The 42,722-nt window shown below is 69.3% G+C and carries 33 protein-coding genes; 22 read left to right on the plus strand and 11 right to left on the minus strand.

What is annotated here, in order from left to right:
- Window positions 1-122: 122 nt before the first annotated feature.
- The 3 genes from ABEE00_RS34435 to eccE all read right to left on the minus strand — a co-directional run bounded on the left by ABEE00_RS34435 (window position 123) and on the right by eccE (window position 5,384).
- Window positions 123-2,999 carry an SCO5717 family growth-regulating ATPase gene (locus tag ABEE00_RS34435; RefSeq protein ID WP_345749743.1) on the minus strand — a complete coding sequence of 959 codons (2,877 nt, stop codon included), beginning with the start codon at window positions 2,997-2,999 and terminating at the stop codon, window positions 123-125.
- A gap of 339 nt (window positions 3,000-3,338) precedes the next feature.
- Window positions 3,339-4,049 (minus strand): hypothetical protein, encoded by a 711-nt coding sequence (locus ABEE00_RS34440; RefSeq protein WP_345749744.1) that lies wholly within the window; start codon window positions 4,047-4,049, stop codon window positions 3,339-3,341.
- The gene (gene eccE / locus ABEE00_RS34445; protein ID WP_345749745.1) at window positions 4,050-5,384 is read right to left on the minus strand and encodes a type VII secretion protein EccE; all 1,335 of its coding nucleotides are present in this window, start codon (window positions 5,382-5,384) and stop codon (window positions 4,050-4,052) included.
- Window positions 5,385-5,573: 189 nt separating this feature from the next.
- Here eccE and eccB point away from each other — a divergent pair, with 189 nt between their 5' ends.
- The 7 genes from eccB to ABEE00_RS34480 all read left to right on the plus strand — a co-directional run bounded on the left by eccB (window position 5,574) and on the right by ABEE00_RS34480 (window position 13,218).
- Window positions 5,574-7,109, plus strand: a complete 1,536-nt coding sequence (gene eccB, locus ABEE00_RS34450; RefSeq protein ID WP_345749746.1) for a type VII secretion protein EccB — start codon at window positions 5,574-5,576, stop codon at window positions 7,107-7,109.
- Window positions 7,110-7,131: 22 nt separating this feature from the next.
- Entirely contained in the window at window positions 7,132-8,412 is a 1,281-nt protein-coding gene (gene mycP / locus ABEE00_RS34455; RefSeq protein ID WP_345749747.1) for a type VII secretion-associated serine protease mycosin, read from the plus strand.
- A 480-nt stretch (window positions 8,413-8,892) separates the two neighbouring features.
- Complete coding sequence (locus ABEE00_RS34460; protein ID WP_345749748.1) at window positions 8,893-9,336, plus strand: hypothetical protein; 444 nt, start codon at window positions 8,893-8,895, stop codon at window positions 9,334-9,336.
- A gap of 20 nt (window positions 9,337-9,356) precedes the next feature.
- A complete protein-coding gene (locus tag ABEE00_RS34465) occupies window positions 9,357-11,129 on the plus strand; it encodes a hypothetical protein (protein ID WP_345749749.1) in 1,773 nt (590 codons plus the stop codon).
- 18 nt (window positions 11,130-11,147) lie between these two features.
- A complete protein-coding gene (locus tag ABEE00_RS34470) occupies window positions 11,148-12,404 on the plus strand; it encodes a S8 family serine peptidase (protein WP_345749750.1) in 1,257 nt (418 codons plus the stop codon).
- Between the two features lie 51 nt (window positions 12,405-12,455).
- Window positions 12,456-12,851: a WXG100 family type VII secretion target gene (locus ABEE00_RS34475; RefSeq protein WP_345749751.1), complete on the plus strand. Its 396-nt coding sequence runs from the start codon at window positions 12,456-12,458 to the stop codon at window positions 12,849-12,851.
- Window positions 12,852-12,909: 58 nt separating this feature from the next.
- Window positions 12,910-13,218 (plus strand): WXG100 family type VII secretion target, encoded by a 309-nt coding sequence (locus ABEE00_RS34480; RefSeq protein ID WP_345749752.1) that lies wholly within the window; start codon window positions 12,910-12,912, stop codon window positions 13,216-13,218.
- A gap of 171 nt (window positions 13,219-13,389) precedes the next feature.
- Here the strand turns inward: ABEE00_RS34480 and ABEE00_RS34485 are convergent, their stop codons facing one another.
- Complete coding sequence (locus tag ABEE00_RS34485; protein ID WP_345749753.1) at window positions 13,390-13,674, minus strand: hypothetical protein; 285 nt, start codon at window positions 13,672-13,674, stop codon at window positions 13,390-13,392.
- Window positions 13,675-13,902: 228 nt separating this feature from the next.
- Between ABEE00_RS34485 and ABEE00_RS34490 the strand changes: the two genes are divergently transcribed.
- The 5 genes from ABEE00_RS34490 (at window position 13,903) to ABEE00_RS34510 (ending at window position 22,771) form a co-directional block, all read left to right on the plus strand.
- On the plus strand, window positions 13,903-15,789 hold the full coding sequence (locus ABEE00_RS34490; protein ID WP_345749754.1) for an outer membrane protein assembly factor BamB family protein: 1,887 nt from the start codon (window positions 13,903-13,905) through the stop codon (window positions 15,787-15,789).
- Between the two features lie 133 nt (window positions 15,790-15,922).
- Window positions 15,923-18,013 carry an outer membrane protein assembly factor BamB family protein gene (locus ABEE00_RS34495; RefSeq protein WP_345749755.1) on the plus strand — a complete coding sequence of 697 codons (2,091 nt, stop codon included), beginning with the start codon at window positions 15,923-15,925 and terminating at the stop codon, window positions 18,011-18,013.
- Between the two features lie 5 nt (window positions 18,014-18,018).
- Entirely contained in the window at window positions 18,019-20,193 is a 2,175-nt protein-coding gene (locus ABEE00_RS34500) for a serine/threonine-protein kinase (RefSeq protein WP_345749756.1), read from the plus strand.
- Window positions 20,194-20,273: 80 nt separating this feature from the next.
- Window positions 20,274-22,334 carry a protein kinase domain-containing protein gene (locus ABEE00_RS34505; RefSeq protein WP_345749757.1) on the plus strand — a complete coding sequence of 687 codons (2,061 nt, stop codon included), beginning with the start codon at window positions 20,274-20,276 and terminating at the stop codon, window positions 22,332-22,334.
- 182 nt (window positions 22,335-22,516) lie between these two features.
- Entirely contained in the window at window positions 22,517-22,771 is a 255-nt protein-coding gene (locus ABEE00_RS34510) for a hypothetical protein (protein WP_345749758.1), read from the plus strand.
- A gap of 1 nt (window position 22,772) precedes the next feature.
- On the opposite strand, the gene ABEE00_RS34515 is transcribed toward ABEE00_RS34510, so the two are convergent.
- Together ABEE00_RS34515 and ABEE00_RS34520 are read right to left on the minus strand one after the other, a co-directional pair.
- Entirely contained in the window at window positions 22,773-23,507 is a 735-nt protein-coding gene (locus ABEE00_RS34515; RefSeq protein ID WP_345749759.1) for a hypothetical protein, read from the minus strand.
- A 23-nt stretch (window positions 23,508-23,530) separates the two neighbouring features.
- Window positions 23,531-23,845, minus strand: coding sequence for a hypothetical protein (locus ABEE00_RS34520; RefSeq protein ID WP_345749760.1), 315 nt, complete (start codon window positions 23,843-23,845; stop codon window positions 23,531-23,533).
- Window positions 23,846-24,065: 220 nt separating this feature from the next.
- On the opposite strand from ABEE00_RS34520, the gene ABEE00_RS34525 reads away from it, so the two are divergent.
- A complete protein-coding gene (locus ABEE00_RS34525) occupies window positions 24,066-24,353 on the plus strand; it encodes a hypothetical protein (RefSeq protein WP_345749761.1) in 288 nt (95 codons plus the stop codon).
- 46 nt (window positions 24,354-24,399) lie between these two features.
- On the opposite strand, the gene ABEE00_RS34530 is transcribed toward ABEE00_RS34525, so the two are convergent.
- The 3 genes from ABEE00_RS34530 to eccCa all read right to left on the minus strand — a co-directional run bounded on the left by ABEE00_RS34530 (window position 24,400) and on the right by eccCa (window position 29,977).
- Window positions 24,400-24,630: a DUF397 domain-containing protein gene (locus ABEE00_RS34530; protein WP_345749762.1), complete on the minus strand. Its 231-nt coding sequence runs from the start codon at window positions 24,628-24,630 to the stop codon at window positions 24,400-24,402.
- Between the two features lie 107 nt (window positions 24,631-24,737).
- Window positions 24,738-25,883: a hypothetical protein gene (locus ABEE00_RS34535; RefSeq protein WP_345749763.1), complete on the minus strand. Its 1,146-nt coding sequence runs from the start codon at window positions 25,881-25,883 to the stop codon at window positions 24,738-24,740.
- 125 nt (window positions 25,884-26,008) lie between these two features.
- Window positions 26,009-29,977: a type VII secretion protein EccCa gene (gene eccCa, locus ABEE00_RS34540; RefSeq protein WP_345749764.1), complete on the minus strand. Its 3,969-nt coding sequence runs from the start codon at window positions 29,975-29,977 to the stop codon at window positions 26,009-26,011.
- A 344-nt stretch (window positions 29,978-30,321) separates the two neighbouring features.
- Here eccCa and eccD point away from each other — a divergent pair, with 344 nt between their 5' ends.
- The 6 genes from eccD to ABEE00_RS34570 all read left to right on the plus strand — a co-directional run bounded on the left by eccD (window position 30,322) and on the right by ABEE00_RS34570 (window position 37,569).
- Window positions 30,322-31,851, plus strand: a complete 1,530-nt coding sequence (gene eccD / locus ABEE00_RS34545) for a type VII secretion integral membrane protein EccD (RefSeq protein WP_345749765.1) — start codon at window positions 30,322-30,324, stop codon at window positions 31,849-31,851.
- A 226-nt stretch (window positions 31,852-32,077) separates the two neighbouring features.
- Complete coding sequence (gene rpsO, locus ABEE00_RS34550) at window positions 32,078-32,368, plus strand: 30S ribosomal protein S15 (protein ID WP_079166964.1); 291 nt, start codon at window positions 32,078-32,080, stop codon at window positions 32,366-32,368.
- 299 nt (window positions 32,369-32,667) lie between these two features.
- Window positions 32,668-34,902 carry a polyribonucleotide nucleotidyltransferase gene (locus tag ABEE00_RS34555; protein WP_345749774.1) on the plus strand — a complete coding sequence of 745 codons (2,235 nt, stop codon included), beginning with the start codon at window positions 32,668-32,670 and terminating at the stop codon, window positions 34,900-34,902.
- The gene (locus ABEE00_RS34560; protein ID WP_345749766.1) at window positions 34,899-36,293 is read left to right on the plus strand and encodes a M16 family metallopeptidase; all 1,395 of its coding nucleotides are present in this window, start codon (window positions 34,899-34,901) and stop codon (window positions 36,291-36,293) included. Before ABEE00_RS34555 ends, ABEE00_RS34560 begins: the two co-directional genes overlap by 4 nt.
- Before the next feature lie 57 nt (window positions 36,294-36,350).
- Window positions 36,351-37,103, plus strand: coding sequence for a 4-hydroxy-tetrahydrodipicolinate reductase (gene dapB / locus ABEE00_RS34565; RefSeq protein WP_345749767.1), 753 nt, complete (start codon window positions 36,351-36,353; stop codon window positions 37,101-37,103).
- Window positions 37,104-37,116: 13 nt separating this feature from the next.
- The gene (locus tag ABEE00_RS34570) at window positions 37,117-37,569 is read left to right on the plus strand and encodes a tetratricopeptide repeat protein (protein ID WP_345749768.1); all 453 of its coding nucleotides are present in this window, start codon (window positions 37,117-37,119) and stop codon (window positions 37,567-37,569) included.
- Between the two features lie 33 nt (window positions 37,570-37,602).
- Here the strand turns inward: ABEE00_RS34570 and ABEE00_RS34575 are convergent, their stop codons facing one another.
- On the minus strand, window positions 37,603-38,196 hold the full coding sequence (locus ABEE00_RS34575; protein WP_345749769.1) for a hypothetical protein: 594 nt from the start codon (window positions 38,194-38,196) through the stop codon (window positions 37,603-37,605).
- 76 nt (window positions 38,197-38,272) lie between these two features.
- Entirely contained in the window at window positions 38,273-38,515 is a 243-nt protein-coding gene (locus ABEE00_RS34580) for a hypothetical protein (RefSeq protein ID WP_345749770.1), read from the minus strand.
- 312 nt (window positions 38,516-38,827) lie between these two features.
- Here ABEE00_RS34580 and thyX point away from each other — a divergent pair, with 312 nt between their 5' ends.
- From thyX to ABEE00_RS34595, 3 genes are all read left to right on the plus strand, one after another.
- Complete coding sequence (gene thyX, locus ABEE00_RS34585; protein WP_345749771.1) at window positions 38,828-39,565, plus strand: FAD-dependent thymidylate synthase; 738 nt, start codon at window positions 38,828-38,830, stop codon at window positions 39,563-39,565.
- Window positions 39,566-39,778: 213 nt separating this feature from the next.
- Window positions 39,779-40,678, plus strand: coding sequence for a 4-hydroxy-tetrahydrodipicolinate synthase (gene dapA, locus ABEE00_RS34590; protein WP_345749772.1), 900 nt, complete (start codon window positions 39,779-39,781; stop codon window positions 40,676-40,678).
- A 174-nt stretch (window positions 40,679-40,852) separates the two neighbouring features.
- Complete coding sequence (locus ABEE00_RS34595; protein ID WP_345749773.1) at window positions 40,853-42,538, plus strand: ribonuclease J; 1,686 nt, start codon at window positions 40,853-40,855, stop codon at window positions 42,536-42,538.
- The last annotated feature ends 184 nt before the right edge of the window (window positions 42,539-42,722 follow it).

A 42,722-nucleotide genomic window follows, 5' to 3' on the forward strand; every position in this document is an offset into this window, starting at 1 on the left:
GGGTTTGGGGGGCGGGCGTTTGCTGGGGCGCGTTCGCTCTTCCCACGGGCGGGGGGGGGGGGGGTTGGTGTACGTCCCGCCCGGCCCCCGGCCGTTGAGCGTCCGTCGCCGTCCGGCGCCGCCTACTGCTGGGGCGGCGGCCAGCCGCCCTGCTGGGGAGGCTGCTGACCGGGCTGGCCCTGCTGCGGATAGCCGTAGCCGCCCTGCTGCGGGGGCTGTTGCGGCTGCTGCTGCCACTGCTGCGGCTGCTGGCCGGGGAACTGCTGGGGATACTGGCCCTGTTGGTACTGCCCCTGCTGGGCGCCCGGCATGGGCGGGGGCATCTGCGGCGGCGGGTTGTTGTTGCCCTGCCCCGTCCACAGGCCCTGCTCCTGCTGGGCGCGCGCGAAGTCCTCGGCGATCAGCGCGGAGAGGTTGAAATACGCCTCCCGCGTCTTCGGCCGCATCATGTCCAGGTCCAGCTCGGCGCCGGCCGACAGGTGCTCGTCGAAGGGGATGGTCACCACGCCGCGGCAGCGCGTCTGGAAGTGCGACACGATGTCCTCGACCTTGATCATCTTGCCGGTCTCGCGCACCCCGGAGATCACCGTGATGGCGCGCTGCACCAGGTCGCCGTAGCCGTGCGCGGAGAGCCAGTCGAGCGTGGTGCTCGCGCTGGACGCGCCGTCCACCGACGGGGTCGAGATGATGATCAACTGGTCGGCGAGGTCGAGGACCCCGCGCATCGCGGAGTACAGAAGCCCTGTACCCGAGTCGGTCAGGATGATCGGATACTGCTTGCCGAGGATGTCGATGACCTGGCGGTAGTCGTCGTCGTTGAAGGTCGTCGAGACGGCCGGGTCCACGTCGTTCGCCAGGATCTCCAGGCCGGACGAGGCCTGCGAGGTGAACCGGCGGATGTCCATGTAGCTGTTGAGATACGGGATCGCGGTGACCAGGTCGCGGATGGTCGCGCCGGTCTCGCGCCGCACCCGGCGGCCCAGCGTGCCCGCGTCCGGGTTGGCGTCGATCGCGATGACCTTGTCCTGCCGCTCGGTGGCCAGCGTGGAGCCGAGCGCCGTGGTCGTGGTCGTCTTGCCCACGCCGCCCTTGAGGCTGATCACCGCGATGCGGTAGCAGGACAGCACCGGGGTGCGGATCAGGTCCAGCTTGCGCTGTCGCTCCGCCTCCTCCTTCTTGGCGCCGAACTTGAACTTGCCGCCCAGCGCGGGATTCCCCGAGCGCGGCTTCTTCCGGTTGTTGACCAGCCGGTCCGAGGACAGCTCCACGGCCGCGGTGTAGCCGAGCGGCGAACCGCCCTGATTCTGCCGCCGCGGGTCCTCCTCGCCGGGCATCGGCCCCTGCGGCCCCTGCCCCGGATACGGCTGCTGGGGCTGGCCCGGATACGGCTGGCCCTGCGGAGGCTGCTGCTGCGGCGGGTACGGGGCCGGCGGCTGCTGTTGCTGGGGCGGCGGGGCCTGCGGGGGCTGTCCGTGCGGGGGCTGGCCTTGCTGGGGCGGCTGCTGGCCCTGCTGGGGGTAGCCGTACGCGCCCTGCTGGGGCTGCTGGGGCGGGAGCGGCTGGGCGCCCTGGCCCTGCTGCGGGTAGCCGTAACCGGCCTGCGCGGCCTGGGGGTTGGGCGCCTGCGGCTGCTGCTGCGGCGGGGTCTGGGGCGGTTGGCCCTGCGGGGGTTGGCCCTGCTGGGGCGGCTGCTGGCCCTGCTGCGGGTAGCCGTAGCCGCCGCCCTGCTGGCCCTGCTGCTGCGGCGGCAGGGGCTGGGGGCCCTGCGCCGCGGGCGGGGGCGTCGGGGTCGCGGACTGCTGCGGGGGCGCGGGGGCGAAATTCGGGGGGAGCGGCGGGAGTTCGCCGGAACCGCCCTGGCCGCCGTCGTCCGCCGGGGCAGCCGGCCACGGGTCACCGCTCTGCGGGGCCGACGCCGCGGCGGGGCGCTCCCCGGCCTCGTGCGGGCCCTCCTTGGACATGCCGCCCGCGAACGGCGGAACGTCCTCGGCGCCGGAGCCCTGCTCCTCCTCCTGCTCGCGCTTGCGCTCGGCGGCGATCTCCGCCAGCTCGCGCCGCAGGGAGGCCGCGGAGAACTTGATCGTCGCGCCGTCCTCCAGATCCCCGGCGCCGTCGTCGTCCTGGTCCTGGTCGTCGGCGGGGGTCGAGTGCGAGTCCGGGGTCGAGGCCGAAGTCGCGTCCGACGTCGAGGTCGCCGGGGCGTCGCCCTCGCCCTCGCTCTCGTCCTCGGACTCCTCGTCGGCGTCCTCCGAACGGCCCTCAGCGGACAGGAAGTTGGGGGACGCGTCGCCCTCTTCGCCCTCGCGCGCGTCCTCGCCCATCACGTCACCGGTGCCGTCGGTGTCGGTGACGGCGTCATCGGCGGGGGAGTCGACGTCGGCGCCGGGGGCGTCAGCGTCCGCCGCGTACGGCTCACGCTCGCCAGTCTCGCCGGTCTCGCCGGCGCCCTCGGCCTCGTTCCTGCCCTCGGCGCTCGGCTTATCCCCGTACCACGAGGGCGCGGACGGCGTGCCCAGCGAGGGGAAGGACGGGGTCGAGGGGGAGGCGGAGAAGCCCGAGCCGTCGGAGGCCGCGGTGGACGCCGTGTCCTCCGCGCGGCCGTGCTCCTCGCCCACCGGGGCACCGCTCGCGGCGTCCCGGTCGTCGCCGGGCGCGGAGGGCTGCGGCAGTGCGAAGTCGCCGTGCGCGTCCTCCTCCGTACGACCGCTCTGCTGCGGGTCGCTCTGCGCGGGGGTGTCCTGTGCCGGGTCGCTCTGAGCAGGGGTGCCGGGCAGCGGGGACGGGGCCTGGGGCGCCGGGGGCGGCGGATAGGAGGGGCCGCCCGATGTGCCCTGAGTGCCCGGGTTGTTCGCATCCTGGGTGTACCAGGCGGGAGGCGTGTAGTCGATGGTGAACTGGCCCGTGGATTCCGTCTCGTGCTCGGAGTCCCCCTCCGCATCGAGCCGATCGGTGCCGGGCACCAGTCCGCTCACGCGGATGTCATCCCGATCGCTGCTCACACTGCCTCCTGCTGCTGTGGTCATGCACCCCGACTTGCTGCGCGGCTGCCAGCCTAATCATCGCAACTCCGGGCTCGGCGGTTCGGCCCTGTCCCGCCGTCGGAGACGGAACCGCCCCAACCGACTCAAGCAGCCCAAGGTCTCAAACCAGTCTCGGAACCGGGCGGCGGGCCGGTCAACTCTCTCTGCCCCCACTTATCCCGGATTCCGGCGGCCCCTGACCCCTAGGTGCCCGGCCGGCCGACCCTCGCTCCGTACGCCGTCCGCTCCACCAAATGCCGCCCCGCGAAAGGGAGTTGACGGCTCGGGGCGCGTCCCTCGTACGTGCGGTCCCGGCTCTCAGTCCAGCCGTCGCGCCGGACCCAGCAGGCCCGACTCCGCGTCCGTGGGCTGGGTCACGGTGTACTGCCGCTCCCGGCCGTTGCACCACAGCGTCACGCCGTCGCCCAGCGTGGAGAGGGTGTCCACGTCCTGCTGCGGGAGCTGCATGATGCGGCCGATCTGCCGCGCCTCGTCGGGGGAGACCCGCTGGATGCCCGCGAGGGCCGAGTTGCGCAGCAGCCGCGGGGCCACCGGGCTCAGATACGGCAGCAGTGTCAGCACCGACTGCCAGGCGGACGAGGCGACCCGGCCGCGCGGCGGCCGCATGCCGCAGTCCCTGATGACCAGCACCGGGCTGCCGACGGTCGGGCCCATGGGCGGCACGCGGCCGACGTCGTGCAGTGAAATGCACTCCTGACCGGCGCCCGCGGCCTGCGCGAGATTGGTCCAGTGCTGCGAGCGGCCCGTCTCCACCGCCACGCGCGCGCCCGTGCCCGCGGTGCGCAGCGCCAGCGCCTGCGCCGTCCACAGGCCGCCGATCAGCACGACGTCGTACGGCACGGGGTGGTGGAAGCCGACCATCTGCGGGCGGCCCTCGGCGTCGTTGCCCACCACCACGCCGTCGTCGCCGACCGGCATGGACAGCGCGCTCAGGTGGTCGGCGGGCAGCGAGTGCCCCGCGCGGCGCGGGCCGCGCAGCCCCTGCATCAGGCTCGTGCCGTTCGCCATTCAGCGCACCCCTCCCATGGGCAGCGTCGCGAGGGTGCCGGGCAGCTGCTCGCGGTCCAGGCGCACCAGGCCGACCTTGGCCGAGCGCGCGGCCTTCTCCACGTGCTTGCGCGCGTTGCCCAGCTCGGCGTCCGAACCGCCGGTCACCCGCACGTGCCCGTGCACCGAAACGGCCTGGCGGCGGGTGCCACGGCCGACGGTGAGGCTGAACGTGGTGGTCAGCGCGGGAACCGAGGTGAGCTGCGAGACCAGCCGCGGCAGCGGGGTCGCCGCCCTGCCCAGCTCCGGCCAGCGGCCCACGGCGTAACTGGTGTGCCAGCGGTCGTCGCAGCGCCAGGCGCGCGAGGTCTCCTGGGTGCGGCGGCTCGGCGGCGCGTCCGGCTGGCTCGCGCGGGCCGTCGCCATCGGATTCACGCAGGCGGAGGTGGCGACCGCGGAGATCAGCTCCTCCTCGTTCAGCACCGTGGCGCGGAAGCCGGAGCCCGTTATGCGGCTGGCCAACTGGTCGGCGGCGCGCACCAGACAGCGCTGTGCGCCCTCGAGTCCGCCGCCGCGCGCCTTGACGGCCTCCTGGCACAGCTCCGGGTCGAGCTTCAGCGCGACCCAGGTCAGCCGCAGCGCGGGCGAGCCGGTCTGCTCCTGGAGCGGCGCATAGCTGCGGCGGGCCACCGACTGCTCGGGCAGGTGCGTTGCAGGAGCGGGCTGCACGTGCTGCACGAGCTGCGCCGACTCCAGGACGATGCCGTCCACTTCGAGGGCCTCGCGGAGCAGCCCGAGCGGCAGCGCGCGGGCGCCGAAGGCGGGCCGCAGCACGCTCACGCCCGCCTCGACCCGCACCACGGCGGTGAGGAAGCTGCCGTCGCCGATCATGCCGACGGTGCGCCTGTCACGGTCGAGGAACGCGTACGAACGCAGGCCCGGCACGCACTCGGCGGCCGGCGCGAGGCTCGCGTCCACCCGCTCCGTCACCGGCTGAGCGGCGAGTCTGCGGCGCGCGCGGAGCGCCAGCACGGTGGACAGCCAGTCGCGGAGGGAGCGCTGATGCCGCCGCATCACGGCGAACAGGATCAGCGCGACGGCCACCACCGCGGCGGGCACGAGCAGGAGTCGGTGTATCGCGGCGGCCACGGCCAGCACCGCGAGCGCCAGCTCGATGAGCACGAGCTGCTGGAGCTGGAACGGCCCGATGCGGGTGGTCAGCGACTCGGTGCGGAGCACGGTCGTGGCGGGCGTGCGCGGCTGCGGCGCCGCGACTGCCGCCGCGCTCTCCGAACCGCCCGCCCGGCGGCCCCGTGAGCGGGCCGCGGAACCCCGGGCGCGCGTGGCAGTTCCCATCGCCGCAAAGCCCCCTCATGTCCGAATTCACCCCTCTCGCCAGGGGTGTTGGCCGGTCGATCACCCTACCGGAGCGGCGGAAGAGGATCGTCTACCGGCATAGTAGGGGGCCGGTCCGACAGCCGCACCGAATCCGGTGTCAGGCTGCGCGCACCAGAGAACGGGACAGCGGGGAGAGGCACTTCACTGATGGCATCACGGCGGGACGAGCTCAACGCTTACACCTTCGCGAAGAAGCGGCTGGTCGCGCAGTTCCTCCAGCCGTCTCCCTCAGGCACGGAGGAGGGCGCGCCCCGCCCGCTGCGCGCCGTGGTGCCGGGCGCGGTGATCGGGGTCGTGATCATGGCGGGGTTCGGGGCGTGGGGGATGTTCCAGCCGTCGGCGCCGAAGGGCTGGGACGAGGCGAAGGCCCAAGTGCTGATCGGCAGCAAGTCCACGACCCGTTACGTGGTGTTGATGACGGACGGCAAGAAGCAGCTCCACCCCGTGCTCAACTACGCCTCCGCACGCCTGCTGCTCGACGAGCAGAACGGCGAGAAGATCACCAAGGTCGACGAGAAGGTCCTCGACAGCGGCAAGGTCCCGCACGGCGCCACCCTCGGCATCCCGTACGCCCCCGACCGCCTGCCGGACGAGAAGCAGGCGAGCGCCCCGAAGCGCTGGGCTGTGTGCGAGAAGGCGGGCCAGGGCGGCCGCTCCTCGCAGAAGGCGGCGTTCGTCTTCGGGGAACGCGAGATGAAGAAGGTCGAGGGCCCCAACAAGCTGCGCGGCGGCCAGCTTTCGTACGTGCAGAGCACGGACAACACGCAGTACATCGTCGACGGCAAGGGCACGAAGTACCCGCTCGCCGAGGACCCCGACCTGGTGCGCTCCCTGGCGGGCGACAACGAGCCGCAGCGCGTCTCCCAGCAGTGGCTCAACACCCTGCACACCGGCGAGGAGATCCGCTTCCCCGACGTGTCCGGCACCACCGGGGCGCAGTCGAGCGCCCAGGGCACCACGCCCGACGGACAGCGCCTGAAGGTCGGCATGGTGCTGCAGGCCAGGAACGGCAGCTACATGCAGAAGTACGTGGTGACCCAGAACTCGGTCATGCCGGTCACGGACTTCATGGCCCAGCTGCTCCTCGACCGCCCTCAGGCCGTCAAGCTCGGCCAGGGGTCCAAGGCGACGGACGTCTCGCTGTCCGCGATCCACCCGACGCCGGAGTGGTTCGGCGGCAACGTGTTCCGTACGAAGTGGCCGCAGAAGAGCCCGTACGTGGTCAACTCCGCCTCCCCGAACTCCGGCCGCAACACCACCTGCAACGTGCTGCGCCACGTGGACGGCAAGGGCAACACCACGCTCAGCACGTGGGTGGGCAAGAGCTACCCCGCGACGCTGCCTGCGGGCTCGACCAGCGCGTACGTCACGCCCGGCTCGGGACAGCTCTTCCGGCAGATCCAGGGCACCGACACCAAGAGCGGGGGGGTCTTCCTGACGACCGACAACGGGCTGCGGTACGCGATGCAGTCCAACAGCGACGCGACGGGCGAGGACGCGGGCATCGGCTCGGGCGGCGACGAGAAGGCGAAGAAGCAGCAGGCGCAGGAGGGACAGCAGGCGCAGATCCGGCTCGGCTACAAGGGCGTGAAGCCCGCGCCGATCCCCTACACCTGGGCGCAGTACCTGCCGACCGGGCCGCGCATGTCGACGGCCGACGCCAGGCAGCCGCAGGGCTCCTGAATCTCCGGGGGAGGACACCACCATGGACCGCTTCACCCGGCGTACGAGGGTGCACAAGGGACTCGCGCTCGTCGCCGCCACGGCGATGTCGGCCACGGGGCTCACCCTCGTACAGGCACCGCCCGCCGCCGCCGACGGCACCGGCCAGTGCACCTTTCCCTCGAAGCCGTACAAGGGCCGCCCGTGGTCCCTGCAGCGGCTGATGTTCGACCAGCTCTGGAAGGACACGAAGGGGAAGAGGGTGACGGACGGCCGGAGCGTCAAGGTCGCCGTCATCGACACCGGAGTCGACGTCAAGAACCCGCAGTTGAAGAGCGCGGTCGAGTCGGGCAGCGGGCTGAACGTGCTGCCGAAGAAGCCGAAGAAGGACAAGTACGGCGAGGCGGCGCCGCGCGGCAAGGACGACGGCACCTCGGACGCGGTCGGCCACGGCACCAAGGTCGCGGGCATCATCGCAGCCCGCCCTTCCAGCAAGACCGGCTTCGTCGGCATCGCGCCCGACGCGAAGATCATCCCCATCATCCAGAACGACGCCAACGGGAGCGGCGACGCGGGAAGCCTCGCGAAGTCCATCGACCACGCGGTCGCCAAGGGCGCCGACGTCATCAACATCTCGCAGGACACGGCGCAGGCGATGAAGCCCACGTCGTCGCTGGCCGTGTCGGTGCGGGACGCGGTCAAGGCCGGCAAGGTGGTGGTCGCCTCGGCCGGCAACGACGGCCTCGGCGGCAAGGTGAAGGAGACTTACCCGGCGGCCTTCCCGGACGTCCTCGCCGTCGCAGCCTCCGACCGCAACAACGAGCGCGCGCCCTTCTCCCAGTCCGGCGACTTCGTCGGCCTCGCCGCGCCGGGCGTGGACATGGTCTCCACGGTCCCCAAGGGCGGCCACTGCCCGGACAACGGCACGAGCTTCGCCGCCCCGTACGCGGCCGGAGTGGCGGCCCTCGTACGCGCCAAGCACCCGAACTGGACGCCCCAGCAGGTGGTGGCCCAGCTCGAGCAGACCGCCGAGCGCTCGATCCCCGGCAAGGACAACCGGGTGGGCTGGGGTGTGATCGACCCCGTGAAGGCCCTCACCGACGACCAGAAGCCGGTCGACCGCCCGCACCCCAGCGGCGGCGTCTCCAAGGCCCAGGCCCCGACGCCCGCCAAGGTCACCCTGGGCGAGTCCCCCCAGGACCGCCAGGAACGCCTGGCGACCTACGCCGTGGTGGGCGGCGGAGTCCTGGTAGCCATCATCTTCGGCAGCGCGCTGGTCTACCGGGACTGGAGGCGGCGTGTGGGGAGGGTCGGGGCGGAGTGAGGCGGCTTGTACTGAGGTGGCTTGTGCTGAGGTGGCTTGTACGGGGCGGTCGCGCGGCTCGCTGCGCGCGGGCGGCTCTGTGCGACCGGCTCTGTGCGAGCGGCGGCTCGTGGGTGTGCGAGGGGCGTGGGGCGCGTGAGGGCGGCGCCGGAACGCGCGCTTCCGGCGCCGTGACCTGATTCCCACAGGACCCTCACAAGTGGCGGCCAAACCCGGGCATTCGGCGCGGCGGCCGGGCCCTCGACGCCCGTACCGCCCCCGGAACGGAGTGCTCCGGCCCCTACGAGGCTTCACGGTTGAGCCCCACAGCTCTTGACATGCCCCCGCCGGGATGACCGCGCGCCGGGGGCAACTCGGGCGCCGCGCTATGCGGTTGGTGGTGTCGTACCCAGTGGCTAGAGTGTCACTAGTCGTCATGGGCCCCGCGGATGACCGGAGGAGCCCACAGCGAGCGGATGTGAAACGGGCGGAGGAACGGTCGTGGGCAACGGGGGGGCTTCCAGGAATCTGGAGCTGAGCGCGGGGGCGCTCGGCACCTTCAAGAAGAGAGTCGACGGCATTCTGCGGGACCTTGAAGAGTCCAAGGCCTCCCATTCGAAGGTGTCCCAACAGCGCCTGACCCGCGACGCGTTGGCCGCGTCGAATTCGCCTTTCGCGGAAGCCGACGGTCTCTATCACCAGTACAACCGCGTCCACCGAGAGCTGACCGAACTCTCCAAGACCCTCAAGGATCAGATCGAGGCCCTGCAGATCGCCGTGCACGGCGTGCAGGTGGGCTTCGGCAATCTCGAGGACGACGTCAAGCGGCGCTTCTGGGAGATCCAGGGCAAGACGAAGGACCGCGAGCTCGAGGCCGAGCGCCGTAAGCACGAGCACGAGACGGGCCAGAAGCACACCGCCACCGACAAGAAGGTCGAACGCTGACCCGGGGGGAGGGATCGACGATGGGTGAAGGAAACAAGGGCCAGGGCGGCGAGGGCCAGGCGAACGACTGGCGGGCCGCCCAGCAGTCGCTCGCGACTGAGCAGCGCCACGCTACGGAGCGCCGGGGGCCCCTGGGAGGCGCCACGGGTGATCCCGGCCTGGGCAAGACCAGCTTCGAGGGCCGCGAGCTCAACGAGATGATCGACCTCCTCGAGGGCGTGAAGCCGCACGAGCTGATGAACGTCGGCGAGGACCTCGCGGACGCGGCCAAGGCGATGCGCCGCGCGGCCACGGAACTCAAGCGCAATTCCGAACACATCGAGTGGGAGGGCGAGTCCGGCAGCGCGTTCCGCGACTGGACGAGGGGACTCGTCAAGAACACCCACAGCCTCGCCGATTTCGCCGAGGACGCCTCCACGCAGATGAAGTCGGCCGGCGACGGCCTGTCGGAGGCCAAGCGCAGCATGCCGGGCAAGGAGGGCGGCGGCTCCCGCGACGCCAAGCGCGAGGAGGCCGTCAACCAACTGACCCGCCTGCGCTCGTACTACCAGGTCTCCCACGACAACATGTCGAAGTCCCAGCCGCCGACGTTCGCGGCGATGCCGAATATCGGGATGCCGCCGGCGCCGAAGGGAGAAGACACACCGCCTTCCAGAGGCGGTGGAGGCGCTGTGGGAGGCGGGTCGGACGCGTCTTCCGGAGGCGGTGTTCCGGGATCGCCGTCCCAGCACGGCCCCAGCGGGCCTACTCCCGCACCAGGGGACGACCGTGTCGGCACCGGCTTGGACAGCGTCGCCCCGCCCGCTCCTCCGGCGGACCCGACGCCGCACAGCCCCGCCCCGGCACAGCCGAATCCCTCGGGCGGCGGCCAGCCCAACGTGCCCGGCCCCAGCATGGTTAATCCGCTCGCGCGGCAGCCGCAGGTGAAGGGGCCCACGGCCACCGGCGGCCGCACAGGCCCCAGCCCCGCGGGCCGCCCGCCCGCAGGCCAGCAGACGGGCCGCCCCGGAGCCACCGGCAAGACTCCGCCTGTCGGGCGCCCCGGCACGGCTGGGCAGAATCAGCCGGTCGGCCGCCAGGGTACGAATCAGCCTGTCGGCCGCTCGGGCACCTCGGGCCAGCCCACTGGCCGTACGGGACAGTCGCCGATGGGTCGCACGGGCGGACAAGGCCAGCAAATCGGCCGTCCCACGACCACGGGGCAGCAGGGGATGACCGGCCGCACCGCGAGCACCCCGGGTACGGCCAAGCAGGGCCCCAACGCGGTCGGCCGCAACACGGGCATCATGGGCCGCCCGACGGGTACGAGCAGCGGCGCCGGCACCCAGGGCGGCCGCTCGACGTCCGGGCCTCAGCCTGGTCGCTCGGGCCGGTCGGATGGCGTGGTGGGCGGTACGCCGAGCCGCAACAGCGGCAGCTCGCAGCAGAACAGCTCGCGTCTCCCGCGTGGCAACGTCATCGGCAACCAGCAGCCGTCGGCAGGCCAGGCACCGGGCGGCTTCAAGCCGCGCGGCAGCGTGATCGGCGCGGACTCCGCGGCGGCGAACGAGTCGGCGACGCAGCGCCCGACAGGCGCGGGCGCCGGCGGAGTGGTGGGCACCCCGCGGCCCGCCGGTACGGCATCCGGCGGTTCCGACCGCCAGTTCAGCGCGGGAGGTTCCGGCCTGGTACGCGGAAACCAGCCCCAGGACCGGGACGAGGAGCGCCAGGAGAACGAGCGTCCCGCCCACGTGACCGAAGAAGAGACGCGGACGTCGGGACGACGTCGCACGGTGCCCCCAGTAATCGAGTAGCCCCAGGTGAGTACAGCGATGACGGCAGTGAACAGCCGAGGCGAAGAGAAGACGTCCACGGGCCGGCCGCGGCGAAGAGCGCTGAGCGTTCTCGCCGCGGCGGGCGCGTGCACCGTGATCCTCACCGGTGTGGCTCCAGCCGCCGTCGCAGAGGACGCTCAGCAGAAGGAATGGCACCTCGATGCCATGCAGATGGACAAGGTCTGGGAGAAGAGCACCGGCAAGGGCGTCAAGGTCGCGGTCATCGACAGTGGGGTCAACAAGTCCACCCCGTCGCTCCGTGGGCAAGTCTTGCCGGGCAAGGACTTCTCCGGTTCGGCTGGGGGCGTGAACGACGACCCCAGTGGTCACGGCACGACGATGTCCGAATTCGTGGCAGGCACCGGTGCCTCCGGGGGGCTGAAGGGCGTTGCCCCAGGTGCCAAGGTCATCCCCTTCAAGGTCAATCTCGGCGACGTCGGGGGCGACGACCAGAAGGACAGGTTCGGCGAAGCTATCCGTGCGGCGGCGGACAGCGACGCGAAGATCATCAGCATGTCCTTCGGTGGTGCTGCGCCTTCCCCGGCCATGGAGGAAGGTCTCAAGTACGCCCAGAAAAAGGGCAAGTTGCTGTTCGCGAGTGCGGGCAACGAGGCGAAAAAGGGCAACGGGTCCCATTACCCTGCGCAGTATCCAGAGGCAATCGGGGTCGGTTCCACAAATAAGGCTGGGTCGGTCTCGGACTATTCGTCAAACGGTGCGCAGGTGGACCTCTCCGCCCCCGGCAGCGATCTCCCCGTTCACTGCGGCAAGGACCAGAAGAACTACTGCGGCGGCGACGGCGGTACGAGTGCCGCCACCGCCATCACCTCCGGCACCGCCGCCCTGCTCTGGTCCAAGCATCCCGACTGGACGGCCAATCAGGTCCTCCGCGTCATGTTCGACACCGCGGGCCGGGCGGCGAAGGACGACAAGAACGTCAGCAAGTACATCGGCCGCGGCGAGGTCCGCCCCCGTATCAACCTCGTAGAGGGCAAGGGCGAGCCCGGCGACCCGGCCATCAATCCGCTCACCGACAAGCCGGCCGGCCCGGCGGCGAAGGATTCGAAGAACCCGTCCGGTTCTTCACAGTCCGGTGCCGATTCCGAAAAGGCCGGTGCGAAGGACAAGGCGGAACTGTCAGACTCCAAGTCGGAAAGCAACAGCAGGACTTGGATCATCGGCGGTGCGGCAGCGGTTGCGATCGTTGTAGTCGGCGGTGGCGCGATTATGGCAGTCCGGAAGAAGAGGGGCTGACGGCGACTTCCACCTGCCGTCAGCAGTTCAAACAACCACAGGGGAGCACATATGTCGGGCGGCCAGAAGCTCAACGATGAACGGCTCAATCAGACGAAGCGACACATCGAAGGTGTCATCGACAGCATGGACAAGCAGGTCAAGGACCTGGAGTCCGTGCTCGAGATGCTGCGGACGCAGTGGCGTGGTGTGGGTGCCGGGCAGTTCAGCAAGGCGCAGCACGACCTCAACCAGTACCACGTCAGGCTCCAGAAGCTGATGCGCGGAGTCCGGGACGCCGTCGACAGGACGCAGAAGGGAAGCGGCGCCAACGACGACGCTGTGGCCGCGTCGATGCGCGGCATCGACCTCAACGGCGACGGGGGCGGGAACGGGCAGATCAGCGCCGGTTCTTACGGCGAAACGGGGCAGAACATGGCCCAGTACTCGAAGCTGAGTCAGATGTGATGTAGCGGCTGAACCCGCTACGCCTGAGCCGGACAAGAAGAATCAGGAGAGGAAAGTCATGTCTGACGCCAATTCACTGGGCGAAATCGCAGTAAAGTACGGCTCGCTGGAGCACGCTGCCACGACCATCGACAACTCGGCCAAGCGCCTCCGTGGCGACATCGAGGTGCTGCAGAACGAGGTCAAGGCAGTTGCCGAGTCCTGGGAAGGCGAGGCCCACAACGCTTACACCCAGATCCAGGCGAACTGGGACCGGGACGCCGATGGTCTCTTCCAGGCCCTGACCAAGATTGCCAACTTGGTGCGGCAGGCCAGCGATGACTACCGGGAGACGGACAAGAAGGGCGCTGCGTACTTCAGTCTCTGACGGCAGGTCACGATCGGCGGCGAGTGGGCGTGCGCGGGAGACGCCCACCCGCCGTCGTCGTATCACTTCAACAAGTGCCAAGTCCTCCTGTAGGCATCCTTCCGGGACCCAGCGCAACCGCAGGTAGATTGGCGGGTCTTGAGTCTGCGCTGAGAGCGGTCCGGGGGAGGTTCAGAAGGTATGCACGAGCTGCGATTCAGCACTCAGCAGAGGGTCGGTCCGTACTGGCTCGTCGGTGATCTGGTTGATGGTCCCGCAACTCTCCCAGTGGCGGAACGAGTGCAGGTGGCGAGAAACGCGGATCGTACCGTTCTCCTCACGGCGCCGTCGCAGGAACTCGCCCCGGATGGTGAGCGCAGAGGGCGTTTTCGAGCTGAGGCGGAGCAGGCGCGGCAGCTTTCCGGTGTTAGCCCGTGGCTGGAGCCGGTGACGGACGTATTCGTAGGTGACGACCACGAAACACCGGTCCGTGTATCTGCTTACACGCCCGCCATATCCCTTCCGGAAGTATTGGGAGTGCACGGCGGTCCGCTGCCGATTACCACGCTGTACGCCGTAGGCTCGCTTCTTGCTGAATCCCTATCGGCCTTGCACAGTCGGGCCTTCGCCCATGCCGGTGTCTCACCCCAGAGTGTGTTGATCACCGCTCGTGGCATTCGACTCACAGGGTTCGGCACTGTACGCGTGGCTGGTCATGACGGGCACGACCGGTCGGGGCTCGCAAGTCTGATCAACGAGTGCCTCGCGCCTGAACAGCTCACCGGGGGCCGTCCGCGTCCCCCGGGGGACGTGTTCGCTCTCGGCGCGGTTCTCGCGTACGCGGCCACGGGGCATTTGACGCCGGAGAGCAGTGAACTTCCCGCGGAACTGCGCAGCGTCATCAAGGCATGCCTCCGCCGCGACCCCGCTCATCGCCCCTCTGCCTCCGAAGTCCTGGACGAACTGACGCGGGGCGGCCTGGCGGGCGGCTCCAGAACGGTTCCGAGTCAGGGAAGTACAGCCGTTCCGCAGCCTTCCCAACGTTCGGCGACGGCATTGGACTCGTCCGTCAGCAGGGCCGCCGGCCTGCTGACACCCGGCTGGCTGCCCAGGAAGACGAGTGCAGCCCTCGCAGCGCAGGCTCGAGCGGTGCTGGCAGCGGAGACGAGCCCGGAAATGCTGCCGGACACCGAAACAGAACCCGAAGGCATCGGAGCGACAGGGGCCGTAGACGAGCAGGCAACCGTTCCTCCGCAGCGGGGCGGAGCCGCAGGCGGGCTCGCGACGACGGCTACCACCACCGTCTCCGCCGCCGTGACCCGAATCGTGGACACGGCGTCACGTCGACGGGTACTGACCGCGGCCACGGGCGGAACGCTGGGTCTCGCCATCGGGGCCGGCGCGACGTGGGCGGCCACTGCGGAGGAGCCGCCCGCACCGACACCCGCCGAGCGCCTGGCAGCGGCACGGCCGTCGCGTAAACGCGTTCCGGGTACGGCACCGTCGCCTTCCTGGCGTTACGAAATACCGGGCGGAGCACCGCGTTTCGCGCCCCTCATCCCTACAAGAGAGATCGTCGTCGCAGCGAACGGCGCGGGCGTTCACGGAGTGGATCTCAGAAGCGGAAAGCGTGTATGGCACGCATCGTCGGTACGTGCCACGGGGCACCCTCAGAGCATCGCGAACGGTCTTGTCCTCATTCCCGGCCAGGACCTGATGGCGCTTGATCCGCGCGATGGCGCGGTTCGTTGGCGTGCACGCGATTCCAGACGGTATGCCCACGAACGGATCGTCTCCCTGCTCGCTGTGCGCCAGTCCGTCGTGTGGTTCGCCGTACGAAACTCCCGCGCTCAGTCATCGAAGGACGCACTGACGGCCATTGCCTACGACGTAGCCAAGAAGCACGAATTGTGGCGGGAAGAGGTTCCGGACGGCTTTACGGAGGGGCACCTGGTCGGGGACAACCTTGTACTGACCACCCCCACGAGTGCTGAAGTGGCGGGTGCTTCGGGCGACACAAGGCCCCTTGTGGCGCTGAACTGCCGTACGGGCGCGAAGCGTTGGGACAAGCAATTCCAGGGAGTGGCGAAGGGCCAATGGGTCGAGGCATCCGGTCATGGCTGGCTGGTCGTCGCCGACGGGGCCCGGCTCAAGGGTTATGAAGTCGCGGGCAGCAGCGCGCCGCGATGGAGTGTGAAGAGCAAGGGCAAGCGAGAGAAGGAACGTCCGCTCTTCGGGCCTCCGGTCATCCACGAGAGCACCGTTTTCGCCACCGACCTGATGGGGGCTCCGCACGCCGTTGACCTGAAGACCGGGAGGGTCAAGTGGCAGAGCGAGGCCGAGCGTCAGGGCGGCTGGTTTCCGGACGACCCCAGGCCCGAGACGTTCGTGAGCCCGGGTGGCCGGCTGGTCTTCTCGGCCGATGTGTCCGCGGTCGCCGCACATGATGCCCGGGGAGGAAGCCTGCTCTGGCGCTTCGTGGATCTGCCGGACCGGAAGCGGCCGGCGAAGGGCAGGAGGCGTGTAGCACTGACGGATACCACAGCGGTGGTACAGAGCCAGGACTGCCTTTACGCACTGCCGTTGGACTGAGACGCCACCACACCTTGCTCTTTAGGTTTCGGGTAATGGAGAGATTCTGATGTCGGCGCCACACGCGACGGAGAGCCTGCCGGCGATGGGCCGGTACCACCTTCTGGCGGAGGTGGGAGCGGGCGCCGACGGCATGCGCCAAGCAGTGGGCCAGCGCAACGACCACGACCGTCCGGTGCTTCTCATGTTTCCGGAGCCGGCGTTGGCCGGCGACTCCGCGTACCGGATGCGGTTCTGGGCTGAGGCAAACAACTCGCGTCGGCTCACCGGGCGACGTGTAGCTCCGGTCATCGACATCTCACCCCCCGAGGCCCAGCAGCCTTGGGTGGCCTATGACAGCTTTCCGGCGCTGCCATTGAGATCGGCTATATCGGACTTCCCCGAGGGCATGCCGGAACCGACTGCTCTCGAACTGGCGGCGGCACTTGCCGAGGCCCTGTTGGGAATTCACACTCACGGTCTCGTGCACGCCGGTTTGGACGCGGCGACGCTCCTGCTTACGCCGACCGGCCCGCAGGTGACCGGTTACGGACTTCAGCGTGCCGCCGTGCCAGTCGGCGGAGCGGCTGCTCCCATATCCACAGCAGCCCTTCATGCGGGGCTTCCGCCCGAACACACGACGGACCACGTCGGCTTTCAACCGCCAGGCGATATCTACATGTTGGGCGCTGTCGTGGCTTATGCAGCCACTGGAGTCGCTGTCACATCGGCAGCGCAGCTTCCCGCCTCACTCTCCATCCGTGACGTACTGGCCGAGTGCATGGCCGCAGATCCGGGGGCCCGCCCGCGAGCCGACGTCCTGCTTCGTCAGCTGCAGGACCGCGGAGCAACGGGGCATTTCCACGTGTTGGAGCCTGTGGCATCAGCGTTGCAGGAGCAGCGGGAGGCGCATCAATCTACTGCTGCGGCCCAACGGGTGTTGAGTCCTTCTCTTGGAGAAGGGGTCGATGAGACCGGTGTTCCGTTGTCTGCAGCGCCGGACCGGCGGGAACTCGGGAGACGGAATCTGCTCCGCGGGGCCGCAGCCGGCGCCGCGGGACTCGCTCTCGGAGGCGGCGCGGTAGGCGCTTGGCGCCTGATGGGCTCAAACGGCGAGGACAAGCGTCGCCAACTGTCGGTGTCAGGTACGGCACCGTCCCCCCTCTGGTATTACGAGGCTCAGGGAGAGGAGCTCGGCGACTCCCTGCTGCTCTCCGCCGAACGTCTGATGTTGTTTTCGAGCACTGACGGCACGGTGGCCGTCGACCTCCGTGACGGGCGACAGGTCTGGTCCCGCGACGACGTCCTCTCGGATATCGCGCCTTTGAGCGTGGGGTCCATGGGGGTTCTGTTCTCCGACACCGAGAAGCTGCAAGTGGTGTCTCCTCGGACGGGCAGCGTCAACTTTTCGCTGGACAAGTATGGTTCGGGAAAACCGGTGAACTTCTCGTCTCCTCTGGCGACTCGGCAGAGTACCCTGTGGTTCTCCGCCGAGAATCTGGAAGCCTCTGATGAGGACCGGCAGTACATGGTGATCGCCTACGACTTCAAGAAACGCAAGGAGTTGTGGCGGCAGTATGTGCCAAAAGACTATGCGCGGGATTCGTTCAGCACCGAGGAAGACTCAGCTCCGTCGCTGGTGAAAGGAAAAGAGCTGCTCATTCCGAACAGCGGCCTTCTGGCTGAGAGCGACTGGCTCTCCTATCTCTCCCTTGACGTGCGTACTGGGCGCAAGCTCTGGACACGGGGATACAAGGGGGTCGACAGTTCGAGCGCATTGGTGTGCAGTTCCGTGGGTGACGGGATCGTCATCGCGGGAGTGGACAAGAGCCTCAAGGCGTACGGTTTGAAGAGCGGATCGGAGCGCTGGAGCTTCCCCCTGGGAGGAATGGCGGACGAAGAAGTGGTGTGGCACGGAAAAACCGGCTACGCGTCCAGCGGGAAATCCGGAATCTATGGGCTGGACCTCCGTAATGGGCGAAAAATGTGGCATCAGAACCCGTTCACCGTAGCGGACAAACTGGCTCTCGGGGAGTTGGCGTTGAGCGGCTCGGGGCAGACGTTGTTCTACTCTGCTGAATCAGAGATCGGGGCCATGTCGGCCAAGGACGGGACGCCGCAATGGCGCATGGCGACGGTGGGCGCGGGTTGGCAGTCGGGGGAATCCGGAAAGGTGATCGCTGCCACGACCGGAATGACGCTGGTGGCCGGTAACACCACCCTCTACGCACTTCCTGTGGACTGATGAGTATGGTTTCTCCACTGGCGTATCACGACCCGCACAAGCTCGGAACGTTCCGCCTCTTGGCACGCCTGGGAAGCGGCGGCATGGGGACCGTCTACCTAGGAAGGTCTCCAGGGGGCCGGACCGTGGCCATCAAGACGATGCACGCCGAGGTGGCGGCCTCCACTGAATACCGGACGCGTTTCCGGCTGGAAGTTGACGCAGCGCGCGTCATCGGTGGTGAGCACGGCGCACATGTCGTAGATGCCGATCCTCTGGGTGACATTCCATGGTTGGCCACGGAGTATGTGCTGGGACCGCAACTCGATGACGCAGTGGCACTGTGCGGCCCCTTGCCCGAGGCAGCCGTACGCAGGCTGGGGGCTGCCCTTTGTGACGCCTTGGAGCAGCTTCACGAGTCAGGCGTGGTGCACCGGGATCTCAAACCGTCGAACATTCTGATAACCGCTGAGGGGCCGAAGGTCATCGACTTCGGTATCGCGCGGGCCGTCGGCGACGACCGTCTTACGCGTACCGGCCTGGCAGCGGGGACGCCGGCCTTCATGTCGCCCGAGCAAGCGACCGGGCAGGAACACACGGCCGCGGGCGACGTGTTCGCGCTCGCTGGGGTGCTGGTGTTCGCTGTGACCGGGCACGGCCCCTTCGGGAGTGGGCAAGCCGCAGATTTGCTCTACCGGGTGCGTTACGGCGAGGCAGATCTGACTGGTGTACCACCCGAGTTGCTGCCCATCCTGCAGCGTTGCCTTGCGAAGGACGCCACACAGCGGCCTGCAACAGGCGAATTCGCCCACCAGTTGGGAGGCGGTTCGGAGCTGTTCGCCGATTCTCTCCCCGACGCCGTACACGCCGAAATCCTGCGACGCAGTACGGACGTGTGGGAGGTCCAGCCGTCGCGGATGCCTGCTCCGGAGCCGGACTCGGAGGAGATTCAGACTCCGCGACCGGCGACACGAGTCCTGTCGTCCCGACGGCAGGTTCTTGCGGCCGTTGGCGGGGCCGGAGTACTGGCTGCCGGAACCGTCGGTGGCGTATGGGCTTGGGGCGGAGGAGAAGATGACTCGGGAGGGCCTGTCGGTACGACAGGCGGAGGCGGTGCCCCTCAGCAGATCTGGAAGACGCATGTCCCCGGTCTCGGTCAGGTCCAGGCGGCGACGATGGGCGGCTACCTGGCGATGCTGGGGGAGTCAGGGGTTTACACGGTAGACGTCGACGACGGTACGAAAAGAGGGAGGAACAACTCCTCGGTCGTTGCGTCGAGTGCCGTGTTCGGCACTTCGCGCATCTACGCAGTTGACCCCGAGTCGGACAGCTTGTCTCGTATTGACCTCGCAACGGGAAACTTCATCGATCCGATCGTGGAAATGAAGAAGACCGGACTTCATGGTCCCCAATTGGCGGGTGCGGACAAGGGGTTCATTTTTGTCCAGGAGGCAGAAGGCCGGCGTGGCAAGAAGAAGGGGAAGAGTAGTCGTTCCTGGGTGGCAATCGATACTCGCACCGGAGAGCGCAAGTGGCATGCTCCCGTTCCCGAACTCTTGATCCCCGGCGAAAAGGTCGCCGTCTTGAACGACGCGCTGATCATTGTCAATGGGAAAGGGGTTCAGCGAGTCGACCGCGGCACGGGGAAGGTTCTTTGGACTACCGCCCTTCCCCTTCAGTCGAAGCGCGGGACCACGGTTTCAGGGGGGCGCTACGCGCACAACAGCACGCACATCTTCTTCGGCATAGGACTCACAGGTATTGTTGCGGTGCGTATGTCGAACGGCGCCATTGACTGGCAGTTCGGGGAGGGGCGAACGTTCCCCAAGAAGTATCGGAAGGAAGAATCCCGTTACGGACCTCCGGCCTACAGGGACGGCACTCTGTACAGCCGCGAGCTGGGGAACGGGGTCATCGCCTTGGACGCCAGCACTGGGAAGCTCAAGTGGGAGATGAAGTCTGCGTGGGCGGCAGAGCCTTCGGACCCCAGCATCAGTGCACCCGTAGCGGGCTCCAAGTATGTGTACTTCCCGACCAAGAAGAACCGCTGGATCACGGCTGTCGACCTGAAGGAAAGAACGGACGCGTGGGTCTTTCAGGGGCCCAACGACGACGGGGACCCTGCGCTCATTCCGCAGGCGAAGTCGGGAAGACTCGTGGCCGTCTCGGGTACCACCGCGGTCGCCTTGCCATTTGAATAAGCTTCCGCGTCAGCCGGAAGACCAGCGCATCATTCCGTACCCGCCCAGCGCTCAGGGCCCGATCACAGGAGACCAAGCATATGAACCCCCTCGGCGCCGGGGACCCCTTGCGACTCGGGCCCTACCGGCTGATCGGCGTGCTAGGGGCCGGCGGCATGGGGAAGGTTTATTTCGGGCGTGACAGCAAGGGCAGTCCTGCCGCGATCAAGGTGCTCCGGCCGGAGGTCGCGCATGACGCGGACATGTCCCGGCGCTTCGTGCGGGAGGCTCAGGCGGCGCGAGCGGTCCAGAGCTCGGGAGTGGCCCGCGTGCTGGACGCCCAGACCGAGGGCGGCCGGCCGTGGATTGCCACTGAGTTCCTGGCGGGGCCCACACTCGACGACGCGATCGAACGCTACGGCCCGATGGAGAATGCGACGGTCCGCTGCCTGGGTGCCGACGTGGCGCGCACACTGTGCGATGTACATGCGGCCGGACTGGTACATCGCGACTTGAAGCCCGCCAACATCGTGCTCACTTCCTCGGGGCCACGGATCATTGATTTCGGCATTGCCCGCCCCGAACACGGGCTGACGCTCACCTCGACCGGGCAGATACCGGTCACCCCTGGATACGGCGCACCCGAGCAGGTATTGGGGCAGCGCGTAGGGCCGGCCGGCGATGTCTTTTCGCTCGGTTCCGTGCTGGCATTCGCCGCCAGCGGGCAACGGGCCTACGCGGGAGGACACATCGCCGCGGTCCAGTACGAGGTCGTACACGGCGAGGCCAACCTTGAGAACGTGCCGTACGACCTGCGTACTCTCATCGCTCCGTGCCTTGCGAAGGATCCGGCGTACCGCCCGCGCACGGAACAGGTCGCTGAGGCGATGGCGCCGCCGCGAAAGGCCGAACGGGCTTGGCGGGAAGGCTCGTTGGGGCAGGATATTGCTGCCCGCGAGACGCATGCCAAGCGGCTTGTGTCCTTCCCCGGAGACGAAGGCCAGGCACCGCGCTTCAGCCGACGCCGCGTACTGAGCCTCGTAGGTGCGGGAGGCGCGGCGGCAGCCATGGCCGGAGCCGGAGCCTGGTGGTGGCTGGACAGCGGCGTGCCGTCTGACGAATGGCGAGCGAAACCGGTGTCTATTCCGGATTCGCAAGGCAGCCCGCCGCGTTCTCTTTGGGGGCCCATCACTTCCGCTGCGGACCCGAAGTCCCCGCCTCCGCTGCCGATTTACGACGTGGTGGTTGTCGGCGCACCAGGCGGCGGGTTGCGCGCGTACGGCGTGACCGATGGCAAGACGCGTTGGTCGAGCCCCGGATTGGCCCATGCCGCTCGCTACTTCGCCTCTACCGACGAAGTTCTTGTTGCGGCTGACGGCAAGGGGGCGCTGCATGGTCTTGACGTTCAGGATCAAGGGAAGAAGGTGTGGACCGCACGGGATGCCGACGTAAGTCTGCTGCTTGCTGCGGATGACCAATCGGCCTACTTCTTCACGCGACGAGGGCGCCTCCGTGCCCTGGACATCGATTCGCTGGAGCCCCGTTGGACCGTGCCGTCACCGGTTTCCACGTCGGAGAAGGCGCCGGTGTTGGCCGATGCGGGATCGGGGAAGCTCGTACTGAGCGGGGCCGACGGTTCCGTAGCGGCCGTTGACACGGCTACCGGCAAGCTTGCCTGGCCCGTACGGAAAAGACAGAGCAGTAAGCCGTTGCAGCCCTGCATCCATGAGGGTGCCGTGTATTTGGGCGGTAAGAGCCTGACGGCGGTGAGCCTGTCCAACGGGAAGGTCAAGTGGTCCCATCCGTCCGACGCGAGTGGCAAGTCCGAAGGCTGGACGGCGCCCGCGATTCTCGACGGAGCCCTTTACGCGGCTGACGGTGTGGAGTTGCGGCGCCGGTCCTTGGCCGATGGCAGTCAGAAGTGGACCTATCAGTTGCCGGGGGAAGCCCCGCCTTCCGATCCGCCGGCGGTCCAGGGACACAGCATCTGGATCCCTCTCGACCAGACGGGCGCGAATGGCGTGACCACGGTACGTACGGACAACGGCTTGAACGCCTGGACGTACGGGGCCGGCCCGGAAGCCAAGCTGACCATGGCGGCGGCGGACAACCGGGTCTTCATTCTGCGGGGCGGGGAACTTACCGCGATGCCGGTGTTCTAAAGCGTCCAGAGGATGGCTTCTGGCTGCGTCCTTGAGGCCGCAGCCAGAAGTCTCCGTCACCTGGGTCGGTTTCGCTTTTCCCTCTCGATCTCGTCACGCTGCGTCTCGAGGAACCGACGGGCGTTCTCCTCGAGTTCGGCGCGTTCTTCTGCGGACATTGCTTCCCACTTGCCGCGGAAGCGTTGGACTCGTTCGCCGAGGGCTTCTGCGTACGCGGGGATGCGCAGGGCCTGTCGTACGCCGACTCGGCCGGTGAGGATTTCTCGGGCCATCTCCTGGAGGGGCTCTCCGGCGCTTCCGTGGTTGAGCTGTTGCAGTTGTTTGCGGAGGGTGCGGGCTCGCGCGTGGTCGCCTTGGGTGAGGTCGGCGAATTCGTGGTCGTCGACCTCGAGGGGCTGTGCGCTGTGGTCTGTTGTCATCGTTCCGCCGTGGTGTGAGTCAGGCCGCTGGGTGGTTGTAGGGGTCGCCGGGGAGGGGGAAGTTGTGGAACGTGTCCGCGACCCCCTTGCTGGTGAGGGTGATTCCGAGCACAGTTGTTTGGGCAACGCTCTCCGCAGTGCCGATGGCCCCGGTCACATCGCCCCATAGCTTGACCATCCGAAGGATCTCGACGGCGGCGATGCCGTAGCCGACCGCTGCTCCCCATCCCGTCCAGCTGGTGAGTTCGCCTGCAGCAGCCGAAATGGCGACCACCGTTGCGGAATCTTCGATTTGGGAGAGCCCGGTAGCGGCCAACTCCGATGAGACCGAGACGGCCTGGGAAATGCTTTCGTAGGCGTTCTGCAGTGAGTCAAGCTCCGACTTGAGGCCATCGCATCGTTCGGCGATCGTCTTGAAGTAGACGAAGGCGGCGTCTGCCGCGTTGCCGTCCCAGGTGGCGTCGAGAGAACTGTTGCCGGTCGAGATGTTCTGACTCAAGTCCTGGCAGGCGGCCCCGAGCCGGCCCCATGCGGCTCCGCAGCGTGCGTAGGACTTCCAGTCCCCGGCTAAGAATTCCTGCGCCCGTTCCACTGGGTCGTAGCCGAACACCATGCCGTAGACCTCGTTGAGCCATACCCCCGGAGTGAAAGCCTCACCGGCATCATCGACCGGCTGGAAGACGTTAATGGCCTCTTCCGGCTCGTCTGGTGTGGTCAAGTGCGCTGTGGGATCAGCGACTTCGTTGAATCCCATGTCGTTACCCCGCCCCCGTCTCGCTACCGCTTGGTCCGATCAAGCGTGGAGTCGAAATTCTCTGCCACGGTGAAGTCGGTGTGCCGGTAGTACGACGCGGAACGCGTTAACTCTGCCGAAGACTTTTCGAGCACGATGCGGAGCCGCTTCAGCAGATGACTCACATCTGACAGGACGTCATCATGCTTGACGAACACTGAGAGGAATAGGCCCCGCGCTTCTTTTTCGATGACTCCGTGCTTGTTCGTGTACGCGTGCGCCGCTAGTACATGGTCGGCGGCGCGCTCGATCATTCGTGCGTAGCCTTCGAGGTCGTACGCATTGACCCTCAGTCGCATCCGGGCTCCTGCCGTTGGGATGCGGAAGATATAGCACGACCCTGACGCCTGGGTGGACCTGTGCACTCCGAGCAACGTTTCGCCAACTTCTTTTGAGCTAAAGGGAGTTCGGTTGCAACGGGGCAAGCCTCAGAAGAAACGTCTCGGGTTGCGTCAATGTGTCCATGCTGCCGTGTCCATGACATAAGAATGCCAGGTCGACGGCCATAGAGTGCGGCTCATGACTGCTCGGGACCAGGAAGAATCGCGCTTCTCTTCGTTCGCCGCTCACTTTTTCCATTTCGGGAATTTGTTCACGACGACACTTCTGGCACTGCTCTGCTGGAGGGGGGTGATCCGTAATCCCGTTTCCGAGGGTGGCGAGTTCGCTGCGTTCGCCATGACGGTCACGGCAACCCTGGCCTCAGGGGTGGCTCTGTACGGGTGGAAGTCAGGCAGGAAGAGCGTCGGCTACGCCAGCCTGGTGCTGCTGCTCGTAGCGTTCTATTTCGGCAAGCACCTCCAGTAGCGCAACCAGGTCGGCGCACCCCCGGGCGCGCCGACCCCCACACCCCTCACCCGATGTCGAACTCCCCATCCCGCGCCCCCAGCACAAACGCCTCCCACTCCGCTGCCGTGTAGCGGAGGACCGTTGAGGGGTCCTTGGAGTTGCGCATGGCTACCGCGCCGCCGGGGAGGTGGGCGATTTCCACGCGTTCGTCTTCTGGGCCGCCCGGCGCGCTCTCCCAGACCGCGTCGGAGATGTCCATCGCGTACAGCTCGTCCTTCTCCTGCTGCGTGCCCATCCGGGGTGGCTCCTCTCGGTGTCAGCGGCGCCGAAGTCCCGTACGCCGCACGGCCGGTGGTCAGATTACTCGGTGGTCGCAGGCGCGGGGTTCATCAGTTCGGGGGATCAGGGGAGTCGTAGATCCGCGCAGCCGTGCTCCTCGGCCGCCCCCTTCGCGAAGGCCCGCAAGGCCGCGCTCTCGAAGGGGCGGGACGGACGGGGTGCCCCGGAATCGCGCGCGGACGAGTCGTACACGTCGTGGATCAGGAACAGTGCTCGCTCCTTTTCGCCCGGGCACTGCGCGCTGCCCCAAGCCATGTGGCTGTCCGAGCGGCCCCTGCCCGCGGGGGAGTGGAGGTTCGCCCATCCGTCGCTCGCCTCGCGGCGGAGGGTCTCCGCGTACGGGGTGTAGAGGGCGGACAGGCGGTAGGCGGGCGTGAACTCGCCCTTGGGGGAGAGGAAGCAGTCCACGGCAGGGGCCCTGCCGGCAAAAGCCGGGGGCCCCGAGGACTCCCGCGCCATTGGAGCCCCCACCTTCGCCGCGCGGCCGGCGAGAGGGCGCAGGGCGGCGCACGTTCCCCGGGCCGACGACACCTTGCGGGGCGAGGCCGAGAGAGCGAAGGGGTCCGCCGGGGCCTTCGTGATGCGGGTCCCCCGCGCGGTGTCGCAGCCGTACTTGTCCGCTGCCCGCATGCCGGACGACGAGACCAAGCGGGCGAAGCCGGTGCGCGCCCGTTCCGCCGCCTCGCCGTCCTCGCGTACGAGGAGGCCGCTTACCAGCAGGTTCCGCTGCGACCTCGCGCAGGGGAAGGTGAGCGAGACGCGCAGCATTCCCTCGTCCTGGCTGCTCACGCCGGGCCAGCCGTGACCGAGCGGGGCCACGGGGTGCTCGGTCGTCGAGGTGTCGGTCCTGTCGGGGAGCAGGAACCGGGCCTCGTCATCCACCCCAGCGTCCAACTCCCCGCCCACCCACCGCACATCGAGGTCGAAACGCCCCTCGGCGCCGTCGGCGGTGGACTGCACATGACAACCAGCGAGCCCTCCAGAGCCCGAACGGTCCTCGGCCTTCGCCCGCCCGCCAGCGCCCAGCGCACCGTCCAACTCCCCTTGCGCCAACACCCCTTCGCACGCGCCGTCCAGCGAGAAGGAATCCCGCACCCGGTCGTACACCCCGGTCCCGTACAGCACGGCGGCGAGAATGCCGAAGCAGCACAGGCCGACCAGAACGATGCGGCCCGCACTTCTCCGGCGGGCGATTTCAGGTGTGGCCATGGCGCGGAAACTCCATTTTCCAGAGGGGAAAAGACACAAAGAAGGGGCCGAACGCGAAGAACGGCGATGGGGGCGGGCCCCATCGCCGTTCCTCTCGGGGAATTCGCCGCGCTACACCCGCGCGACTACACCTGCTCCGGCAACCACCCCGCCTGCACCAACGGCATCCCCCTCTTGCGGGAGACGAAGATGCCGCGGCCCGGGGGCATCGGGCGGGGGCGTACGTTGCCGAGGACGTCGCCCTCCCCGGGGTCGCCGGACAGGACCACACCCTGCGCGCCGAGTTCCTTGATGCGCTGCATGAAGGGCTCGAACATCGAGCGGGACGCGCCCGCCGAGTTGCGCGCGATGATGAAGCGGACGCCGACGTCGCGGGCGAAGGGGAGGTTCTCGGTCAGCACGGCCAGCGGGTTGCCGCTGGAGGTGGCGACCAGCTCGTAGTCGTCGACGACGATGAAGATCGTCGGGCCCGACCACCAGCTCCGGTCCCGCAGTTGCTGCGGGGTGACGTCCTGCGGCGGGGTGCGCCGGTTCATGAGGTCCTGGAGGGCGTTCATGTGCGCCTCCATGGAGTTGGACATCGGCGCGTACTCCAGCAGGTGCGATTCGGGGATCGCGCTGAGGAGCGAGCGGCGGTAGTCGCCGACCACGATCTTCGCCTCGTCCGGTCCGTAGCGCTCCGAGATCTGCTTGGCCAGCAGCCGGATCAGCGCGGTCTTGCCGGACTCGCTCTCGCCGAAGACCAGGAAGAAGGGGTCGGTCTCGAAGTCGACGAAGACCGGCTCCAGGTTGTTCTCGTCGATCGCGAAGGCCACTCCGCGGTCCGGCGCCGCGCCGCCGTGCGGCAGTTCGCGCGCGGAGAGCTCGCGGGGCAGCAGGCGCACCTGCGGGGCCGGCGCGTAGTCCCAGTGGCGGGCGACGGCCTGGTTCATGGCCTGGCTGGCCTCGGACAGCTCGTCGTCGGAGTGGATCGAGTCGATGCGCGGGACGGCCGCCATGAAGTGCATCTTCTCCGGGGTCTGGCCGCGTCCTGGCACGCCCTGCGGCACGTTCGCCGCGACCTTCCGGTCGAACTCGGAGTCCATGGTGTCGCCGAGCCGCAGCTCCAGCCGGTTCATGAGCTGGTCCTTGAGGGCCGCGCGCACCTCCATGCTGCGGGAGGCGCTGATCACGACGTGCACGCCGTAGCCGAGGCCGCGTGCCGCGATGTCGTTGACGACGCCGTCCAGGCCCTCGTAGTCGTTGCGGAAGTTGGCCCAGCCGTCGATGACCAGGAAGACGTCGCCCCACGGCTGGTCGGTGAGCTCGCCGCGTGCGCGCATGCGCCGGTAGGTGGCGATGGAGTCGATGCCGTTGGCGCGGAAGTATTCCTCGCGCTTGTTCAGGATCCCGTAGACCTCGGCGACCGTACGCCGCACCCGCTCGGGGTCCAGGCGCGAGGCGATGCCGCCCACATGCGGCAGCCCGGCGACCGCCGACATGCCGCCACCGCCGAAGTCCAGCCCGTAGAACTGCACTTCGTACGGGGTGTGGGTGAGCGCGAAGGCGCCGATCAGGGTGCGCAGCAGCGTGGACTTGCCGGACTGCGGGCCGCCGATGATCAGCATGTGGCCCGCGGCGCCGGAGAAGTCCCGGTAGAGCGGGTCGCGGCGCTGTTCGAAGGGCTTGTCGACCAGGCCGAGCGGGACCACGAGCTGGCCGAGCCGCGGGTAGTCGGGCTGCGTGAGCCCGCGGCCCTCGACCGGCGCGAGGCCCGGCAGCAGCTCGTCCAGCGGCGCCGCCTTGTCCAGCGGCGGCAGCCACACCTGGTGCGCGGGCGAGCCCTGGCCCTCCAGCCTGCGCACGATCACATCGAGCACGGTGTCGGCCAGCGCGTCCTCGTCGCCGGGCCGCTGAGCGGGCACCTCGGCCTGCTGCGGGTCGGGGGCCATGTGCTGCACGGGCACCGGCGCCGCGGTGAACAGCACGGGACGGCGGTCCACGGGCAGCGGACCGCTGGAGTCGTGGCCGCGGCCGCCGGAGCGGTAGACCCCGGAGACGTACGCGGCCTTGAAGCGGGTCATCTCGTCGGTGCCGAACTTCAGATAGCCCGAGCCGGGCACCGAGGGCAGGTGGTACGCGTCCGGCACGCCCAGCGCGGCGCGCGACTCGGCCGCGGAGAACGTACGGAGGCCGACGCGGTAGGAGAGGTAGGTCTCCAGGCCGCGCAGCCTTCCCTCCTCCAGGCGCTGCGAGGCGAGCAGCAGGTGCACGCCCAGCGAACGGCCGATGCGGCCGATCTGGATGAACATGTCGATGAAGTCCGGCTTGGCGGTGAGGAGTTCGGAGAACTCGTCGATGACCAGGACCAGCGACGGGATGGGGGAGAGGGGCGCACCGGCGGCGCGCGCCTTCTCGTAGTCGTGGATGTTGGCGTAGTTGCCCGCGTCGCGGAGCATCTCCTGGCGGCGGTTGAGCTCGCCGCGGATCGAGTCGCCCATGCGGTCGACCAGCGTGAGGTCGTCCGCGAGGTTGGTGATCACCGCCGCGACGTGCGGCATCTGCGCCATGCCGGCGAAGGTCGCGCCGCCCTTGAAGTCGGCGAGCACGAAGTTGAGGGTCTCCGACGAGTGCGTCACCGCGAGCCCGAGCACGAGGGTGCGCAGCAGCTCCGACTTGCCGGAACCGGTCGCGCCCACGCACAGCCCGTGCGGGCCCATGCCGTCCTGCGCGGCCTCCTTGAGGTCCAGCATCACGGGCTGGCCGTCCTCGCCCACGCCGATCGGCACCCGCAGCCGCTCGGCCTGCGAGCGCGGGCGCCAGGAGCGCTGCACGTCGACGGAGGCCGCGTCGCCGAGGTTGAGCAGGTCGGTGAACTCCAGGTTGGCCAGGAGCGGTTCGTCGTCGTCGCCGCCCGAGCCCATGCGCAGCGGCGCCAGCTGCCTGGCCAGGGCCTCGGCCGCCTCGTACGAGAGGTGGTCGGGCTCGCCCTCGTACACCAGCCCGTGGCCGGACTCCAGGCGGAGCGAGCCGGGGCGTACGGAGACCGAGAGGCTGCCGCGCGCGCCCTCGATCTCGCCGGGCACCACCTCGACGACGGTGACGCCCTGCAGGCCCTCCGGCGCGGCGAACAGCGAGTCGGGCGGCACCGTCGCGCCGTCCAGCACGAGCACGACGTGCGGCTGCTCCAGTACGGGGGTGCCCTCGGGGTTGAAGCGGGTGCGGCCCTCCATGCGCGGGGCCAGCAGTTCCTCCAGCTCCAGCAGGTGGTCGGAGATCAGCCGCCGGGTGCCGGCGCCGTCGGTGGAGCCCGGGACCTGGGTGTGCGGCAGCCACTTGGCCCACTCCCAGCGGGGCCCGGCGCCGCGCCCCGCGGCCACCGCGATCACCATGTCGTCGGGGGAGTGCAGCGCGGCGAGGGAGGCCACGAGCGCGCGGGCCGAACCCTCGACGGAGTCCTGCTCGCCGCTGAGCGTCATGTGGTAGAAGGCGCGCAGCGAGACCGCCATGGGCAGTCCGTCGAGGGTGCCGTGCGTGTTGATGAACTGGTGCATGGCGCCCGCGGTCAGCGGCTCCAGGTCGTCGACCGGAGCCGTGTCGGGGGCCAGCAGCGGGGTCGCGAGCTGCTGCACGCCGAGGCCGACGCGCACCTGCGCGAAGTCGTCGTCCGAGGGGCGGCGCTCCCACACCCGGCTGCCCTCGGCGGCCAGCGACCAGAGCTGGTCGGGCGCGGGGTGCAGATAGAACTGCGCGTCACGCTGCTTGAGCGCGGTCTTCCGTACGCGCCGCCGGGTCTGCGAGAGATAGCGCAGGTAGTCGCGGCGCAGATCGCCCAACTGCCCCTGGGTGCCCCGTCGATACCGGACAAGCATGGCAATTGCCATCGCAACGGTGGAAGCGATCATGACCATGCCCATGATGCGCATCATGGGGTGCGCGTTGGGCATGAAGAAGAAGACCACCGAACCGCCCATGCCCAGCATGGGCAGCAACTGCATCGCCATGCCCTCCTGCTGCCCCTTGGGCAGCTCGGGCGGCGCCTCCAGGGTCAGCTCCTCGCTGGGCACTTCGGGCGGGAGGGCCCGTGGCGGACGCTTGACGACGATCTGACTCACTGCGCACCAATTCCCTCGTGCGGACGGGACAGTTCGATGCCGGCGCCCCCGTGGCGACGGACTCCGTCCGCGCGAGGTGATGCTACTTGCACACGGGGTTGCGGGGGAGCGGTAGGGTGTCGCGCGCTGTGTGCGCACCAGCGAACGAACAGCGCCCGCCGCCCCGGTGGCGGCAGGCGGGAGCGCCGGGGGTGAACGGCCGGCGTCCGCGCGGTGCGCGCCGTGTGCGCCCGGCGCGCGGCACATGAGCGTTCCGCGCCCGCCCGCCAGGCCCAACCGCCAGGCACCGTACGGGAGTTGGCGGACGGTTCGGTGAGAACAGGCCCAACGAGGGGGATTCACAGGTGAGTACGACGGCATCGGCAGCCGCCACGGGGTCGGGTACGCGGGCCGCTGGCGCCGCATCCGCCACCGGCTTCTGCCGGGTCACCATCGTCGCGCCGGACAGCCGCATCGACGTCGCGCTGCCCGAGGACATCCCGGTCGCCGACCTCTACCCGGAGATCCTCCGGCTCGCGGGGCAGAGCCCGGCCGAGGGCGCCCCGGTCGGCTACCACCTGGTGCGCAGGGACGGCACCGTGCTGGACGGCTCGCGCTCCTTCCTCGCGCAGCGCATCCACGACGGCGAGGTGCTGAGCCTGCGCCCCTTCGCCGACTCGCTGCCCCCCGCCGTCTTCGACGACGTATCGGACGCCGTCGCGTCCGCGGTCACCAAGGACCGCACGCTGTGGAACGAGGGCCTGATGCGCGTCGCCGGGCTCATCGGCGGCGGCGTGCTGCTCGTGCTCATGGCCTTCGTGCTCTGGTTCGCCGACCCGGTCAAGCACGACATGCACAGCCTCCCCGGCGTGCTCGCCGGCGCCACCGGCGTCCTGCTGGTCGCGCTCGCCGCGGTCCGCGCCCGGGTGTACGACGACCGGGCCTCGGCCATCGCGCTGGGCCTGGGCGCGATGCCGCACGTCATGATCGCCGGCTCGGGCGCGATGGGCGTCGGGCGCATGGAGGGCATCGGGCGGCTGCACTTCCTGCTCGGCTGCGTCGCGGTGCTGCTCGCCTCGGTGGTGCTGATCGCGATCACGCCGAGCGGCGACGGACCCTTCGTCGCCGTCGCGGTCGCGGCCACCGTCGGCACGCTGATGACCTTCGTCATGATCCTCACGCACATCAGCGCCACCTCGGCCGCGGGCATCACCGTCCCCGTCGCCGTCGGCGTGATCGCCTTCCTGCCGGGACTCTCCGCGCGCTTCGCCCGCCTCCCCATCGGCTTCGAGGCCCAGCGCGCCGAGAAGGCCTACGACGCCGACCCGGACGCGGCCCCCGAGACCCAGGGCCCGGTCGACGCCGAGCGCATCGCCGCACAGGCGCGCCGCGGCCACGAGATGCTGGTCGGCCTGGTCGGCGGCTGGTCGGCCGTGGTGCTCGGCGCCGCCGCCGTGCTCGGCTTCTCCGACAACGGCTGGGGCCAGCTGCTCACCCTCGCCGCCGGCCTCGCGATGCTGCTGCGCTCCCGGCTGTTCCGCTACACCTCGCAGGTGGGCTGCGCGCTGGTGGCCGGGCTCGGCTCGCTCGCGCTGCTCGCCCTCGGCCTCGCGCTGAACCCGCCCGTCGGGATCGTCCGCGAGATGATGTCCGGGGACCGCATGGCGCTGGACATCCGCACCATCTGGCTCGCCGCCTCGCTCGCCGCCGCCGCCGCGCTGGCCACCGCCATCGGCCTGATCGTTCCGCGCACCGGGCTCACCCCCTTCTGGGCGCGCTTCATGGAGGTCGCCGAGACCTTCGTGCTGCTGAGCCTGATCCCGCTCTGCCTCGCGGTGCTGGACGTCTACATGACGGTGCGCGGCCTCATCGAACCGTCCCAGGGCGGCAAGTGATCCGGGGCGGTCGCGTACGTTCGGAGTGAGCGGTGAGCGGTCGCGCGTGCGGCCGGAGCGCGCGTGAGGGAGCTTTCCCGTACGTTCCGAGCGCGCGTGAGCAGGAACGCGACCCGTGACCGGGGCGTACCGGGGCGCTGATACCCTGTGACGGTTGCCCGAGTAGAGAAGAACCCCTGTGAAGAAGACCAGGGGGCACTCGGCTGCCACGACCGAAGGAGCACGCGTGTCGTCTCTCGATGCCGCGACCAAGAAGCAGATCATGACCGAGTTCGCCACCAAGGAGGGTGACACCGGCTCCCCCGAGGTCCAGGTGGCGCTGCTCTCCCGCCGCATCTCGGACCTGACCGAGCACCTGAAGACCCACAAGCACGACCACCACTCGCGCCGTGGTCTGCTGCTGCTCGTCGGCCAGCGCCGCCGTCTGCTGCAGTACCTGGCCAAGAAGGACATCCAGCGGTTCCGTGCCCTGGTCGAGCGCCTCGGCATCCGCCGCGGTGCCGCCGGCGCCCGCTGAGACCCGGTGATCAGGGAGCGGTTCCCGCAAGGGGCCGCTCCCTTCGCCGTATCCGCCGTGGCTCACGGGCCCGGGATGCTTTGTACTCTGGTCCCGTAACGGCATAACGCAAGACGGACAGTCAACAAGCCATGACGAGGCAGGGCGCACCCGCCCGAAGCCGGTCCTCGGTAGTGGCCCCCGGACAGGAGCAACAGCGTCCGGGTGCTTCGATCGAAGACCGGCCCGCACAGGGAGCGCCTCGCCATGAACGGTCCGGTGCCATCCGGGCACCGGGCATGGACGAGGAGAAAATCCTGGTGGAGAACGAGACCCACTACGCCGAGGCCGTCATCGACAACGGTTCCTTCGGCACCCGCACCATCCGCTTCGAGACGGGCCGCCTGGCCAAGCAGGCCGCCGGCTCCGCCGTGGCGTACCTGGACGACGACACCATGGTGCTGTCGGCCACCACCGCCTCCAAGCAGCCCAAGGACCAGCTGGACTTCTTCCCGCTGACCGTGGACGTCGAGGAGCGGATGTATTCGGCCGGGAAGATCCCCGGCTCCTTCTTCCGCCGTGAGGGCCGGCCCTCCGAGGACGCGATCCTCACCTGCCGCCTGATCGACCGCCCGCTGCGCCCCTCCTTCAAGAAGGGCCTGCGGAACGAGATCCAGATCGTCGAGACGATCATGGCTCTCAACCCGGAGCACCTGTACGACGTCGTGGCGATCAACGCCGCGTCCTGCTCCACCCAGCTCGCCGGTCTGCCCTTCTCGGGCCCGATCGGCGGCACCCGCGTCGCCCTCATCCGCGGTCAGTGGGTCGCCTTCCCGACCCACACCGAGCTGGAGGAGGCCGTCTTCGACATGGTCGTCGCCGGCCGCGCCCTGCCCGACGGCGACGTCGCGGTGATGATGGTCGAGGCCGAGGCCACCGAGAAGACCATCGAGCTCGTCAAGGGCGGCGCCGAGGCGCCGACCGAGGAGCTCGTGGCCGCCGGCCTGGAGGCCGCGAAGCCCTTCATCAAGGTGCTGTGCAAGGCCCAGGCCGACCTGGCAGCCAAGGCAGCCAAGCCCACCGGCGAGTTCCCGGTCTTCCTGGACTACCAGGACGACGTCCTGGAGGCGCTGACCGAGGCCGTGCGCGACGAGCTCGCGCAGGCGCTCACCATCGGCGGCAAGCAGGAGCGCGAGGCCGAGCTGGACCGCGTCAAGGCGGTCGCGGCCGAGAAGCTGCTCCCGCAGTTCGAGGGCCGCGAGAAGGAGATCTCGGCGGCGTACCGCGCGCTCACCAAGGAGCTCGTGCGCGAGCGCGTCATCCGCGAGAAGAAGCGGATCGACGGCCGCGGCGTCACCGACATCCGCACCCTGGCCGCCGAGGTCGAGGCGATCCCGCGGGTGCACGGCTCGGCCCTGTTCGAGCGCGGCGAGACCCAGATCCTGGGCGTCACCACGCTGAACATGCTGCGCATGGAGCAGCAGCTCGACACCCTTTCGCCGGTGACGCGCAAGCGCTACATGCACAACTACAACTTCCCGCCGTACTCGACCGGTGAGACCGGCCGCGTCGGCTCCCCCAAGCGCCGCGAGATCGGCCACGGCGCCCTCGCCGAGCGCGCCATCGTGCCGGTCCTGCCGACCCGCGAGGAGTTCCCCTACGCGATCCGGCAGGTCTCCGAGGCGCTGGGCTCCAACGGTTCGACCTCCATGGGTTCGGTCTGCGCCTCCACCATGTCGCTGCTGAACGCCGGTGTGCCGCTCAAGGCCCCGGTCGCCGGCATCGCCATGGGCCTGATCTCCAAGGAGATCGACGGCGAGACGCACTACGTCACCCTCACCGACATCCTCGGTGCGGAGGACGCCTACGGCGACATGGACTTCAAGGTCGCCGGCACCCGCCAGTTCGTGACCGCTCTCCAGCTGGACACCAAGCTGGACGGCATCCCGGCCTCCGTGCTGGCCGCGGCCCTCAAGCAGGCCCGCGACGCCCGCCTGCACATCCTCGATGTGATGAACGAGGCCATCGACGTCCCGGACGAGATGTCCCCGAACGCCCCGCGGATCATCACCGTGAAGATCCCGGTGGACAAGATCGGTGAGGTCATCGGCCCCAAGGGCAAGATGATCAACCAGATCCAGGAGGACACCGGCGCGGACATCACGATCGAGGACGACGGCACCATCTACATCGGTGCCGCCGAGGGCCACGCCGCCGAGGCGGCCCGCAACTCGATCAACGGCATCGCCAACCCGACGATGCCCGAGGTCGGCGAGCGGTACCTGGGCACGGTCGTGAAGACCACGACCTTCGGCGCCTTCGTCTCGCTGCTGCCCGGCAAGGACGGACTGCTGCACATCTCGCAGATCCGGAAGCTGGCCGGCGGCAAGCGCGTGGAGAACGTCGAGGACGTCCTCGGCGTGGGCCAGAAGGTCCAGGTCGAGATCGCCGAGATCGACCAGCGCGGCAAGCTCTCGCTGATCCCCGTCATGGACGACGAGGAGAACGGCGGCGAGTCCGAGGGCGACGAGTCCGGCGAGGCCGCCGACAAGTGACCCGTCACTCCACAGCGACGGCCCGCTCCACTGCACAGCAGGGGCGGGCCGTCGCCCGTGCCGGGGCCGTGACCGAGACCCTCATCCGGGGCGAGAACGGCACGGGCACCGTGCGCAGGACCGTGCTCCCCGGCGGCCTGCGGGTCGTCACCGAGACGCTGCCGACGGTCCGCTCCGCCACCCTCGGCATCTGGGCGCACGTCGGCTCCCGGGACGAGACCCCGCAGCTCAACGGCGCCACCCACTACCTGGAGCACCTGCTCTTCAAGGGCACGCGCCGGCGCAGCGCGCTGGACATCTCCGCCGAGCTGGACGCGGTCGGCGGCGAGCTGAACGCCTTCACCGGCAAGGAGTTCACCTGCTACTACGCGCGCGTCCTGGACACCGACCTGCCGCTCGCCATCGACGTGCTGAGCGACATGCTGACCTCCTCCGTCATCGACCCCGCCGAGGTCGACGCCGAGCGCGGCGTGATCCTCGAGGAGATCGCCATGACCGAGGACGACCCCGGTGACTGCGTGCACGACCTGTTCGCGCACACGCTGTTCGGCGACTCTCCGCTGGGCCGCCCCGTGCTGGGCACGGAGGAGACGGTGCACGGCCTGACCAGGGACCGCGTGGCGCGCTTCTACCGGCGCCACTACGACCCGTCCCGGCTGGTGGTCGCCGCAGCGGGCAACCTCGACCACGAGGACGTCGTACGCCGCGTGCGCGAGGCCTTCGAGCGCGCCGGAGCACTCACCCGCAACGAAGGCGCCGAGCCCGTCGGCCCCCGTACGGGCAGCAAGCAGATACGTACGGCGGGCCGCGTCGAGCTCCTGGACCGGCAGACGGAACAGACCCATCTCGTCCTCGGCATGCCCGGCGTCTCCCGCAACGACGAGCGCCGCTGGGCCCTCGGCGTGCTCAGCGCGGCCCTCGGCGGCGGCATGAGCTCCCGGCTCTTCCAGGAGATCCGCGAGAAGCGCGGACTGGCCTACAGCACCTACTCCTTCACCTCGGGCTTCGCCGACTGCGGCCTCTTCGGGGTGTACGCGGGCTGCCGCGCTGCCCAGGTGCCCGACGTGCTCAAGATCTGCCGCGAGGAGCTGGACCGGGTCGCCCGCGAGGGCATCCCCGGGGACGAGCTGCGGCGCGCTGTCGGCCAGCTCTCCGGCGCCACCGTGCTCGGTCTGGAGGACACCGGCGCGCTGATGCACCGCGCGGGCAAGAGCGAGCTGTGCTGGGGCGAGCAGATGAGCACCGACGCGATGCTGGCGAAGATCTCCGCCGTCACCCCCGACGACGTCCGCGAGGTCGCCCGGCACGTGCTCGGCAAACGCCCGTCGGTCGCCGCCATCGGACCGATCGGCGACCGCCAGGAGGCCCTCCTCCACGAGGCGGTCGCCTGACCGGACCCCGTACCGGGACCCCGTAACCTCCCGCAACTCCCGCGAAGGAAAGAACAGATGAGCAAGCTGCGCGTAGCCGTCCTCGGTGCCAAGGGCCGCATGGGCTCGGAGGCCGTACGGGCCGTCGAGGGCGCCGACGACCTCGAACTCGCCGCCGCCCTGGACCGCGACGACTCCCTCGACGCGCTCACGGCGAACGGCGCCCAGGTCGCCATCGACCTGACCCACCCCGAGGCCGTCATGGGCAACCTGGAGTTCTGCGCCCGCAACGGCATCCACGGCGTGGTCGGCACCACGGGCTGGACCGACGAGCGCCTGGAGACGGTACGCGGCTGGCTCGCCGGTTCCCCGGGCACCGGCGTCCTCATCGCCCCGAACTTCGGCATCGGCGCCGTGCTGATGATGCAGTTCGCGCAGAAGGCCGCGCGGTTCTACGAGTCCGCCGAGGTCGTCGAGCTGCACCACCCCAACAAGGCGGACGCGCCCAGCGGAACGGCGGCCCGCACCGCCCAGCTCATCTCCAAGGCCCGCGAGGACGCCGGGCTCGGCGAGCAGCCCGACGCGACGACCACCGCGCTGGACGGCGCGCGCGGCGCCGACGTGGACGGGGTCCCGGTGCACGCCGTACGGCTGCGCGGCCTCGTCGCGCACCAGGAGGTGCTGCTCGGCGACGAGGGCGAGACCCTCACCATCCGGCACGACTCGCTGCACCGCAGCTCCTTCATGCCGGGCGTGCTGCTCGGCGTGCGCCGCGTGGTCGACACCCCCGGACTCACCTTCGGGCTCGAGCACTTCCTCGACCTGGACTGACGGGACGGGAACCGTGCGCGCGAGGCTCACCTACATCGTTCTGGCCGCCGTCCTGGTCGTCTACTTCGTCCTGGTCGGCAGCCGCGGCGTGCTGCTCATCCAGCAGGGCACCCCGGTCACCGTCGCCCTCGGAGCAGTGGTGTTCGTCCTGCCGCTGCTCGGGATCTGGTTCCTGTGGCGCACCACGCAGTTCGCGCGCAGGGCCAACGGGCTCGCCCGCGAACTGGAGGCTGAGGGCGGCCTCCCCGTGGACGAGCTGCGCCGCACGCCCTCGGGCCGCATCGACCGCGACTCGGCCGACGAGGTGTTCGCCAAGCGGCGCACCGAGACCGAGCAGAACCCGGACGACTGGCGCGCCTGGTTCCGGCTCGCGGTGGCGTACCACGACGCGCGGGACACCCCGCGCGCCCGCAAGGCGATGCAGCGCGCGATCAGCCTGCACGACGGAGGGCCGGCCCGCGGCTGACCGCGGACCGGCCCTCCGGCCGTTCCTCTCCCGCTAGCGCGGGCCCGACTGCCCCACGGCGACGCCGTGTTCGGCCGCCCACGCCTCGATGACGTCGGCGGCCCGCTCGAAGCCCTCGCGCCGGGCCAGGAAGTCCGCGCCGTGATCGGTCAGCAGCGCCCGCAGCGGCTCCCCCTCGGGACGCCCCTCACGCCTGCGTACGATGACGAGCGCCTGGCCCTGGAGCGTGCGCGGCAGCCCGAGCCACTTGACCGGCCGCTGCACGGTGCGTACGGCGGCGACCTCGGACCAGGGCAGCGTCGTGGTGTAGCAGAGCCCGGCCTGGCGCAGCCCCGACGGGCCGACCCACACGCCGACGCGCAGCAGCCGCAGGGCCACCGCCAGCACCAGCAGGCAGACCAGGATGCTCGCGACCGCTCCGGCCACCGACCCGAACAGCACCACCGCGAGGGCGGAGAACAGCATGAACGAGGCGATGAGCAGCAGCACCGCGGCACCGGCGACGCGCCAGGGTCCGGGGCGGTAGGGCCTGCGCCAGTGCTCTCGCCCGGCGTAGGGCAGCGGATCGTCCGGCACGTCGGCACGGTCGTCCCGTGCGCTGTCGGCCGTCAGGAAGGGCAGGGGCACGGCTGTTCCTCGCTCACAACTGGGGCTGTGAGCGAGGAGGTTAGCGAGAACCCCTGGTGCCGGACCAGCTCAGGGGTCAGGGAGTGTCGGCCGCTGCGGGGACCGAGCGGCCGTCGTAGTCCCGCGCGCCGGGATCGAGCGCGGGGCCGCCGACCAGCATGGACCCCACCAGACCTGCGATGACGGTCACCCCGAAGAGCACACTGCCGGCGCGCTGACCGGCGGTGCGGCGGGGTTTGGGAGGCGGAGTGACGTTGCTGCGGAACCGCTCGGCCTCGGCGACAAAGGCGAACGGAACGGACTCTCCGCGGCGGAACATGGCAGTTGCTCCTGATCGAAATCGAAACGGATGGAACCTACACAAGGGAGAACGGTTGTGGCGTGGGCAGAGTGCCCGTGCTGCGCAACCCGATGTGAAAAATATCAAGGCTCTTCGAGCCCCGTGACACCGGGGGGTACCCAAAGTCCCCCGGTGGTCCGTTTTGTCACGCCAGAAGATCACTAAACACCTCGAACCGGACACGAACCGGACCCGATGGCAGGCCCGTTGTGCGCCCCGCGGGTTCTGTCGGTGCCCGCCCGTAGGCTGGTCGTCCCCTGGCACACGTACGCAGTTGGAAGGACTCCGCCAGTGACCGAAACCCCTGATGAGGCTGTACCCGGCTTCCGGAGCGACATGACCGTCGAGCTGGTCAAGCACAGCGCCGCCGACACCGATGTGCTCTGGGCGGCCCGGGTCTCGACCTCCGGCGAGCAGTCCCTCGAAGAGCTGCACAAGGACCCCGAGCGGTCCAAGGGACTCATCAACTTCCTGATGCGGGACCGCCACGGCAGCCCCTTCGAGCACAACTCGATGACGTTCTTCATCAGCGCCCCCCTGTTCGTCTTCCGCGAGTTCCACCGCCACCGCGTCGGCTGGTCGTACAACGAGGAGTCCGGCAGGTATCGCCAGCTCCAGCCCGTCTTCTACGTCCCCGACGAGGCCCGCAAGCTGGTCCAGCAGGGCCGCCCGGGGAAGTACGAGTTCGTCGAGGGCACGGCCGCGCAGCACGAGCTGACCGGCCGCGCCATGCAGGACACCTACCGCCAGGCGTACGAGACGTACTCCGAGCTCCTGGAGGCCGGGGTCGCCCGCGAGGTCGCCCGCGCCGTCCTGCCCGTCGGCCTCTACTCCTCGATGTACGCCACCTGCAACGCCCGTTCCCTCATGCACTTCCTCGGCCTGCGCACCCAGCACGAGCAGGCCAAGGTCCCCTCCTTCCCGCAGCGCGAGATCGAGATGGTGGGGGAGCAGATGGAGGAGCAGTGGGCGAAGCTGATGCCGCTGACGTACGAGGCGTTCAACGCCAACGGCCGGGTGGCACCGTAACCGCCCGAAGTGTCCGTATTGCGGCATTTCCGGGGCTTCCTCTAGCCTGACGGAACGGACCCGGCACTGTGTGAACCCCCGAGCAGACAGTGCCGGGTCCCCTCCCGAACCACCGTCATCAGCCCCTGCGCACGGGCGGCTTTCCGCCGCCGGCGCGTCTCATGTACGCCCCGAGGGGGCATCACACCGTGAGCTGCGAGTAGCGTGGACCCCATGGCTCCGACCTCCACACCGCAGACGCCCTTCGGGCGGGTCCTGACCGCGATGGTCACGCCGTTCACCGCGGACGGCGCGCTCGATCTCGACGGCGCGCAGCAGCTCGCCGCTCACCTGGTGGACGCCGGCAATGACGGCCTGATCGTCAACGGCACCACCGGGGAGTCCCCGACGACGAGCGATGCGGAAAAAGCCGATCTGGTGCGCGCCGTGGTGGAGGCCGTCGGCGACCGCGCCCATGTCGTGGCCGGAGCCGGCACCAACGACACCGCGCACAGCCTGGAGCTCGCGCAGGACGCGGCCAAGGCCGGCGCGCACGGCCTCCTCGCGGTCACGCCGTACTACAGCAAGCCCCCGCAGGAGGGGCTCTACCGCCACTTCACCGCGATCGCCGACGCGACCGAACTCCCGGTGATGCTCTACGACATCCCCGGCAGGTCAGGCGTCCCGATCAACACCGAGACCATCGTCCGGCTGGCCGAGCACCCGCGCATCGTGGCCAACAAGGACGCCAAGGGCGACCTGGGCCGCGCGAGCTGGGCCATCGCCACGAGCGGCCTCGCCTGGTACAGCGGCGACGACATGCTCAACCTCCCGCTGCTCTCCGTCGGCGCCGTCGGTTACGTGTCGGTCGTCGGCCACCTCGTCACGCCGGAGCTGCGCTCCATGCTGGAGGCGCACCTGAGCGGCGACGTCGCCAAGGCGACCGAGATCCACCAGAAGCTGCTCCCGGTCTTCACCGGCATGTTCCGCACCCAGGGAGTGATCACCACCAAGGCGGCCCTGGCACTGCGCGGCCAGCCCGGCGGCCCGCTCCGGCTGCCCCTGGTGGAGCTCTCTCCGGAGGAAACCGAGCAGCTCAAGCACGATCTCGCGCACGGCGGGGTACAGCTTTAGGACATCGGACTTCACAACTGAATACCGAAGAACAACGGCCCGTGCCGTCACTCCGGAAAGCACTGACGCACGGCCGCACCACACGCATCACGAATATCGCGCGCGCCACGTGTCCCACGCGGTCCCCCACGCCGGAGGCCAGGGGCGCGTGGCGCGCGTGGTGAGGAGAGTCTTTTGAGTCATCCGCATCCCGAGCTCGGCCCGCCGCCGAAGCTCCCCGAGGGTGGCCTGCGCGTCACCCCGCTCGGCGGCCTGGGCGAGATCGGCCGCAACATGACGGTCTTCGAGTACGGGGGCCGCCTGCTGATCGTCGACTGCGGCGTCCTCTTCCCCGAGGAGGAGCAGCCGGGCATCGATCTGATCCTTCCCGACTTCACCTCCATCCGGGACCGCCTGGACCAGGTCGAGGGCATCGTCCTGACGCACGGCCACGAGGACCACATCGGCGCCGTCCCCTACCTCCTCCGCGAGAAGCCGGACATCCCGCTGATCGGCTCCAAGCTGACCCTCGCCCTGATCGAGGCCAAGCTCCAGGAGCACCGCATCCGGCCGTACACGCTGGAGGTCGAGGAGAACCACACCGAGCGCATCGGCCCCTTCGACTGCGAGTTCGTCGCGGTCAACCACTCCATCCCGGACGCGCTCGCGGTCGCCATCCGCACGCCCGCCGGCATGGTCGTGCACACCGGCGACTTCAAGATGGACCAGCTCCCGCTGGACCGTCGCCTCACCGACCTGCGCGCCTTCGCCCGGCTCGGCGAGGAGGGCATCGACCTCCTGCTCTCCGACTCGACCAACGCGGAGGTGCCCGGCTTCGTGCCGCCGGAGAAGGAGATCGCGGGCGTCATCCGCCAGGTCTTCGCCAGCGCACAGAAGCGCATCATCGTCGCGAGCTTCGCCAGCCACGTGCACCGGATCCAGCAGATCCTGGACGCTGCTCATGAGTACGGGCGCCGGGTGGCCTTCGTCGGCCGCTCGATGGTCCGCAACATGGGCATTGCCCGGGATCTGGGCTACCTCAAGATCCCGGCCGGCCTGGTGGTCGACGTGAAGACCCTGGACGACCTCCCGGACGACGAGGTGGTCCTCGTCTGCACCGGATCCCAGGGCGAACCGATGGCCGCCCTCTCCCGGATGGCCAACCGCGACCACCAGATCCGCATCGTCGAGGGCGACACCGTCATCCTCGCCTCGTCCCTGATCCCCGGGAACGAGAACGCGGTCTACCGGGTCATCAACGGCCTGACCCGCTGGGGCGCCAACGTCGTGCACAAGGGCAACGCCAAGGTGCACGTCTCGGGCCACGCCTCGGCGGGCGAGCTGCTGTACTTCTACAACATCTGCCAGCCCAAGAACCTGATGCCGGTGCACGGCGAGTGGCGCCACCTGCGCGCCAACGCCGAGCTCGGCGCCGAGACCGGGGTGCCACGCGACCGCGTGGTCATCGCGGAGGACGGCGTCGTGGTCGACCTCGTCGACGGCAAGGCCCGCATCTCGGGCAAGGTCCAGGCCGGGTACGTGTACGTGGACGGCCTCTCGGTCGGCGACGTCACCGAGTCCTCCCTCAAGGACCGCCGCATCCTCGGTGACGAGGGCATCATCTCGATCTTCGTGGTGGTGGACTCCAGCACCGGCAAGATCACCGGGGGACCGCACATCCAGTCCCGCGGCTCCGGCATCGACGACGCCGACTTCGAACGGGTCATCCCGAAGCTCGACGAGGCCCTGGCCAAGTCGGCGCAGGACGGCATCGCCGAGACCCACCAGCTCCAGCAGCTGGTGCGCCGCACGGTCGGCAAGTGGGTCTCCGACACCTACCGCCGGCGCCCGATGATCCTGCCCGTGGTCGTCGAGGTCTGAGGCCGAGGTCAGAGCCCGGCCTGGAGCGGGGCGCCCGGATTTGCATCCGGCCGCCCCGCTCCAGTACGTTTACATCTCCACCGCAACGGGAAACCGGGCCTTCATGTGTCCGGGGGATTCCCGTGACTGGAATTCGGAAAACCACTCGGAAACGAGCACGGAAACGAATCTGGTAGAGTGGAGA

The sequence above is a fragment of the Streptomyces odontomachicola genome, from assembly GCF_039605595.1.
Classification (GTDB): Bacteria; Actinomycetota; Actinomycetes; order Streptomycetales; family Streptomycetaceae; genus Streptomyces.

Bases quoted from the DNA above. Each gene is read 5' to 3' on its own strand.
- ABEE00_RS34480 (WP_345749752.1), top strand. From the start codon at position 12,910: ATGTCTGACGCCAATTCACTGGGCGAAATCGCAGTAAAGTACGGCTCG.
- ABEE00_RS34500 (WP_345749756.1), top strand. From the start codon at position 18,019: ATGGTTTCTCCACTGGCGTATCACGACCCGCACAAGCTCGGAACGTTC.
- eccE (WP_345749745.1), bottom strand. From the start codon at position 5,384: ATGGGAACTGCCACGCGCGCCCGGGGTTCCGCGGCCCGCTCACGGGGC.
- ABEE00_RS34495 (WP_345749755.1), top strand. From the start codon at position 15,923: ATGCGCCAAGCAGTGGGCCAGCGCAACGACCACGACCGTCCGGTGCTT.
- ABEE00_RS34470 (WP_345749750.1), top strand. From the start codon at position 11,148: ATGACGGCAGTGAACAGCCGAGGCGAAGAGAAGACGTCCACGGGCCGG.
- ABEE00_RS34515 (WP_345749759.1), bottom strand. From the start codon at position 23,507: ATGGGATTCAACGAAGTCGCTGATCCCACAGCGCACTTGACCACACCA.
- ABEE00_RS34440 (WP_345749744.1), bottom strand. From the start codon at position 4,049: ATGGCGAACGGCACGAGCCTGATGCAGGGGCTGCGCGGCCCGCGCCGC.
- ABEE00_RS34475 (WP_345749751.1), top strand. From the start codon at position 12,456: ATGTCGGGCGGCCAGAAGCTCAACGATGAACGGCTCAATCAGACGAAG.
- dapB (WP_345749767.1), top strand. From the start codon at position 36,351: ATGAGCAAGCTGCGCGTAGCCGTCCTCGGTGCCAAGGGCCGCATGGGC.
- ABEE00_RS34465 (WP_345749749.1), top strand. From the start codon at position 9,357: ATGGGTGAAGGAAACAAGGGCCAGGGCGGCGAGGGCCAGGCGAACGAC.
- dapA (WP_345749772.1), top strand. From the start codon at position 39,779: ATGGCTCCGACCTCCACACCGCAGACGCCCTTCGGGCGGGTCCTGACC.
- ABEE00_RS34505 (WP_345749757.1), top strand. From the start codon at position 20,274: ATGAACCCCCTCGGCGCCGGGGACCCCTTGCGACTCGGGCCCTACCGG.
- ABEE00_RS34530 (WP_345749762.1), bottom strand. From the start codon at position 24,630: ATGGGCACGCAGCAGGAGAAGGACGAGCTGTACGCGATGGACATCTCC.
- mycP (WP_345749747.1), top strand. From the start codon at position 7,132: ATGGACCGCTTCACCCGGCGTACGAGGGTGCACAAGGGACTCGCGCTC.
- eccB (WP_345749746.1), top strand. From the start codon at position 5,574: ATGGCATCACGGCGGGACGAGCTCAACGCTTACACCTTCGCGAAGAAG.
- ABEE00_RS34580 (WP_345749770.1), bottom strand. From the start codon at position 38,515: ATGTTCCGCCGCGGAGAGTCCGTTCCGTTCGCCTTTGTCGCCGAGGCC.
- ABEE00_RS34525 (WP_345749761.1), top strand. From the start codon at position 24,066: ATGACTGCTCGGGACCAGGAAGAATCGCGCTTCTCTTCGTTCGCCGCT.
- ABEE00_RS34535 (WP_345749763.1), bottom strand. From the start codon at position 25,883: ATGGCCACACCTGAAATCGCCCGCCGGAGAAGTGCGGGCCGCATCGTT.
- ABEE00_RS34520 (WP_345749760.1), bottom strand. From the start codon at position 23,845: ATGCGACTGAGGGTCAATGCGTACGACCTCGAAGGCTACGCACGAATG.